This window comes from Kocuria sp. LUK, from assembly GCF_021012935.1.
GTDB classification, from domain to species: Bacteria; Actinomycetota; Actinomycetes; order Actinomycetales; family Micrococcaceae; genus Kocuria; species Kocuria flava.
Map to the genome: position 1 here is coordinate 284,239 of NZ_JAJMZI010000002.1, position 57,671 is coordinate 341,909.

At 69.4% G+C, this 57,671-nt stretch carries 47 protein-coding genes (2 of these 47 only partly in view); 28 read left to right on the plus strand and 19 right to left on the minus strand.

The genetic code is table 11. From position 1 onward, the window contains the following. Both LQU92_RS04120 and LQU92_RS04125 read right to left on the minus strand, forming a co-directional pair. On the minus strand, positions 1-162 hold the 5' end (the start) of the coding sequence (locus tag LQU92_RS04120) for an amidase family protein (protein WP_230777527.1). The gene continues 1,272 nt to the left of window position 1, outside the view; only the first 162 of its 1,434 coding nucleotides appear in the window; it begins with the start codon at positions 160-162; the stop codon falls past the left edge of the window. Positions 163-220: 58 nt separating this feature from the next. Next, positions 221-1,018, minus strand: a complete 798-nt coding sequence (locus LQU92_RS04125; protein WP_230777529.1) for a hypothetical protein — start codon at positions 1,016-1,018, stop codon at positions 221-223. Positions 1,019-1,268: 250 nt separating this feature from the next. Between LQU92_RS04125 and dnaB the strand changes: the two genes are divergently transcribed. From dnaB to LQU92_RS04175, 10 genes are all read left to right on the plus strand, one after another. Further along, on the plus strand, positions 1,269-4,073 hold the full coding sequence (gene dnaB / locus LQU92_RS04130) for a replicative DNA helicase (RefSeq protein WP_230777531.1): 2,805 nt from the start codon (positions 1,269-1,271) through the stop codon (positions 4,071-4,073). A 528-nt stretch (positions 4,074-4,601) separates the two neighbouring features. Then, positions 4,602-6,128: a class I SAM-dependent DNA methyltransferase gene (locus LQU92_RS04135; protein WP_230777535.1), complete on the plus strand. Its 1,527-nt coding sequence runs from the start codon at positions 4,602-4,604 to the stop codon at positions 6,126-6,128. Next, a complete protein-coding gene (locus LQU92_RS04140; RefSeq protein WP_230777537.1) occupies positions 6,125-7,294 on the plus strand; it encodes a restriction endonuclease subunit S in 1,170 nt (389 codons plus the stop codon). The genes LQU92_RS04135 and LQU92_RS04140 overlap by 4 nt, the downstream gene beginning before the upstream one ends. Before the next feature lie 45 nt (positions 7,295-7,339). After that, on the plus strand, positions 7,340-10,771 hold the full coding sequence (locus LQU92_RS04145) for a DEAD/DEAH box helicase family protein (protein ID WP_230777539.1): 3,432 nt from the start codon (positions 7,340-7,342) through the stop codon (positions 10,769-10,771). 875 nt (positions 10,772-11,646) lie between these two features. After that, positions 11,647-12,372 carry a TnsA-like heteromeric transposase endonuclease subunit gene (locus LQU92_RS04150; RefSeq protein WP_230777543.1) on the plus strand — a complete coding sequence of 242 codons (726 nt, stop codon included), beginning with the start codon at positions 11,647-11,649 and terminating at the stop codon, positions 12,370-12,372. 47 nt (positions 12,373-12,419) lie between these two features. Further along, positions 12,420-14,585, plus strand: coding sequence for a hypothetical protein (locus LQU92_RS04155; protein ID WP_230777559.1), 2,166 nt, complete (start codon positions 12,420-12,422; stop codon positions 14,583-14,585). A gap of 209 nt (positions 14,586-14,794) precedes the next feature. Continuing rightward, positions 14,795-15,625, plus strand: a complete 831-nt coding sequence (locus tag LQU92_RS04160) for a TniB family NTP-binding protein (protein WP_230778682.1) — start codon at positions 14,795-14,797, stop codon at positions 15,623-15,625. A 7-nt stretch (positions 15,626-15,632) separates the two neighbouring features. Continuing rightward, positions 15,633-17,300: a TniQ family protein gene (locus LQU92_RS04165; protein ID WP_230777562.1), complete on the plus strand. Its 1,668-nt coding sequence runs from the start codon at positions 15,633-15,635 to the stop codon at positions 17,298-17,300. Between the two features lie 718 nt (positions 17,301-18,018). Continuing rightward, positions 18,019-18,471, plus strand: a complete 453-nt coding sequence (locus LQU92_RS04170) for a hypothetical protein (RefSeq protein WP_230777564.1) — start codon at positions 18,019-18,021, stop codon at positions 18,469-18,471. 26 nt (positions 18,472-18,497) lie between these two features. Then, a complete protein-coding gene (locus LQU92_RS04175) occupies positions 18,498-19,070 on the plus strand; it encodes a hypothetical protein (protein WP_230777566.1) in 573 nt (190 codons plus the stop codon). Positions 19,071-19,669: 599 nt separating this feature from the next. Here LQU92_RS04175 and LQU92_RS04180 read toward each other — a convergent pair. After that, complete coding sequence (locus tag LQU92_RS04180) at positions 19,670-20,440, minus strand: hypothetical protein (RefSeq protein ID WP_230777568.1); 771 nt, start codon at positions 20,438-20,440, stop codon at positions 19,670-19,672. Positions 20,441-20,788: 348 nt separating this feature from the next. Between LQU92_RS04180 and LQU92_RS04185 the strand changes: the two genes are divergently transcribed. After that, a complete protein-coding gene (locus LQU92_RS04185; protein WP_230777570.1) occupies positions 20,789-21,511 on the plus strand; it encodes a hypothetical protein in 723 nt (240 codons plus the stop codon). Between the two features lie 225 nt (positions 21,512-21,736). On the opposite strand, the gene LQU92_RS04190 is transcribed toward LQU92_RS04185, so the two are convergent. Continuing rightward, a complete protein-coding gene (locus tag LQU92_RS04190; RefSeq protein ID WP_230777572.1) occupies positions 21,737-22,231 on the minus strand; it encodes a hypothetical protein in 495 nt (164 codons plus the stop codon). Between the two features lie 510 nt (positions 22,232-22,741). Further along, the gene (locus LQU92_RS04195) at positions 22,742-23,590 is read right to left on the minus strand and encodes a hypothetical protein (protein WP_230777574.1); all 849 of its coding nucleotides are present in this window, start codon (positions 23,588-23,590) and stop codon (positions 22,742-22,744) included. A gap of 637 nt (positions 23,591-24,227) precedes the next feature. Between LQU92_RS04195 and LQU92_RS04200 the strand changes: the two genes are divergently transcribed. Together LQU92_RS04200 and LQU92_RS04205 are read left to right on the plus strand one after the other, a co-directional pair. Beyond that, positions 24,228-24,797 (plus strand): hypothetical protein, encoded by a 570-nt coding sequence (locus LQU92_RS04200; RefSeq protein ID WP_230777576.1) that lies wholly within the window; start codon positions 24,228-24,230, stop codon positions 24,795-24,797. A gap of 686 nt (positions 24,798-25,483) precedes the next feature. Further along, positions 25,484-25,711: a hypothetical protein gene (locus LQU92_RS04205; protein WP_230777579.1), complete on the plus strand. Its 228-nt coding sequence runs from the start codon at positions 25,484-25,486 to the stop codon at positions 25,709-25,711. A gap of 589 nt (positions 25,712-26,300) precedes the next feature. On the opposite strand, the gene LQU92_RS04210 is transcribed toward LQU92_RS04205, so the two are convergent. The 3 genes from LQU92_RS04210 to LQU92_RS04220 form a co-directional block, all read right to left on the minus strand. Beyond that, a complete protein-coding gene (locus LQU92_RS04210) occupies positions 26,301-27,446 on the minus strand; it encodes an RNA polymerase sigma factor (protein ID WP_230777581.1) in 1,146 nt (381 codons plus the stop codon). Between the two features lie 6 nt (positions 27,447-27,452). Next, positions 27,453-27,860, minus strand: coding sequence for a YciI family protein (locus LQU92_RS04215; RefSeq protein WP_058857639.1), 408 nt, complete (start codon positions 27,858-27,860; stop codon positions 27,453-27,455). A 106-nt stretch (positions 27,861-27,966) separates the two neighbouring features. Further along, the gene (locus tag LQU92_RS04220; protein WP_230777584.1) at positions 27,967-29,874 is read right to left on the minus strand and encodes a glycoside hydrolase family 15 protein; all 1,908 of its coding nucleotides are present in this window, start codon (positions 29,872-29,874) and stop codon (positions 27,967-27,969) included. Positions 29,875-30,030: 156 nt separating this feature from the next. On the opposite strand from LQU92_RS04220, the gene LQU92_RS04225 reads away from it, so the two are divergent. Continuing rightward, positions 30,031-31,122 (plus strand): DUF808 domain-containing protein, encoded by a 1,092-nt coding sequence (locus LQU92_RS04225; RefSeq protein WP_230777586.1) that lies wholly within the window; start codon positions 30,031-30,033, stop codon positions 31,120-31,122. Between the two features lie 16 nt (positions 31,123-31,138). Here the strand turns inward: LQU92_RS04225 and LQU92_RS04230 are convergent, their stop codons facing one another. The 3 genes from LQU92_RS04230 to LQU92_RS04240 form a co-directional block, all read right to left on the minus strand. Continuing rightward, positions 31,139-31,609: a TetR family transcriptional regulator gene (locus tag LQU92_RS04230; protein ID WP_230777588.1), complete on the minus strand. Its 471-nt coding sequence runs from the start codon at positions 31,607-31,609 to the stop codon at positions 31,139-31,141. 75 nt (positions 31,610-31,684) lie between these two features. Then, on the minus strand, positions 31,685-33,676 hold the full coding sequence (locus LQU92_RS04235; protein ID WP_230777590.1) for a VWA domain-containing protein: 1,992 nt from the start codon (positions 33,674-33,676) through the stop codon (positions 31,685-31,687). A gap of 40 nt (positions 33,677-33,716) precedes the next feature. Beyond that, positions 33,717-35,126: a sigma 54-interacting transcriptional regulator gene (locus LQU92_RS04240; protein ID WP_112254623.1), complete on the minus strand. Its 1,410-nt coding sequence runs from the start codon at positions 35,124-35,126 to the stop codon at positions 33,717-33,719. 109 nt (positions 35,127-35,235) lie between these two features. On the opposite strand from LQU92_RS04240, the gene LQU92_RS04245 reads away from it, so the two are divergent. The 13 genes from LQU92_RS04245 to LQU92_RS04305 all read left to right on the plus strand — a co-directional run bounded on the left by LQU92_RS04245 (position 35,236) and on the right by LQU92_RS04305 (position 48,461). After that, the gene (locus LQU92_RS04245) at positions 35,236-36,552 is read left to right on the plus strand and encodes a DUF2254 domain-containing protein (protein ID WP_230777592.1); all 1,317 of its coding nucleotides are present in this window, start codon (positions 35,236-35,238) and stop codon (positions 36,550-36,552) included. Positions 36,553-36,663: 111 nt separating this feature from the next. After that, complete coding sequence (locus tag LQU92_RS04250) at positions 36,664-37,308, plus strand: MSMEG_4193 family putative phosphomutase (protein ID WP_058857645.1); 645 nt, start codon at positions 36,664-36,666, stop codon at positions 37,306-37,308. Positions 37,309-37,318: 10 nt separating this feature from the next. Further along, positions 37,319-38,014, plus strand: a complete 696-nt coding sequence (locus tag LQU92_RS04255) for an SCO1664 family protein (protein ID WP_101851222.1) — start codon at positions 37,319-37,321, stop codon at positions 38,012-38,014. Between the two features lie 147 nt (positions 38,015-38,161). Continuing rightward, on the plus strand, positions 38,162-39,445 hold the full coding sequence (locus LQU92_RS04260; RefSeq protein ID WP_230777594.1) for an MFS transporter: 1,284 nt from the start codon (positions 38,162-38,164) through the stop codon (positions 39,443-39,445). 194 nt (positions 39,446-39,639) lie between these two features. Next, positions 39,640-40,047: a four-helix bundle copper-binding protein gene (locus tag LQU92_RS04265; protein ID WP_230777597.1), complete on the plus strand. Its 408-nt coding sequence runs from the start codon at positions 39,640-39,642 to the stop codon at positions 40,045-40,047. A gap of 170 nt (positions 40,048-40,217) precedes the next feature. Continuing rightward, entirely contained in the window at positions 40,218-40,562 is a 345-nt protein-coding gene (locus LQU92_RS04270; RefSeq protein WP_230777600.1) for an NADH-quinone oxidoreductase subunit A, read from the plus strand. Next, positions 40,553-41,830, plus strand: a complete 1,278-nt coding sequence (locus LQU92_RS04275; protein WP_230777603.1) for a hypothetical protein — start codon at positions 40,553-40,555, stop codon at positions 41,828-41,830. The genes LQU92_RS04270 and LQU92_RS04275 overlap by 10 nt, the downstream gene beginning before the upstream one ends. Continuing rightward, on the plus strand, positions 41,823-42,758 hold the full coding sequence (locus LQU92_RS04280; RefSeq protein WP_230777606.1) for a complex I subunit 1 family protein: 936 nt from the start codon (positions 41,823-41,825) through the stop codon (positions 42,756-42,758). The genes LQU92_RS04275 and LQU92_RS04280 overlap by 8 nt, the downstream gene beginning before the upstream one ends. A gap of 3 nt (positions 42,759-42,761) precedes the next feature. Beyond that, positions 42,762-43,325 carry an NADH-quinone oxidoreductase subunit J gene (locus tag LQU92_RS04285; protein ID WP_230777608.1) on the plus strand — a complete coding sequence of 188 codons (564 nt, stop codon included), beginning with the start codon at positions 42,762-42,764 and terminating at the stop codon, positions 43,323-43,325. Then, positions 43,322-43,624, plus strand: coding sequence for an NADH-quinone oxidoreductase subunit K (locus LQU92_RS04290; RefSeq protein ID WP_058874205.1), 303 nt, complete (start codon positions 43,322-43,324; stop codon positions 43,622-43,624). Before LQU92_RS04285 ends, LQU92_RS04290 begins: the two co-directional genes overlap by 4 nt. Continuing rightward, the gene (locus tag LQU92_RS04295) at positions 43,621-45,531 is read left to right on the plus strand and encodes an NADH-quinone oxidoreductase subunit L (RefSeq protein ID WP_230777615.1); all 1,911 of its coding nucleotides are present in this window, start codon (positions 43,621-43,623) and stop codon (positions 45,529-45,531) included. Before LQU92_RS04290 ends, LQU92_RS04295 begins: the two co-directional genes overlap by 4 nt. Before the next feature lie 2 nt (positions 45,532-45,533). After that, positions 45,534-47,024 (plus strand): NuoM family protein, encoded by a 1,491-nt coding sequence (locus tag LQU92_RS04300; RefSeq protein WP_230777617.1) that lies wholly within the window; start codon positions 45,534-45,536, stop codon positions 47,022-47,024. Positions 47,025-47,039: 15 nt separating this feature from the next. After that, positions 47,040-48,461 carry an NADH-quinone oxidoreductase subunit N gene (locus LQU92_RS04305; protein ID WP_230777619.1) on the plus strand — a complete coding sequence of 474 codons (1,422 nt, stop codon included), beginning with the start codon at positions 47,040-47,042 and terminating at the stop codon, positions 48,459-48,461. A 67-nt stretch (positions 48,462-48,528) separates the two neighbouring features. Here LQU92_RS04305 and LQU92_RS04310 read toward each other — a convergent pair whose 3' ends face one another. The 8 genes from LQU92_RS04310 to LQU92_RS04345 all read right to left on the minus strand — a co-directional run bounded on the left by LQU92_RS04310 (position 48,529) and on the right by LQU92_RS04345 (position 57,088). Next, positions 48,529-49,860, minus strand: a complete 1,332-nt coding sequence (locus tag LQU92_RS04310; protein ID WP_230777627.1) for an APC family permease — start codon at positions 49,858-49,860, stop codon at positions 48,529-48,531. A gap of 87 nt (positions 49,861-49,947) precedes the next feature. Beyond that, positions 49,948-51,435 (minus strand): multicopper oxidase family protein, encoded by a 1,488-nt coding sequence (locus LQU92_RS04315; protein ID WP_230777630.1) that lies wholly within the window; start codon positions 51,433-51,435, stop codon positions 49,948-49,950. Then, positions 51,432-51,707 carry an SHOCT domain-containing protein gene (locus tag LQU92_RS04320; protein ID WP_058857648.1) on the minus strand — a complete coding sequence of 92 codons (276 nt, stop codon included), beginning with the start codon at positions 51,705-51,707 and terminating at the stop codon, positions 51,432-51,434. Before LQU92_RS04320 ends, LQU92_RS04315 begins: the two co-directional genes overlap by 4 nt. A gap of 79 nt (positions 51,708-51,786) precedes the next feature. Further along, positions 51,787-52,443 carry a DUF305 domain-containing protein gene (locus LQU92_RS04325; RefSeq protein WP_230777633.1) on the minus strand — a complete coding sequence of 219 codons (657 nt, stop codon included), beginning with the start codon at positions 52,441-52,443 and terminating at the stop codon, positions 51,787-51,789. Between the two features lie 82 nt (positions 52,444-52,525). Next, positions 52,526-54,544, minus strand: coding sequence for a copper-translocating P-type ATPase (locus LQU92_RS04330; protein WP_230778689.1), 2,019 nt, complete (start codon positions 54,542-54,544; stop codon positions 52,526-52,528). 170 nt (positions 54,545-54,714) lie between these two features. Then, complete coding sequence (locus tag LQU92_RS04335; RefSeq protein ID WP_230777636.1) at positions 54,715-55,926, minus strand: HAMP domain-containing sensor histidine kinase; 1,212 nt, start codon at positions 55,924-55,926, stop codon at positions 54,715-54,717. Further along, a complete protein-coding gene (locus LQU92_RS04340; protein WP_101851172.1) occupies positions 55,923-56,624 on the minus strand; it encodes a response regulator transcription factor in 702 nt (233 codons plus the stop codon). The genes LQU92_RS04335 and LQU92_RS04340 overlap by 4 nt, the downstream gene beginning before the upstream one ends. A gap of 158 nt (positions 56,625-56,782) precedes the next feature. Then, positions 56,783-57,088 carry a DUF4193 domain-containing protein gene (locus LQU92_RS04345; protein ID WP_112254616.1) on the minus strand — a complete coding sequence of 102 codons (306 nt, stop codon included), beginning with the start codon at positions 57,086-57,088 and terminating at the stop codon, positions 56,783-56,785. 299 nt (positions 57,089-57,387) lie between these two features. Between LQU92_RS04345 and LQU92_RS04350 the strand changes: the two genes are divergently transcribed. Continuing rightward, a protein-coding gene (locus LQU92_RS04350) for a haloacid dehalogenase type II (protein ID WP_101851170.1) crosses the window boundary here: on the plus strand, positions 57,388-57,671 show its 5' portion. 400 nt of this gene lie beyond the right edge of the window; only the first 284 of its 684 coding nucleotides appear in the window; its start codon is at positions 57,388-57,390; its stop codon lies beyond the right edge, outside the window.

Below are 57,671 nucleotides of genomic sequence, written 5' to 3' on the forward strand. Positions count from 1 at the left end.
CAGGTCCTCGGCGAGCACCGCGCCGAGCGCGCGGGCCGCGGGCAGGGCCTCCAGCAGGGCGTCGAGCAGCTCCAGGTGGCCGATCCGCCGGGCCGCCAGCTCCGCCCGGGCCGTGCGCACGTCCCAGGCCCGCGGGCCGTCCGGTCCTGTGTCGAGGGTCATGGCTCATCCTCCCCGTGCGGGCCGAACGGCGGCAAGGGGCGCCCCGTCCGCCGGCCCCTCACGCGCGGGTGTTGGGGACCAAGTGGTGGGGGCCCACGAAGCCCACGTGCACCCTCCCGGTGGCCCCGCCGGTGTCGTCGTGGAAGTAGATCCGGGGTGCGAGGTCCCCGCCGCCCTCGCTGATCTTCAGGTGGGCCTGCATCACCATCCGGCCGGAGGGCTCGACCCGCGGGTCGACGTCGAAGACCCGTGTCCGCCGGTACTTCGCGCAGTCCATGACCGTCTCGGACTCCCGCATCGCCAGCTTCTTCTCCGAGGCGGGCCAGCACACGGCGGCGGACCCGCCCTGCGCGCACCAGGCCCAGAAGCCCCCGGCGAAGCCCTCCTCGCGGCGTGCCCGGGCGTAGGCCGCCAGCGCGCGCAGGCCGCGGTGGGCGGTGGCGGCCCACGCGGCGGCCTCGGGCGCGGTGTCGACGCCGTGGAGGTCCCGGGCGGCGGAGCGGCTGATCGTCAGCCACGCCCGCAGGTGCCGCTCGGCCGCGCGCACCGCCTCCGAGACGGTCCGCACCTCGTCCGGCGGCCCGCCCGGGGCGGGGTCCTGCACGCCCCAGGCGTGGTGCTCGAGCCCCGCCGCGCGCAGGGCGGCGAGGACCCGGTCCAGGTGCCCGGAGACCCGCGCCAGCTCCGCCCGGGTGCCGGCGTGCTCCTCCCGCTCGAGCGCGAGGGCGAACTCCAGCTCCTCCGCCGACGTGCCGGCCGCCTCCTCGGCCGCCTCTCCGCCGGCGTCCGGGTCGGCCGCCGGACCGGACGGGCCGCCGGCTGCGCCGTCCCGGTGCGCCGAGCGCGTGCTCGCCACGGTGTCCCCCGCCCCTCGTCGTGTGTTTGCTATCGATAATTCCCGGGTGCTCCGGGGGCCACAAGCCCCACAGTGACCGACAGACCGGCCCGCGCCGGCGTGTCGAGGCCGACACCGCAGCGGCCCCCGTCCCGGTCGGGAGTGTCCGCGGTCGGTGCGAGAATGGAGGGGCTGTCCGGGAGGTGGGGCGGCGTCGTCGTCGTGGATCGTGACCGTGCCCCCGCACGGGCGCGGGGGAGAGGTGGAGTTCGTGTCGGAGTACTCGTCCGGGGGCGACCGCGAGTTCGGGCGGACCCCGCCGCAGGACAACGTGGCGGAGCAGTCCGTGCTCGGCGGGATGATGCTGTCCAAGGACGCCATCGCGGACGTCGTCGAGGTGCTGCGCGGGGTGGACTTCTACAAGCCCGCCCACGAGTCGATCTACGAGGCGATCATCTCCCTCTACGGCCGCGGTGAGCCGGCCGACGCCATCACCGTGGCCGACGAGCTGACCAAGCGCGGGGAGATCGAGCGCGTCGGCGGGCCCGCGTACCTGCACACCCTGATCTCCTCGGTGCCCACCGCCGCCAACGCCGCCTTCTACGCCGAGATCGTGCGCGAGCGCGGCGTGCTGCGCCGCCTCGTGGAGGCCGGGACCAAGATCGTGCAGCTGGGCTACAGCTCCGACGGCGAGGTCGACGACATCGTCAACGCCGCCCAGGCCGAGATCTACCAGGTCGCCGAGCGGCGCTCCTCCGAGGACTACTCCGTGCTCAAGGAGGTCATCGAGGCCACCGTCGACGAGATCGAGGCCGCCGGCACCCTCGGCGACGGCATGCGCGGCGTGCCCACGGGGTTCATCGAGCTCGACGAGCTGACCCAGGGCTTCCAGGGCGGGCAGATGATCGTCATCGCCGCGCGCCCGGCCATGGGCAAGGCGCTCGCCCTCGACACCCCCGTGCCCACGCCGACCGGCTGGACCACCATGGGCGAGGTCGCGGTCGGCGACGAGGTCCTCGCCGCCGACGGCACGCCGACCCGGGTCGTGGCCGCCACCGAGGTGATGACCGGGCGCCCCTGCTACCGGGTCAGCTTCGACGACGGCTCCGAGATCGTCGCCGACGAGCAGCACCAGTGGCTCACGGAGAGCGGCGACGCGTCGGCGGTGCGCACCACGGGACAGATCCTCGCGTCCCTGGGCACCGGCGAGCGGCACGCCGTCGTCAACGCCCCCGCGCTCGAGCGCGAGGACGCGCAGTACGAGCCCGGCGGACGACGACGGATCACTGCGGTCGAGCCGGTCGGGTCCGTCCCGGTCCGGTGCATCGAGATCGAGCACCCGACGCACCTGTACCTGGCCGGGAAGAGTTTCATCCCCACGCACAACTCGACGCTGGCGCTCGACGTCGCCCGCTCGGCGGCGATCAAGCACAGCATGACCACGGTGATCTTCTCCCTCGAGATGAGCCGCAACGAGATCGCCATGCGCCTGCTCTCGGCCGAGGCGACGCTGAACATGCAGGACCTGCGCAAGGGCCGCCTGCAGGACGAGCAGTGGGCGAAGATCGCCACGACGATGGGCAAGATGGACTCGGCGCCGCTGTTCATCGACGACTCCCCGAACATGTCGCTCATGGAGATCCGGGCGAAGTGCCGCCGGCTCAAGCAGAAGCACGACCTCAAGCTCGTGGTCCTCGACTACCTGCAGCTGATGAGCTCGGGCAAGAAGGTCGAGTCCCGCCAGCAGGAGGTCTCGGAGTTCTCCCGTGCCCTGAAGCTGCTGGCCAAGGAGCTCGAGGTCCCGGTCATCGCGCTCTCGCAGCTCAACCGTGGTTCCGAGCAGCGCCAGGACAAGAAGCCGATGGTCTCGGACCTGCGCGAGTCCGGCTGCCTCACCGCGGAGACCCGCGTCCTGCGCGCCGACACCGGCGCGGAGGTCACCCTGGGCGAGCTGTTCGCCACCGGCGCCCGGGACGTGCCGGTGTGGTCGCTGGGCGACGACCTGCGCTACGTCGAGCGCACCCTGACCCACGTCTTCCCCACCGGCACGAAGCCCGTGCACCGGCTCCGGCTCGCCTCCGGCAAGACGGTGCGCGCCACGGCCAACCACCCGTTCTTCACGTACCGCGGCTGGACGCCCCTGGGCGAGCTGGCCGCCGGCGACCGCATCGGGGTGCCGCGGCACACCGACGGACCGACGCAGCGCACGCAGTGGGACGACGCCCAGGTCGAGGACGCCGCCCTGGCGCTCGCCGAGGGTGACGCCGGCCTGCCCGCCGAGGTCTTCGCCCTGCCCAAGGCCCAGATCCGCCGCTTCGTCCAGACCTTCTGGGCGGAGCACGGGACGGTCCTCCTCGAGGGCGGCCGGGCCCACGTCGTGGCGCCCTTCGACAGCGCCCTGCAGGCCGACCGGTTCGGCCGGCTCCTGCTGCGCTTCGGGATCTCCACCGCCGTGGTGGCCGACGACGACGGCGGGGCGCAGCTGGAGGTCGTCGACCACGACGACCGGATCCGCTTCCTCAAGGAGATCGGGCGCAGCAGCGGCTTCGGCGAGGTCGCCCGGGCGGCCCTCGAGGCGCTCGACGTCCCGGCCGGCCCGGAGACCGACGCCGCGCTGTGGCAGAGCGTCGGCGACGTCCTGGCGGACCCCGTGCCCGTGGGCACCCTGGTCCGCGACTGCGTCGACGAGGTCCGCGCCGCCGCCCCGGCCCCGAAGCTGCAGCAGGTCACGGCGCTGCTCGACGACGCCGACCTGGACCTCGCCGCGGTCAACGACCTGCTGTGGGACACGGTGGTCGCGATCGAGCCCGACGGCGTGGAGGAGGTCTTCGACGCCACCGTGCCGGGGACCCACAACTTCGTGGCCAATGGCATCACGGTGCACAACTCCATCGAGCAGGACGCCGACATGGTGATCCTGCTGCACCGCGACGACGTCTACGACAAGGAGTCCCCGCGCGCCGGCGAGGCGGACGTGATCGTGGCCAAGCACCGCAACGGGCCCACCAAGACGATCGTGGTGGCCTTCCAGGGCCACTACTCCCGCTTCGCGAACATGGCGCACGAGGGGCTCTGACGCCCGCTCCGCGGGACGGGGGAACAGCCTCGTCCTGCGGGTGTCGAGATGCAGGCAAAACTGAACAACCTTCGGGAAACCTGGTTTCGAACTGATGTGGGGCCTGCGGAGACGATCATGGCCGCTTTCTGACAGCCCAAACCAGTTTTCGGTGACGCGGCTGCTCGGTTGCACGGCGACGTTTCCGCAGGTTAGGCGCGGGTTCACCAAAAACTGTTTTCAGTTCCCAGGCGATGTCTGCACATTTTCGGATGGTCTCGGGTGTAGTGGAGATCTGAGAGGGTTGTTTGGACGCGTTCGGGAGCGGCCCTCATCAGTCGTTGGTTCCATGTCGAATCGAACGAGTAGGAGGCGCTGGGTCTAGCCGGTTCCGAATCCGTGAATGCTCGACGGGTAGTTCATCTCCTTAGGGCCTATGCGGGGGATTCGTTGCCCAGTCCATTCCCGTTGGCCCTGGCATCATTCCCGGTGTAGTCGGCGCTGCCTCGAGCCGACCAGCTGTTCGCGAGAGTCGCCTAGGATTGCCTAGTGATCACCGGAGAACTGAAGAGCAAGATCGACGCCGTCTGGAACCGCTTCCGATCAGGAGGGATCTCCAACCCGCTGGAGGTGATCGAGCAGATCACATACCTGCTGTTCATGCGCCGCCTGGATGACCTCCAAACTGCCAAGGAGCAACGAGCCCGGTTCGTCGGGAACGGCGTGATCGATAACCCCGTTTTCCTCCCGGAACAGCAACACCTGCGGTGGTCACGTTTAAAGACCCTGGACGATGCTCAGGAGATGTACGAGACCGTCAGCAACGAGGTCTTCCCGTTCCTGCGAACCCTCGGCGGGGACGAGTCCACGTACTCCCACCACATGGCGAACGCGCGCTTCACCATCCCCACACCGCAGCTGCTGGACCGGGTGGTGCATCTCGTGGACGAACTCCCGCTCCAGAACCGGGACACCAACGGCGATCTCTATGAATACCTGCTCTCCAAGCTGAACTCGGCTGGGCAGAACGGGCAGTTCCGCACCCCGCGGCACATCATCCAGCTCATGGTTGAGATGACCGCACCGACCCCGGACGACCGGATTTGCGACCCCGCCTGCGGCACTGCCGGTTTCCTCGTGGCGGCCTCCGAGTACGTGCGCACCCACTCCTCCGAAGTCATGACCGACGCCGCGGCACGGGAGAAGTACCACCACCGGATGTTCCACGGCTACGACTTCGACTCTACGATGCTGCGCATCGGTTCCATGAACATGCTTTTGCACGGCGTTGAGGGTCCGGACATCCGCTACCGGGACTCCTTGGCCGAGGGCGCTAACGAGGACAGCGGGCAGTACAGCCTCATTCTCGCCAATCCACCGTTCTCCGGCAGCCTGGACTATGAGACGACGTCGAACAAGTTGCTAAAAACCGTCAAGACCAAGAAGACCGAGCTCCTGTTCCTGGCCCTGTTCCTGGACCTGCTCGACATCGGCGGCCGCGCGGCGGTCATCGTGCCCGACGGCGTCCTGTTTGGATCCTCAACCGCCCACAGAACTCTGCGCCGGATGCTCGTGGAGGAGGAGCAGCTCGAAGCCGTGGTGAAACTACCCTCAGGCGTATTTAAACCCTACGCGGGGGTGTCCACGGCAATTCTTTTCTTCCGCAGAACGGGCGGTGCTGGCGGCACGGACAACGTGTGGTTCTACGACGCCAAGGCCGACGGCATGAGCCTGGACGATAAGCGCCAGGAATTGCTGCCCTCGACCAAACTCGGACCGGTTCCGAGCGAGGCGCTAACGGAAGACGAGCACGCGAAGAATAACCTCCCGGACGTCCTCGCCCGCTGGAACGACCGCGACGGTGCCGAGCGCGACCGTGCTCGCACGGAGCAGAGCTTCTGCGTGTCCAAGCAGGAGATTGTCGATGCCGGTTACGACCTCGCGATCAACCGGTACCAGGAGATCGCCTTGGTCGAGGAGGACCACCGTGATCCACTGGACATCATCGCAGAACTCGAAAAGCTCGACGATGAGATTCGCACGGGCCTGGCCGAGCTGAAGGAGATGCTGCGATGAGTGCCTGGCCGATGGTGGCGTTGGGTGAAGTCTGCAAGGTGGTTTCAGGAGGGACGCCCAAGACTACTGAGTCTAGCTACTGGGATGGAGACATCCCCTGGGCCACACCCAAGGACTTGAGCAGCTTGAAGGGAAACTATATCGACAAGCCAGCCCGATTCATCACCGCTGAGGGCCTCAAGTCATCCTCCGCGGTAATGCTACCGCCGAATTCAGTGCTTCTCAGTTCGCGTGCCCCCATCGGATTGCTGGCAATCAATACGACTGCGATGGCTACGAACCAGGGCTTCAAAAGTCTTATTCCGGACCGAGCACGAATTGAGCCGCACTACTTGGTCGAGGCCCTGAAATTTCGACTCCCAGACCTGCTCAATCAGGGCAACGGTGCGACATTCAAAGAGGTGTCAAAGGCCGCAGTAGAACGATTTCAAATTCCCTTTCCGCCCCTATCTGCTCAACGCCGAATCGCGCAGAAATTGGAAGCGTCTCGGCGCGCACTGCGCGCGGCTGAAGTCCAAGTTGAAGAACTGCGAAATATCATCGAAGAAATTGCATATAGCAATTCAGGCCAAAGTGCAGAAATGCATGCTCTCAATGATATTTTGACTCGACCACTTCGCAACGGCGTGTCGCCTTCCGCAAAAGGAAAGTACGCTGGCACGGTGTTGACTCTGAGTGCGATAACTGGCGGACATTTTCGTGAGTTCGCTCGAAAGAACGGCTTTTTTGACGTGCCTCCACTCAGTAAGGCACGTGTGGAAGACGGCTCCTTACTCATTTGCAGGGGAAACGGAAATCGTCGACTTGTTGGAATAGGTGCGTTGGCTCGTCCTGAGTTTCGAGATCTAATTTTTCCGGACACCATGATTGAAGCCCGTTTTGATGCTAGTCGCGTCAGGCCTGAACTGGTCCCACACTTATGGAATAGTGGTGTCGTCCAGAGACAAATCCAGGGCCGCGCTAAGACAACGAATGGCACGTATAAGGTCAGTCAGGCCGATCTCCGAGACATCCGATTCCCCGTTCCGTCGCTAGAGACGCAAGGCAAACTTGCGGCTATTGTCAGACAGATCGAACGCGTTGAGGCTGACATGCAGGCTCGTCTAAGCCTTTCCGGAACACTCTTCGACGCGCTTCAGTACCGCGCCTTCCGGGGTGAGCTCTGACAGGATGGGTGTTGCCCCTGCAAACTGCTGAGCGCTAGGACGAGCATGGCCAGCAACTTCGACTTCATCCGCCCGGAGTGGCCCGGGGTGCACCAAGAGTGCGTGCGAGCTGAGCAGTACGTGCACCAGGACCCGCGGGCTTCGGCGCTGTACGCACGGCGTGTAGCCGAGCAGCTCGTTGACCACCTCTACCTCGCCGCTGGCCTGCCCGAGCCGTATCAGTCGGACCTGGCCGCACGGATCAATGCCCCGACTTTCCGGCAGCTGGCCGGGGACGTGGTCGTCGCCAAGCTCAACGCCATACGCAAGGCCGGCAATACCGGGGTGCACGAGAGCCGCAAAGCATTCAGCGATCAGACGGCGCTGGCTGTACTCAAGGAATTGCACCACGTTGTGCACTGGGCCGCCTTGCGGTTCAGCACGGGCAAGATGGAGCCTTCTCCTGAACACCGCTTCGACTTGTCTCTGATCCCGGACGTAGTCGCTCGCCCGCTCAGCCAGGCGGAACTCAACGGACTGGTCGAGAAGTTCCGCGAGCAGGACGAGGCTCTGGCCGCGGAGCGGAAGCGCTGGGAGCGGTCGGAGGTCGAGCGAGCCAAACTTGAGGCCGACCTCAACGAGCTGCGGAGGCAGATCGAGGAGACCCGCCAGATTCAGGCCCCTGATGAGCACGACTACCAGGAGTCGGACACGCGGCGGTTGCTCATCGACATGTATCTGCACGAGGCGGGCTGGGCGTTGGACCAGGCACGCGATCGAGAGTACCGCGTCGAGGGACTGCCCTCCGGCGGGGGCGGGTTCGTTGACTACGTGCTGTGGGGCGACGATGGGAAGCCGTTGGCGATCGTGGAGGCCAAGCGCACCGGCCGCTCCCCGGAGGACGGCGCTCGACAGGCCGAGGAGTATGCGGATGCGCTCCTAGCCGAGTCAGGGCAGGATCCCGTGATCTACCTGTCCAACGGATACGAGCACCGAGTGAGGGATCGATCCACCGATGCGGCTTACCGGCGGCTCAACGGGTTCCATACACGGAACGAGTTGGAGCGGCTCGTCCAGCGGCGTCATCGTCGCAAACCCCTGACCTCGCTGCCGATCGACCAAGTGGTTGCCGGGCGCCCGTATCAGGAACGAGCCATCCGGGCGGTAGCCGAACACTTCGAAATCCATCACCAGCGCCGGGCACTGCTGGTGATGGCCACCGGCACGGGCAAGACCCGCACGGTCATCGCGCTGACGGACCTGCTGACTCGAGCCAGCTGGGCGCGCACGGTCCTGTTCCTGGCTGACCGGACGAGCCTGGTCAAACAAGCCGAGCGGGCGTTCAAAGCCCACCTGCCCAACACCACCGTAGTGAACCTCGTAGAAGACAAGTCCACGGACGGTCGAGTGTTCGTCTCCACCTACCCGACCATGTTGAACCTGCTCGACGCCAAGAACTCCGACGGCACGTCAATGTTCGGCGCAGGCTTCTTCGATCTCGTGGTGGTGGATGAAGCGCACCGGTCGATCTTCAACCGCTACCTGGCCGTCGTCGAACACTTCGACGCCCACCTGGTGGGACTCACTGCTACCCCGAAGGACGAGGTGGACCGCAACACCTACCGCGTCTTCCAGCTCGAAGACGGCGTGCCCAACGACGTCTACAGCCTCGAGGACGCGGTCAAGGACACCTGGCTGGTCCCGCCGCGAGCCGTGGACGTGCCCCTGAAAATCGTCCGCACCGGCATCCGCTACGACGAACTATCGGAGGAGGAGCGCGCAGCCTGGGACGAGACCGAGTGGAACGACGACGGTGAGATCCCCGACGAAGTGAGCGCCGGAGAGATCAACCGGAGGCTGTTCAACGCCGACACCGTCGACAAGGTCCTGCAGGTCCTCATGGAGCGGGGCCACCGCGTGGAGGGCGGGGACCGGATCGCCAAAACCATCGTCTTCGCCGCCAACGCGAAGCACGCCGCCTTCATCAAGGAACGCTTCGACATCAACTGGCCGGCCCTGGGGGAGTCCGCCAAGGTCATCACGCACAACACCGAACGTGCCCAGGCCATCATCGACGACTTCTCGGATGCGGCCAAGCGTCCGGACATCGCGATCTCCGTGGACATGCTCGACACCGGCATCGACGTCCCTGAGGTCGCCAACCTGGTGCTGTTTAAGCCTGTGCATTCCAAAGCCAAGTTCTGGCAGATGATCGGCCGCGGCACCCGCCTACGTCCGGACCTCTACGGGCCCGGACAGGACAAGGACAACTTCTACGTCTTCGACGTGTGCGGCAATTTCGAGTGGTTCCGCGAGAACCCCCAAGAGAGCAGCGGCAACACCACTCCGTCATTGACCGAGCGGCTGTTCTGGCACCGCCTGGAACTGCTCACCGCCCTGGACGGAACCCTCGACGACGACGCTGCGATTAGCGCTCCTGGTGAAGACGAGGCCGAACTCCATCTGCACGGATTGCGCCGGGCCACGGCCACGATCCTGCACCGCCGCGTGGCCTCGGTGCCGGTGGACAACGTGCTGGTCCGCCCGCATCGGCGCGCCGTGGAACGGTGGTCCCAGTGGGAGAACTGGCACGCCCTGGACGAGTCCACCGCTCAGGACGCCCACCGTGAACTCGCCCACCTGCCTTCGGCCGAGACCGACACGGAAGAGTCCGCCAAGCGCTTCGACCTGCTGTGCCTACAGCTCCAGCTGGCACTGCTTACCGGTGATGAGGCCGTGGCCTTCAAGGTCCGGGAGACCGTCCAGCAGATCGCGTCCTCATTGCTCTCCCAGACCGGCATCGCCGCGGTGAAACAGCAGGCCGAGTTGCTCGAATCGGTCGCCTCAGACGCCTGGTGGGAGGGCGCCGGCCCGACCATGGCCGAGCGAGTCCGTCGACGACTGCGCGGGCTCATGCGCTACCTGCCCAAGGGACGGACCCACATCGTGTACTCGGACTTTGAGGACGAACTCGGTCACGTGCGCGAGATCGAGACCACCAGTGCCGACGTCGGTACGGACATGGAACGCTTCACCGCCAAAGCCCGTGAGTATCTCCAGGCCCACCTGAACGACGTGGCGCTGCAGAAGGTCTACCGCAACCGCCAACTCACGCCCGTGGACCTGCAGCACCTCAACGCCCTGCTGCAAATGAGCGGTGCCGGCTCAGCGGAGGAGATCGCGGAGGCATCCGAGGGAGAGCTCGGCCTATTCGTACGGCGCCTCGTCGGTCTCGACCGAGCCGCGGCACAAGAGGCACTGGCAGAGTTCCTCGACGGCTCTCGCTACTCCGCCGGCCAGATCCGCTTCGTGCAGATGATCATCGAGCACCTCACCGCCAACGGTGTGGTGCCGGCCAGCGCGCTGTTCGCCTCCCCGTTCACCGATCACGGTGACCCCACCCAGCACTTCGATGACGACACCGTGGTGCGGTTGATCGACCGCCTCCGCCAGGTCGAAGCCACAGCCCGGCCCACGGAATTCTCCCAAGGGGCCTGAGCCCATGCCTGCTTCGTTGGGGTTTTCGGCATTCCAAGGGCTGCGCGCCTGAGGTCTGTGTCTACTGCGGCAATCGATAGCGGTCGAGGGTCCATCGGATTCGTGAGACGGCCTGGCGCATCTGCGCCTGACTCACCCCGGCGGGACGGTCCTGCGCTGCTTCTTCCAATGCCCGCAGGGCTCGAGTCAGGCGAAGGCGCTCATCCTTGACGTGGTCACGGCAGGTTGGGCTGCAGAATCGGGGTTGACGTCCCTGGGACTTGAGCCGGTACATGCAGACATTGGTGCACTGGGGATTCATGCACGGCATCTCGGCTGGCAAAGAGTCCAGGAGGGAGCTGAGCGCATCGCGAGTATACGGCGTGCGACGGTGGCGGGACACGGAACCTCCATGGCCAATCAATTCAAGGGAGCTTGTGCATCAAGGGTTGCAGGGTTGAGGGAGGGGCACAAGTGACGATGTCACCCCGTTCGGTGGAGGATCCCAGCAGGCTACCTCCTGGAAAATGGCCACGAGTACTGGCCTTTGGGACGTTATCACTGGGATAACATCCGCGTGATAACAAGGCAGAGCAGGTGCTATCAGCGTGCGTGCTCAGCGCCAGGACGCCAACGAGGTGGTAATCCCGGCGAGGCAGAAGTCACCGGAAAGTCTCCCCGGAAATGCATTGCCACGGCGGTGAGGGGTCGCTAGCCTCTGGGTAGGACCTCGCCCACAAAGTGCGAGGACGCCATCGTTGCAGCGACGGCGTCCCCAGGGCGGGTCCTCGAGCAAAGCGAAAAATGAGAGGACACCTGCCATGGAGCAGTCTATTTGTGCTGTCGTCCCGCCGCTAGCAGTCACACCGAGGAGTGGAACGCCCAAGGGTTGAACGATGGGCGCAGTGCAGTGGTACTTCTTCCTTCCTGATGGCACGAAAGACAAGAGAGCAAATCCAGAGGACGAGTGGGACTGGACTCAAGGACCCCCAGATCTGCGCAGGCTTCGTCCCGCGCGCGACCCGAAGTCCACGGCGAAGTCCAGGCACGTTCCTGTGAGGGCGTACTCCGTGACCATGGGAAAGCATCTCCATCTGGAGTCCGGGGCGGAGCACGATTTGTTGCGAATCGTGGATCGCGACCCTCGTGTTGAAATCATCGCGGCCCAACCTCTCCGTCTGCAGTTCTCCAAGGGCAACAGCCACATCCCCGACCTGTTGACCGTGTCTGTTGATGAAACAGTGACGGTCTGGGATGTCCGCCCCGCAGGGAGAGTCAACGACAAGTTGCAGCGTGACGCGGAGCTGACGGGAGCGGCCTGCCGCGAGGTGGGGTGGGACTACCAGCTCTGGTTGGGCTCTGACCTACGGGAGCGTCTAAAAACACTCTGGTTGACGTGTGCTCGCGACCGCCCTTCCTGGGCCGACCAGTATGTTCCCGTGCTTGAACAGGCGGCGCAGGCGCCAGGGGCGACCGTGGGTCATCTGCGGGCCTTGGATGATGGGTCCGGTGAGCTGACGTCCACGATGTGGCACCTGATGTGGAGTGGGCACATCATTGTGGCCAAGGACATGCCTCTTCAGGACTGGACCCCGGTGACATGGCGGGGGGTCGAATCGTGAAGGCCCACGCGTCCAAAGATCCAGTGAGACAGTGGCGAGCTCACCTGGTGCCCCACCAGAAATACGTGATGGGTAAGCACGGGTTGTGCATCGTCCTCGAAATCCTCAGCCTGTGCGTAATTCTGAAGGACAGCCGCGGGCAAGTCCATGAAGTGCGTTACATCGACCTGGGCCCAGTGTCAGATACAGAAGCAGCCACGGGGGCTGTGGCGAGCACGCCGGCGTTACGACCCCAATGGGACGGGCTAACACAATCGGCGCGCCAGAAAGCACTGGACAAGCTGGAGCGGGTCAACATGATCCTCACTGGCTACCGGTCCGGGTTGCCAGAACTGACTCGCGACGACGAGCCTTGGCCCCCGTTCGTAGCCGGCCACAACCGGACCCAACTGGCCAGTCTGATGGCGACCGAGTTGACGTACGAGCACCACGCGAGCAGAGAATTCCGGTTGCGCGTCGAACGCGGTGAAATCCAGGGGCGTCCCGTCAGTAGAAGCACGGTTCTGGACTGGATCCGCAAGTGGGAGACCGATGGTTTGTGGGGGCTGGTCGACAAAAAGGCCGCCCGCGGCAAGCAAGGCTTCGATCAACTCGACGACCGGTTCAAGGAGGCGGCCAAAGTAGAGATCGCTCCATTCGATGGAGATATCTCAGCAGTTTCTCACGAGGAACTGATCCGTCGAATCGAACTCCGTCTGCTCAGAGCGGGCCATGATGATGTGGTTGTGTCGGAACGAGCCAAGAGCGCTTACGTCTCCTGGCTGATGAGCGGGCGTGGCAAAACGCCTAGAGCACAACGTCAGCGAGCCATCAGTGAAGCCTCTGGCACAACCCACGCCCCGGTCATGCGCCCCGGTCAGGTCGTGGCCATTGATGTCACTCGAGCTGATGTGCGGGTCTACTGTGACGGCTTCGGCATCGTTCAAAGCGTGGAGATCATCACGGCCATCGACGTGTCCACTCGGGTAGTCCTTGCGTTGCGTGTCATACCGATGAGTGCGGACGCTCTTGACGCTGGCCTCCTTCTCTACGACGTCATGAGACCCTTCTCTCAGCTTGTGGAGGGCAGCACCGTCCATGACTGGCGGTGGGCCGGGCTACCACGACACGTCGAGTTCAATGTCCAAGAACTAGGTACCTCTGACCGCAAGCCCCTTCTTCCACCAGGGCCGGGTTTGCAGGGAGAGTATCCAATTCCCGGCCTGAAACCCGTGGCAGTGCGGTGCGATCACGGCACCATTTTCCTCTCTGAGTACTTCTTCGACCTTCTGGAACGCTTCGGTATCGATCTCTTGCCTTCGCGCGGAAGTAAACCCACCGACAACTCCTTCATCGAACGCTGGCACGAAACGCTCCAAGCCCCGCTCCAGGGTTGTCCTGGGTACAAGGGCCGCAACACCACCGAACGCGGACGGCGCGTCGACACCGCCAGCGGCAAGCCCGAAAAAGGGCTTCTGACGGCCGCGCAGCTCCAGACGCGGCTCCGCCGATGGGTAGCACTCGAATACCACAACACCCCCCACGAAGGCCTAGAACTCGGTAAACCCGAAGGCGTGAACCTCACCCCGCTGGAGGCCTTCGATGTCTATTTGGAAATGACGGGCCGACTGGACGTCCCGCAGCATCCCAACCTGCTGTACCAGTTCCTTCCCATCAAGTGGGGCGTCATCGGCCCTTCCGGGGTCGAGTTTCGGAACATGACCTACGACGCCGAGGCTCTTAAGGAATACCGCCACGCCTATGTTGGACAGTTCCGCGGGCAGGACCGGGCGGCCCCGTTCTTCTACGATCCGCACGATGTTTCCTGCGTGTGGTTTGCCGATCCAGTCACCGGCGCCGTACATCGAATCCCTTGGCGGGGCGAGGCTTTGTTGGAAGCGCCGATGACCGAGGCTGTGCTAAAAAACGTTCAAAAACGCATCAGAGACCGTGAAGGTCCTAAGGCCCTGCGACGTAAGGACGCGAGGAAGCAGATCCGGGACGCACTGGGCGACTTGGCGCAGGAAGACCCTCGGCGCATGGGAGCGGCGTCCCTGCGGGTGGATGCGTCCCAGGTTGCCCACGCTGAGGCGCAACAGGCCGCTGAGGGAGGCGCCGATAACACCCTGATCGAGTGGATGTCCGGTGTCGAGGAGGACACCCCGATGCCGCCCACCGTCTTTAATCCTCGTTTGGATCCCTGGCCAGACCTGTCCCGAGGCGGTGAGGACTGATGGACGCCGCTACTTGGCATCATCGCGCTGTCATAGGAGCCCCTGGACCTCCTGACCCGCTGAGCCTCAAAGAACTACATGCGTTGTCACCGATTGGTCGTCAAAGACATATACAGATCTTGGGCTACTGGCTTTTCCACCGCTACATCGACTCCCAGGCCCTCCGTGACTATGCAACTGAGCTGGATATGGCTTGGACCTACAACGCAATGTCCCTTGCCGGGTCCAAGTCCATCCTCGCCGTGACAGCTCCCAACACGGTCGGAAAGAGCACACTGGTCCGTCGCTGGGCCAGAGCCATCCACCGACAAGAAATAGGATCCGCGGGCACACTTGACGTCCCACCACGGTGGAATCCCGACCCTCAAACTCAAGCAGCCCTTATCCCAGTAGCGTGGATCAATTTGGAGGCCCGAGCGAAAATCGCTGAGCTCAACACGCAGATCCTCCAATTCACCGGGTACCCCCGCACCGGCCAGATCCGCCTCATGACCGATCGCGTCGTCGCCGCCATTGCCCGACATCGTCTTCGCCTGCTCGTAGTCGACGATGTCCACCTGCTCAAAACCAGCCACCGCGACGGCCAAGACGTGCTCGACCATCTCAAACACCTCAACACCGAACTCGGCGAGCAAGGAGGCACCCTACTGCTGATCGGAGCCAACCTAGAAGATACCGACCTTGTCACCGATCCTCAGATCGCAAGGCGCCTGAAGCTGATCAGCATGGAACCGTTTCACTGCGACATCAACGACACCGAGAAAGGCCTAATATGGCAAACCTTTCTTGCAGAGGTTGAGGAAGAACTCCTGCCGTACTTCCCAGCCGGCGAACTAGGCATGCTCTCTCGGGCGACAGCAGCCACCATTCTGAATCGTACTCAGGGCTACATGGGCGACATCGCAGCTCTACTCAACGAAGCCGCCTGGCGCGCCGCCACAGATGGCACATGGAGAATCACCCCAGCACACCTGGCAAGCGTGAAACTCAGCCTCCACGCCATGCAAGGAGAAGGCCTGCGCAGGGAAACTCGCAGATGAATACGTCATGAAAGACGACCAGTCCCAGCTGTTGCCTGCTGTCCCTTGCCCACGGCAAGACGAGGCCCTTGACGGATACCTCGAACGTGTTGCTGCCTTGAATGGCCTTACTCGAGCTGATACCCAACGCCTGCTGGCAGGGCCAGAGTCTCGACACGCCACAGAGTTTTTGGTCGTCAAGCCCTCCGATGTTGTCGTGCGCGCGATTGAGCATCTAACCGGCCTGGAAAAAAACCAGGTACGGGTAATGACTTTACAGCGCTTCGACCACGGACACCCCCTTCGGCTGGAATACCTCGATCCCGGCGACATACACGACCTGAGGGTGATGCAGCGGCAAGGGTGGTTTCCCACGAAAGGCACTCAGGCCTGCCCCTTGTGCCTGACCGACACCGGTACATGGAGCATCTACTGGCGGCTTCCCCACCTGCCCATCTGCCTCCTGCATGGCACGTACTTGGTCGTGCGCTGCCCACACTGTGGACGGCGCCTGCGCGGGAGCAACCACCTTCCCTTCAAGGGCTTCCCTGAGGATCCCGCAGCCTGTGGCAACCCCACCGGCTCCAATGCCTGTTGCGACTACGACTTGTCCCACCTGGCTGCCTTGCCGGCGCCGGCGGAGGAGATTCCCACCGTCCAGGCCATCCATGATGCTCTCCGGGGTCACCCCATGCGGTTGCACGGTCAAAAAATCAGCGCCGCAGAGTACCTCAACGACGTCCGTCAACTGGCGGTGCTCCTATTGCATATCGCTGTCCAACCTGCCGCTACTTCACTGGCCGGGTGGGTGGACGACTTTCACACGACGATGCGCTCCACGGCCACTGGACAACGAGGCCCGCGCTGGGGCCTGACACCACCAGAGGCACCGGAGGTCCGTAGCGGAGTCCTCACGGATGCCCGTCGCATCATGGAAGCGCCGCTTCCCCAGGCAGTGGAAATGCTGCAGCCATGGCTTACCGTGATCCCGCAGAGCTCCGCCGGAGACGGGAGTTGGATCCACAGCCGCACCGTGATCACCCCGCGCCTTCAGCAACTGCTGCATATCGCCCGTGCGCCCGGACGCGCACTGGCCTTCCAGCTACAGGACTACGAACGCCTGCTGCCTGAACACTGCATCCCTCAGCTGATCCCTGCAGACCTCTACATGCTGCACCTCGCGCACCTGATCCAGGCGGGGCCCCGCGCCGGCCGCGCCTTCGCCTCGCTGTGCCTTGTCCGCTCCTTACCCACGGTCAAGTCATGGGGACAAGCTGCTCAATTGATCGGCTACGCACACGCTGACGGCATGCGGATAGTCCGAACTGCCTATGCCCGCACCACCACGCCGACAGAGCAACTCGAGAAAGCCATCTATGCTCTTCGTGCAGACCTGGACCTCAGCATCGATTACCGGGTCAGGGAAACGCACGTTCGCCGCCTCTCACATCGACCTGAGTTGTGGTTTCCGCAATGGAAAAAAGTGCATCACTCCGCGATGCGGGACAACAGCCTGCCGTTCCTCATCACGTGGTTTTGGGAACGGTATGCCTGTGGAGATCTCATCACTTCCCCCGCATGGGACGAGTCTCCGGATGCCCCAACCCGTGTTGCCTATCGCGCCTTCGCCAAACGCACAGACAAGCACTTTGCGCCTCCCACGGGCGCTTTCCCCATTCCGGGGAAGATGCCATGAGTACGTCCCATACCCGCATCAGGAAGTCAGCACGGCGCTATCCGCGCCGAATACCGAAGCAACGGCGTCGAGATCTGGCCAAGGAGTGGCTAGAAGCGCTTGAACTGCCTGTCACCGAGGAACGTGTTGTGGAACTGGCGCCCTGGGTGCTGCACTTCCACCCCGCCAGCCCCAGAGGCCAGATCGCCAATCGACTGGTCAGCGAAGGCAAGATCCCCACTGCACGGACAGTCAACGAGGCATACGCAGATCAGCTCGGACGCAAACCGCTTCGCTCAGAAGAACTGGCAGTAGAAGCACACAAGCTCCAGCTCACCTCTGCCGAGACCAAACAGCTCCTAAAATTCGTGGCCAAGGTACGGCGGCAGCACAAACACGGACCAACGTGGAACGAGGTCGCCCAGCACATGGGCTGGAGTCGAGCTCACACCGTCGACGTCATCAGACACCTCGGACGCGCCCAGCTCCTCACATACACCCGGACAGAAAGATCCCTGCGGATATACAGACGGAAGACGACGACCTCACCCACCCCGATACCCCCGTCAAACGGGTTCCCGGTTCCGGACACATCCTCGCCTGGCTCACAAGTCCGATAACGCGAGATCGCTCACGGAGACCGTCCGCACACATGGGACGGTGACCATGATCGCCGGCGCCAGGCGATTGCAGCTTTCAGGTGATCGTAAGACGGACCTATGCACGAATGGAGTACCTAATGATGACCACACCTTCCAAGCCCAGCAACCCCCTGTCGACTGGCAGAGGACTGCTCGTGCCGCTGGGTCTTGTCGTGCTCCTGACCCTGCTGTACGTGGCCGGCGTGCCCTGGGTGGCCCTCGCCCTGGACGGGTTCTGGGAAGGTGTCGACCGCCTGGCTGAACACCCGCGCATCCTGTCCTTCCTCACCGCACTGTCCTGGGCCGTCACCGCCTTCTTCGCCTACCGCTTCTACCGCATGTACCTCTGGGATAAGCGCGTGACCTCCGCACTGGAGGCGATAGGGACCTCCTCAACGGCTACGCGGCAACTGGGCTGGCGCTCGCTCAACCACCTCGCCACCGCCGAGGGCCTGCCCAAAAATGAGCGGGCATGGTTATCGGCCGTGCTCAAAGATCTCCACGAGCCGGGAAGCCCCCAGCCCCCGACATCACCGGCCGGTGAACTGTGAGAGGGAATAACTGGATGAACGCCCTAATGGAGACCCTCGTCGTTGAGCTGCCGTGGTGGCTGGAGTACCTCACCGCACTGGCGTGGACCGGGACCTCCCTCGCGCTGATGGTTGCCGCCTACTTCTTCTGTCGCACTCATACGTTGAGGCAGCGCTCCAAAATTCGCTCGGGACAGTGGGAGTCACTGGCCAAATCGATCGACCAGACCCTCGATGCCCGGGACTGCCACCAGTTGCAGATCAAGATGCTCAGCCTCGTGCACCTGGCGAAACAGCACAAGTTCTGGTTCGGCGATGCCCAGCTGCTTGCCGGCGTCAACGCTGTTCTTGCCCGTCGCATCGTTGCCGGAAAACTGTGCTCCAAGCATGCATTGAACCCTGAGGTCGTCGCTGGATCTACCGCTTTAGAGGGGGAAGGAGGCGCGCGACAGGATTCCGGAGGTCAGGAACAACTGCAGGGACAGGAGGGCCAAGACTCGCTCGGGGTCATTCGCGTCGAAGCGCTCCAACGGGAGGTGCCGTACAGCTCCCGGGAGGAACGCCAGCTGCTCGAGCTGTCCAACGAGCTCGAGCACATCCTCAGCCGCCAACAACACTGAAGCGAGAGCGTCCCGCACGTACCCCGTGTCGTGCGTCAGCGCAGCGCCACCGAGATCACCGGGCCGGTGTGGTCATGGAGCACTTTGATTTCTTGTCCGGTGGTGCAGTCCCAGACTCGTACTGGGCAGTCGTCGCCGCCTGTGACTGCTCTGCTTCCTTTTGGGGTGACCACGACCGCTTTGACACTGTCGGTGCGGCCCTTTGAACTGAGAGGAGGGGAGCACGTCGAGGCGGGTGTCGACACCTGAGGCGACGCGCATGGGACGCGGGACGGTACTGCCCATGTGAGGGCGATGCGACAACTGCTCCCGACACAAGTCCGTCCTAGAGACGCACGTGTCGCTGACTTGGCTTGGTGACTGCGACCCACCTTTCGGGGGTCGAGAATCCTAGCGACCACCGTGGTCACCCGTCACGCTATTGGCACGGAGACCAAGGCCGTAAGGTAGGCGTGGGTATAGGTCGTGCTGGCATGCGCCTGTGAGTTGCGGCCGAATGAAGCGGTGGAGGAGTGAATGGGCGGGTCCAACGATGCCCAAAAGAAGTTTGACCCATCAGCCCAGTCCAGCTTGGCAGAATCGACGAGCCACTAGCAACGCTAGTTCGGTGATCCAACCGGAGTTCCGGACAAGTCTACAGATGTAGGCGGTGTCGCAGCGAGATGAAGTATGCGTTGACTCAATAAGTTAAGGCCACTGCAGACAATGTCGAAGGAACGCTCGGTCAGTGTCTGAGCTAAGTGCTCAGAGCTATGGTGAAGATCGGCATACCATCGTTCACCATGTGCAAGGCTGCTTGAGGCGTTCCAAAGCAAGAAAGCATCCGACTTCGCGTCGACACTTCCGTAGTAAGCGTCGATGTCGGCAGCCATGTCTTGTATTAGTTTTGTATCCCCAGGCACCTTAGGCTTGCCCTGCCGTATGTCCCCCGCGTCCCTTTCATACCTATGCTGAACCCGTTCAAAGGCGATAGCGATATCGTCAAAAGTCCTTGGTCCGCCGTGCAATATTGAACGACGCATGGCTTCTGCGCCCATTTTTCGATCATCAGCGAGAAGGCAGCACGCATTCCACGCTCGAGAAGCTGAGTCAGAAGATGAGGTCAGCCACCAACCCTTCGCGGCTGACACTAAGGCTGGACGGAGAGCCAGAAGATGAGTTCCGTACTTCGCCTGAGGGGGGTCGTCACTAATCCTTGCGGAAGCTGCTAAGCGAAGCAATCCATCCCCTAATCGGGTTTTAGCCACATTATAAGTCGAGAATGTCACATATTGTGTGTCTACATCGAAACCACTTCCCGCACTTGGTGTATCTGGCAAGACGTCCATCCAAACGCTCATCGCGTTTACTCTGTCCATGACGGCGCTCATGGTGGAGATCATACGTGTAATACAACAACGGGCGGTGAAATGAGCCCGTAGCAACCCACATGGGCCTCTGGAAGCCGATAAGACGGCCATGCAGCTGGGTGGTCCAGGCGGATACGTGCCGTACAGTGCTCGCCGATGGAGGTCGTGGCACACAAGCGACTGGAGTTTAGAGTGATCGGCTATATGGTTGCCGGCAATCGTTGCTGTAGGTATGCTCCTTGCGGGTGTGGCGCTGGGCGCGGCATTGACCCCTAGGGGCCAATGAGGACTGGGTTCGACTCCCAGGCACCAGATCTTACGAGCGGGCTTATGCTTTGGCTCGTCGGATGTGGTGTTTAGGAGTCAATTATGAGTAACAATTTTCCCGTATCGGAAAGCTTCACTAAAAGCGCTGATAATTTAAGAGCGATTGAAAAATTGATTACTCAAATTGAACGTATGCATAAAGGCGCGTTGCGTATAAATGATGAAAGTCAGATTGACGCATTGCGCATGATGCACTTTCTTAATATAGGAATCTGGGCCGAGGCGCGATTGCGTAAGGTGACATTTGATCCAACTGGATTTAATGATGCCGAACGAGCCATCATTTGGGGCATTCGATCGCAGGAGGACAGGTGGAAGAAGTGTGTTGAGCTAGCTTTTCGGCGGCATCACTTAATTCCTATTCACATTCAAATGGGACCCGCCTCCATGCCTCAAGCTGACTTTGATCGATTTCAGCATGTTATTGGCTTGTTAGCGGAAAAGCTCGCCCCCGTAATAACGAGCAGGAACCGCATAGCTCATGGCCAGTGGGTGCATCAATTGAAGAGCAGATCCGAGAACAAGTGGATGCTTTCAAATGCGCTAGAAGTGCCTAATTATTGCGGTTTGAAGGCGCGAAACGAAGTTTTGAACCAAATTGGGGAACTTATTGGCATATTGGTGGTATCAAAACCAACGTTTGACCGAGATTATCAGAAGCTACTGGAAAAGCTCAACTCTTCAGCGAGGTCTCTCGACGGACAGAATCAGAGCCATTTCGTAAAATCCCTTCGCAAGAGTAGTTTGCGACCCTTTTTGCCGTGAGCATCGTGCCGAAAATCATCGCCTAGGCGTTGATCGGCGTGGTCGTCCCGGGCTTCACCAACATCATGGGCAAATATCTCCCCCTGAGCCTCCCGCTACTTCACAGGCCGCTGTCGGATACTGAACAGGTCCTCGAGAAGATGCCTATCGTTCAGCTTTGCTTTGGAGGGCTGTTTAGTTCTCTTGCGTCTCGACACCTCAGCGCTCGAGATTCCAGGGCGCGAGTCAGTCTGCTTCTCCGCCGCCGATTTTTGATTTTCCCCCGAGAATTGCGAACCCTGCAGCCATGCCGGCGACGGTGATACTCGCCACAGTGGTCACCAGCTTGTAGGAGAAAGCCTTGTGCTCGGAGTCCTTGGCCGCTTCCTTGTCGATCGTCTCTGCGAGCATTTTTAGGATCAAAAATCGATCTTCAGAGGTAAGTCCCTCGCGGTCGAGTTCGCGGCGAAGGATTTCGCGTTGCTCGGCGAAGGCCTTATGGACCTTCTTCTGGCTCTTCCAGTTTGTAGCCAGCGCATTTGCAGCCTGATCCTCTACTTGACCGAGCGAGTCGAGCACAAAAGACTTGAAATCTGGGAACTGGTCGATGACCTTGAGTGTGACTTCTTTGCTCATGTTTGGCATCTCGGATACGAATGTAAGGAACTTGTCCTTAGATAGGTTCTTCCACGACTCGATACCAAGCTTACGCTTGAGTTCGAATTCTTCGCTTGCGCTCACGGTCCGTCACATCTCAGTTTGTTGACTTCCGGCCTCGATCAATGCCGCTGTGTCCGAGTCTACTTCGGGGTCTGATTTGACTGGTGCCACCTTTGAGCGCTCTATGGGCGGTGAGACCGCTGGCCTGGGGTCCGCAACTCCATCAACTACCGGCTACGAGCACTGCTTGGCGCCGGTGGTCACGGGCCATGGCGAAGCAGGTCCACCCCCGCTTGGATCCGAAGGGCCGGTTTGTCATTGCTCGGACGTGCACAAGTGCATCTGCCGACAAATTGTTGCACGTTGGGGCAATTCTTGAGCGGCTGGTGAGGCTTGCCTACCCGACTACGCAAGAATTTGGACCCCTGCATAACCCCAGGTCAAGCGATGGTCTCTCTGCCAATGAGCTCGCATGGCGACACTAGGGCCTGCCTGGTGAATCAGCGTATCGGAGGGCAGGCTCAAGAAAGGATACTGAAGGTCTATTGTCGGGCAGGTTGACGGGATGTGTACTGCTTGCTCAGTCCAGATCTACAGGTAATTAGCTTCCAGAACCACGTCGCCACGAACGCCCTCGTCGTCCAGGGCCCAGCACATCATGTCGGGTGAGCCTTCGGTTCTCTCGACGTAGCTGGTCTCATAGCACTCGTAGTCAGCAGTCACGTGGCTGCGGGCGCCGGCAGGCTCCCCGGTGTCCATCACCACTTGCATGATGGACTTAGCCTCATCGCAGGTGATGCCCTGCAGATTCTCATAGGTGTACTTGGCGCCCATGCACGTGGCCTCGCTCGTCTCCTCCGGCGCCTCGGTTGGCGTCTCGCTGCCCCCGACCGTGTCCTCCTCGCCTGGGGCGGGCGGGGGCGAGGCTGTCAGAGATTGGATGATGGGCAGGATCTCGTTGCGGAACCTAGGGCTGGCGGCGAACTGCTCTGCTTCTGCCTCGAGGTCAACCTGATCGTTAGGCCCCAGCTCCTGCCCACCACTGAAGGACAGCAGGTAGTAGTTCCCCCACCGCAGGTCGAAAAGAGTGGTGTCCGCCCCGGTTCCCGCAGCTATGCCGTAAAGCAGATTTCCGTTGACGCCCACACTTTGGCCAGGAGTGGCGGCCACGACGGCTTGCGACGGGGCTCCCAGCCCGTCCAGCACCCCGGGAATGGGCCCTTGCGGCAGGATCGTGGTCAGCGGGGGAGGGCCCGCCGGCGCAATCCAGGACCGCACGTTCAGGGCCAGCACGGACTGACCGTCAGAATCGGTGAGGGTCCATGTCTTGTGCGTAGTGTCCCTGTATTGCTCATCCATCGTAGCCGTGACGGTCCACCCGGTCGGGTAGCGGAAGCTCAAGGTGCCATCCGGAGAGGTGAAGGTTTGATCCAGTGCCACGGCCGATTCCTCTTGAGCCGACGGCGAAGGGGTGCTGCTTGAGGTCACGGCAGGCGAAGCAGACGGCTTCGTGGTAGTGGCCAAAGTAGAGGGGCTTGCAGGAGCACTAGCTTTCACCGTGCCCGTGAGCGCGGGTTCCGGGGTGTCCGCGCCCACCCCCGAGCACCCGCTGGTCATCAGCGCACACGCCAGGGCGGCAGGGAACAACAGGCGGCGGGGGGCGTTCATCATGGCAACAGTTTCGCATGTGCAACACCTTTGAAGTGTCGCCCTCCTGCTCATAATGGCAAGCCGCCTTTCCCGCCTCGCTGCGTCGTGCATATCGGTCAGCCGAGCTAATGTGCGAAAGCTAGGCAAGTACCGCGCCGCAGGATACGGATCCTCCGGTTGATGCCAACGGCTAACCCGGGACCGATACCAACCTCGGAGGTTGGCGACCTCGGGGCGACGCGCGTTTCGCTCCCGCACGCGATCGCCCCCAGCGGCCACTGCGGAACCGCCCTTCATGCCCCTTATGAAGGGCGACGAACAGCCCTGGTGGCAACAAGACGCCATGCGCACCCGGCATGAACACGGAGCAGGTTAGGGTCATGGTCGACTGCAAACCGCGCCCCGTGCGCCACTGCCTGAAAGAGACATGACTCAGCAAACCAAGGTCCGGTTCCGCGACTACCTCGGAAAACCTCGCAACCAGTGGACCCAAGAACAACAGGAGCACGCTAACCGTTCCCTGATCATCCTCGTCATTGTGCTCGTCCTCTACATCATCGGATCAACCATGGCCAACGGTGGCAGTGCAGATGCTGGAACGGGCCAAGCGGACCATGCAGACGCAGCGACCCAGGACGAACTCAACACATGGGTGACTGATATGCACCAGGAGGCGCTCGACTTCACTGGTGCCCGCTCATGGGATGAGCGGTGCGGCACCCAGATGCAGGCCATCCAGGCGGACTTGAAGGACTTCGGGTCCACCTCCACCACCACATGGGCGTGCCAGAACCCACAGTTCACCGTCAGCACCATTGGCGAACTGGATGTGACGCTCGATACGGACGATTTGGAGACGGCTGAGGACGCATCCGGAGACTTGATGGCCTCTATTGGCTACGCCCGGGATGACATCCAAGTGGTACGTGTCTATGGCTCCCACGGCGGGTTGCTCTCCGAGACGGAACGGTCAGAAGTCCCTGCGTTGAACCTTTGATCATTAGCACCACTTCGCTAGATCCACCGTGGTTGTTGTGGCCAAAACGCTGCGCTGCCCTATGCACGCCCGACTCGGAGCGCCCGGCGTCATCTTGGCAGCACGCCCTGGATAGGAGAGCGCGAACAGCTGTGCCGTGGTTGGGCGCGGACCGCCTTCAAATAGTTCCAACTTTTGGCCCGTGGCGCCGTCACTACCGGCGCCACGGGCCATTACGGTTTTGCCCAGGAGTGAGTCATCGGGAGATACGGGGTGTGTGATGGGCAATCCATCCGCGGAGAAAATCACTTGCCCGACATGCGGCACAGCAACTCGGTACAACAGGCGCACCGGTCGCCTCTACTCTCACCAAAATGGAGTACACCTCGAAGCGTGTCCCGCCAGCGGTGACGAGGTACGGTCCCCTGAAAAGGGCCCCAAACTCCCACCGCCCAACGCGAGACGGGTCACGGTGCCCAAGGCCAAGAAGAAGCCGAAGGGGAAGTTGTACTACGACTCCACCGACTCGACCTCGGTCAGGACCGTATCGGCAGGTCTCCCCGGCCATGGCAAGCGTCGTTAAAGAGCCTGACATCACCCCTGATCAGCACTGGGCCGTTCACCGTCAGCATCTTCGGTGAGCCGGACGCAAGACAGGAGGATCACCAGGCGCCCGGAACGGATGATGCCCACCACAACCGTTGGTGATGCGTCCGTGTAAGGTCGAAGACCTGCTTGCTGTCTGGCTTGCTGGATTCTTCGACTCCTCGGCGGCCGACCCGCAGGTGGAGCCCGCCGTGGGCGTGCTCAGCGAACAGCTGAGGGTGAGAGGTGTGGTCGCCGCCTGGCACCCGCACCCCGTGAATACCGCGGAGGAGGATATCGACGCCCACGGACAGTACCTGGACGAGGACGTCCTCGGCGGGCAGGGATGACGGGGTTCTCGATCACCGATCCGGCCGCCGGCCCACCGGACTTCTACCTCCGGCAGCTGCGCGCCGAGTACGCCTACAACCAGTGGGCTTTCACCGACGAGGGCGAGTACCTGGACTTCGAGAACCCCGCCGCCTACGCGGCCGACCGGATCCCCGCCCGCTTCACCTCGGAGCGGGGTGGCCGCCTACTGCCGGGCCATGGGCATCGATCCGTTCACGGCCGGCTTCTACGGTCCCCAAGCCGTCCTTTCCGTCGACCGGTCGAGCCACTCGACCGCCGACCGATCGAGCCACTCGACCGCCGACCGGTCGAGCCACTCGACCGCGTGCCCGCCGCTGACTGCACTGATCCGGCGTCTCGATCCGTGAGGGCGACGGCGACCCTGTCCCTTGGGCATCGTGCTCGTGCTACTCGTCCCGGTTGCGCCTGAGTCCCCACGACAACCACCTCGAAGCCCGTAGCTGACGGCCCTCCGACCCCTGCGGGCAAAACTGAACGGTGACTTCTGCCAGACCTCGCTGTCCAGCTTTGACCCGGCGATCCCTTCAGTTCTCCCCGCGTCTCGACAGCGGGTGCGGCCCGTTCGGGTCAGGCACTCGGCCGCGCGTTGAGGCGGGCCGCCTGCCGGAGCAGGTGCTCGCGCTCGGCGAGGCTGGGCGCGGCCCGGGCGGCCTCGGCGTAGAGGCGGGCGGCGGTGGCGGTCCCGCCGGCCCGCTCGTGCAGGTGCGCGGCGACCGCGGCCCAGCGGGGCAGGGCGGGGTCGATCTGGGCGAGGGCGGCCAGCCCGGCCTGCGCGCCGGCGGCCTCCCCGAGCGCGACAGCCCGGTTGAGGCGGGCCACCGGGCTGCCGGTGAGGCGCACCAGCTCGTCGTACCACCCCACGATCTGGGCCCAGTCGGTCTCCTCGGAGCTGCGGGCGTCGGCGTGCAGCGCCGCGACGGCGGCCTGCGCCTGGTACTCGCCCAGCCGGTCGCGGGCCAGCGCCGCCTGGAGCACGGTGATGCCCTCCGCGATCATCCGGGTGTCCCACAGTCCCCGGTCCTGCTCCGCCAGCGGCACGAGGCGGCCCTCGGGCGTGGTCCGCGCCGGGCGCCGCGCGTGGTGGAGCAGCATCAGCGCCAGCAGCCCGCGGACCTCCTCGTCGTCGGTGCGGGCCGCGAGCTGCCGGGTGAGCCGGATCGCCTCGGCCGCGAGGTCGACGTCACCGGAGTAGCCCTCGTTGAAGACGAGGTAGAGCACGCGCAGGACCGTGTCGAGGCTGCCCGGGCGGTCGAACCGCACGCCCGCCAGGGTCCGCTTGGCCCGGCTGATCCGCTGGGCCATGGTCGTCTCGGGCACGAGGTAGGCCTGCGCGATCTGGCGGGTGGTCAGCCCGCCCACCGCCCGCAGCGTCAGCGCCACGGCCGAGGCCGGGCTCAGCGCCGGGTGCGCGCACAGGAAGTACAGCTGCAGGGTGTCGTCCGCCGCCGGGGCCGGTCCGGGCGCGGGCTGCTCCTCCACGAGCAGCTCCCGCCGCTGCCGGGAGGCCTCGGCGCGCACGGCGTCGAGGTGGCGGCGCCACGCCACGGTGACCAGCCACGCCCGCGGGTCCCGCGGCGGGTGGCCCGGCCACGTGCGGACGGCCTCCACGAGCGCCTCCTGCACGGCGTCCTCGGCCGCCGCGAAGGGTGCTCCACGGCGGACGAGGACGCCGATGGCGGTGGGGACGACGCTGCGCAGCAGGACCTCGTCCACCGGGGCTCACTCCGTGACGGTCGGGGGAGCGGTGAGGAACGGGCGCACCTCGAGCCACTCGTGGATCGGCTCCCCGCCCGCGCCGGGCGCGGCCGAGAGCTCCCCGGCCAGCTCGAGGGCCCGGTCCCAGGAGTCGACGTCGATCGCCATCCACCCGGCGATCAGGTCCTTGGTCTCGGCGAACGGGCCGTCGGTGACCGGGGGACGACCCTCGCCGTCGGAGCGCACGAACGTGCCCTCCGGGGCCAGCGCCTGGGCGTCGACGAACTCCCCGGTCTCCCGCAGGCGGGCGGCGAAGTCCTCCATGTACCGGACGTGGGCCGAGACCTCCTCCGGCGTCCACCGGTCCATCGGCACGTCGTTGACCGGCGCGGGCGCGCCCCGGTAGTGCTTGAGCAGCAGGTACTTGGTCATGGTGTCCTCCTCGGCGGGGTGCGGCCCATTGTGGCCGCGTGCACCCCTGGGACGGAACCGGACGGGGCTTCTCGACATCCCCGAAGACATTCCCCGCAGGGAATGTTCACGGTGCGGGCCGCGCCTCGGCGCGGGCCACGGCGTCGACGGCCCGGACGAACCCCAGGTGGCTGAAGGCCTGCGGGAAGTTCCCGGCGAGCCGGCCGGTGACCGGGTCGTACTCCTCGGCCAGGAGCCCGAGGTCGGTGGCGCACGCCGCGAGCCGGTCCAGCAGCACCCGGGCGTCGTCGACCCGCCCGCTGCGGGCGTACTGCTCCACGAGCCAGAACGAGCAGATCAGGAAGGGGTACTCGTCCCCGGGCAGCCCGTCCACGCCCGTCGCGGTGCGGTAGCGGTGCAGCAGGCCGTGGTCGCCGCGCAGCTCGCGCTCGATCCGGGCCACGGTGCCCAGCATCCGGGGGTCGTCGGGGGCCACGAGCCCGGTGTGCGGCAGCTGCAGCAGGGCGGCGTCCACCTCCCGGTTGTCGTAGGTCTGGGTGAAGGAGTTCAGCTCCGCGTCGAAGCCGCGGGTCATGATCTCCTCCCGGAGCCGGTCGCGCAGGTCCCGCCACCGGTCCACGGGCCCGTCGAGGCCGTGCTCGGTCACGGCGCGCACGCCCCGGTCGAAGGCCGCCCACATCATGGCGCGGCCGTGGACGAAGTACCGGGCCGGTCCGCGGACCTCCCAGATGCCGTGGCCGCGGCGGTCGTAGTGGCGCTCGGCGAAGCGCAGCAGGTTCTTCTGCAGCTCCCACGAGTACTCGTCCTCGGCGGTCCCGGCGTCGCGCAGGGCGGCGAGGGCGATCATCACCTCGCCCACCACGTCGGCCTGGTACTGGCCGGCGGCGCCGTTGCCGATCCGCACCGGCCGGGAGTTCTCGTAGCCGCCCAGGTGGTCGAGCACGTGCTCGGGCAGCTGCCGCTCGCCGGCCACCCCGTACATGATCCGCAGCTCGTCGGCGTCGCCGGCGACCGCGCGCAGCAGCCAGTTGCGCCAGTGCAGGGCGCCGTCCGTGACGTCGTGGGCGATGAGGGTCTCGATCGTCAGGGCGGCGTCGCGCAGCCACGTGTAGCGGTAGTCCCAGTTGCGCGAGCCCCCGAACTCCTCGGGCAGGGACGTGGTCGGGGCGGCCACGATCCCACCGGTCTCGGCGTGGGTGAGCGCCCGCAGGACCATGAGCGAGCGCAGCGCCGCCCGGTCGTGCCGGTCGTGCACGCGGATCCGGGCGGACCACTCGGTCCAGTACGCCACGGTCCGGTCGAGGGCGGCCTGCGCGTCCTGCGGGACGGGAGGCTCCCGGTGGGAGGGGTGGCAGGTGAGGGACCAGTCCAGGACCTCGCCCGCGGCCAGCGCGAAGGTGCCCGTCAGGCGGCCGGAGACCGCGCCGCGGTAGTCGTCGGAGTGGCCCTCGGGGGAGGCCTCGTGGCGCTGCGCCGCGCCCTCCCGGTCCTCCGCGCGGCCGGTCCCGGCGGGGTGCAGCAGCGGACCGGCCAGCAGCAGGGCGTCCGGGCCGGCGACCGAGAGCAGCGCGCAGGTCCCGGACCCGTCCAGGTCGACCCTGCGGGTCCAGGGCCTCGCCCGGCCGTAGTCGAAGCGGATCCGCAGGTCGTGCTCGACCTCCGCGTGCCCGCTCACGCACTCGACGCGGCGCACGAGGTCCACCCGGTCCCCGCCCGGGGGGAGGAAGTCGGTGACGACCACGGTGCCGGTGGGGGTGCGCCAGGTGGTCTCGAGCACGAAGGTGCGCGGCAGGTACCGGCGGGAGACCACCTCGCCGTCGACGGCCGAGAGCTTCCAGCGCCCGTCCTCGGGGGTGCCCAGCAGGGCGGCGAAGACCGAGGGTGAGTCGAAGCGCGGGAAGCACAGCCAGTCGACGCTGCCCTCGCGCGAGACCAGCGGGCCGGTGTGCAGGTCCGACAGCAGCGCGTAGTCCTCCAGCGGCGCGGTGGTGCGGGCGGACCCGTCGTCGTCCATGCGCCCATTCAACCAGCCTGCCCCCGGACGCGGTCGGCACGCGCGGAGGAGGCCGTGCCGGAGACCTGACGACCCGCCCCGGGGCGTCTACTCTGTGAGCATGCTGATCGACTCCGCGGCCTCCACCGCCGCCACGCCCGTCCCGGAGGCCCTCCGATGAGCGGCGGCCTGATGGCCCTGCTCGACGACGTCGCCGCGCTCGCGCGCGTCACCGCCGCGTCCGTCGACGACATCGGCGCGGCCGCAGGGCGGGCGAGCATGAAGGCGGCCGGCGTCGTCGTCGACGACACCGCCGTGACGCCCCAGTACGTCCAGGGCATCACCCCGGCGCGGGAGCTGCCCATCATCTGGCGGATCACCAAGGGCTCCCTGCGCAACAAGCTCGTCTTCATCCTCCCGGTCATCCTGCTGCTCAGCGAGCTGGCCCCGTGGCTGCTGACCCCGATCCTCATGCTCGGGGGCAGCTACCTGTGCTTCGAGGGCGCGGAGAAGATCTGGTCCAAGCTCTCCGGGCACGGGCCGAAGACGAAGACACCCGTCGTGGAGAAGGGCAAGGACGCCGAGAACCGGATGGTCGGGGGCGCGGTCCGCACCGACCTGATCCTCTCGGCCGAGATCATGGTCATCTCCCTCAACGAGGTGGCCGGCGAGACGCTGCTGTCCCGGGCGGCGATCCTGGTCGTGGTGGCCATCGGCATCACGGCCCTGGTCTACGGGGTCGTGGCGCTGATCATCCGCATGGACGACTTCGGGCTGCACCTGGCCGAGCGCTCCTCCACGACGGCCCAGCGGATCGGGCGCGGGCTGGTCGACGGGATGCCGAAGCTGCTGGCCGTGATCTCGGTCGTGGGCACGGCGGCCATGCTGTGGGTCGGCGGCCACATCGTGCTCGTGGGCCTCGACGAGCTGGGCTGGCACGGCCCCTACGGCCTGGTCCACCACGTGGAGGTGCTCGTCCACGACGCCGTGCCCGGCGGGCTCGGCGCGGCGCTGGCCTGGCTGACCAACACCTTCTTCTCGGCCGTGCTCGGCCTGGTGTGGGGCGCGGTCCTCGTGCTGGTCTGGGAGCTGCTGCCCTTCGGCAAGGGCGAGCACGAGGCCGGGCACGCCGAGCGCGAGGCGCACGCCGGCCACGACACGGCCCGCGGCGCGCACGGCCCGGAGCACCACGGCCGGCACTCCGCGAAGCAGCCGGGCCCCTCCGACGGCGCCCCGCCCGCCGAGGGCGGCTCGTCCGCGGCACGCTGAGCCCCGCCGCCGCGGCTCAGTCGGGTTGTTCGCCGGGCACCACCTCGGCGAGCAGCCCTTCCAGCCTCTCGTCGGTGAGGTGGGTCAGTCCGGTGAGGATCCCGATGATCCGCCGGCGCTGCGCCTCGTCGAACCGGGTGGCGTCCAGGATGTCGCTCACCCACAGCCCGTCCATGGCCAGGCGGACGATCACGCCGATCACCCCGGCGGGGTGCCCCGGGTCCAGGTCCTCCCGGTCCATCCGTCGGTTGAGCTGGATCAGGGCCTCGGCCAGGTGGGGGCGCGCCACCGCGGCGTGCAGCAGCGTCACCTGGTCCCGGTCGCTGTTCTCGCGGGCGTCGGAGAACGCCTGGACGTAGGCCCGGTCGTCGGCGCCCTCCGGCACGGGGTCGGTGCGGGACCAGTGGTCGAGCTCCGCGACGAGCTCCTCGATCACCGCCTCGACGTGCCGCTCGATGTGCTCGCTCGGGGCCTCCGGCCTGAACATGGCTCCTCCCGTCCTCGCGCGGCGGTCCGCCCGCCGCAGGTGGCTCCACCATAGGCCAGGGCTCCGGCGGAGGGCTCAGCGCTCGAAGCCGCGACGGCGGGTGCGCGAGCCCAGGTACTCCCGCAGCACCGCCGGGCCCAGGTCCTCGACCTCGGGGGTGACCACGCGCCCGCCGACCCGCTGCGCCATCCGCTGCAGGAACCGCGCCAGGCCGGGGTCCTCGCCCAGCCGGAAGAACGTGGTCTGCACCCCGGCCCGGCCCAGGCGGTCGAGCTCCTCGACGGTGGCCCGCACCGTCTCCGGCTCCGGCGGCCAGGAGAACCAGCTCTCGCCCCCGGGCAGCAGGTGGGCGGTGGGCTCGCCGTCGGTGACCACGAGCAGCACGGGCTGGAAGGACGGGTGGGCGCGGAAGAACCGCCCGGCCAGCAGCAGCGCGTGGTGCAGGTTCGTGCCCTGCTCCCGCAGCGGCGGCAGCCCGGTGAGCTCGCCGACGTCCAGCTGCCGGGCGTAGCGGCCGAAGCCGATCAGCTCGAGCCGGTCGCCGCGGAAGCGGGTGGAGACCAGGTGGTGCAGGGCGAGGGCGGTGCGCTTCATCGGCACCCACCGCCCCTCGGCGGCCATCGAGAACGAGGTGTCCACGAGCAGGGCGACGGCGGCCTGCGTGCGGGCCTCCGTCTCGGCGATCTCGATGTCGCCCGTGCCCAGGCGCAGCCCCTCCCGCGGGTCGGCGCCCTCGGCGGCGGTGCGGGTGATCGCGTTGGTCACGGTGCGGGTCGTGTCCCACGGCTCGACGTCCCCGAAGCGCCACTCCCGGGTCGCGCCGGAGGGCTCCCCGGCCGCGCCGGCCAGGCGGGCGTCCCGGCGCCCGGCGCGGGAGGACAGCCGCTGGGCGGCGTCGCGCAGCAGCGAGCGCCCGAGCCGCCGCACGGCCCGGGGCGAGAGCCGCAGCTGCCCGTCGGGGTCGCGGCGCAGGTAGCCGCTGTCCCGCATGGCCCGCTCGAGCTCGGCGAGGGTGCGGGCGGAGACGGCGGCGTCCCCGCCCAGCTGCCGGGCGAGGGCGTCGAGGTCGAGGTCGTCGAGGGTCGCGCCCCGGTGGAACTGGGAGAGCTGCTCGGCCAGGGCGTCGAGGTCGGCGAGGTCCTGGAACACCCCGGTGCCGTCGCCGAGACCGAGCCCGTCCCGGCCCTCGAGGCGCTCGGAGCCGGTCCAGTCCTCGCCGGGGCGCAGCGCCTGGAGGTTCGCGTCGAGCCGGCCCAGCTGCGCCATGAGCTCGGGGGAGCCGAAGGCCTGCGCCGAGAGCTGCATGAGCTCCTCGCGCTGCTCGGGGCTCATCGAGTTGAGCATCCGCTGGGCCGCGGCGGAGCGGCGGGCCATCGCGTCGATCAGCTCCTCGACCGACTGCGGGTCCTCGGGGAAGAAGTCCCCGTGGCGGTCCATGAAGTCCCGGAAGTCCTCCTCGGTGTCCTCGCCCCGCCGGTGCTTGTCGAGCAGCTCGTTGAGGTCGCCCAGCATCGACGCCACGGCCTCGCGGTCGGCGTCGGTGGCGTTCTCGAGGGCCTGCTTCATCCCGGCGAAGCGCTGGTCGAGCAGCTCCCGGCCGAGCAGGTCCTTGATCTGCTCGTAGGCCTCGCGGGCGTCCTGGGACTGCCAGTCGTAGGACGCGAGCTCGCTGACCGCGGCGGCGGTCGAGGCGGGCAGCCCGTCGAGCTGCAGCTCCCGGAAGGAGCGGTCCATCGGGTCCATCCGGGCGTCGCGCAGGAACTGCTCCCGCTCGAGCCGCAGGGCCTTCTCCAGCAGCTGCTTCGCCTCGTCGAGCGTGCCGCCCAGCCGGTGGTGCTTCAGCAGCTCCTGCCGGCGCCGGTGCACGCGCCGGGCCAGGTCGTCGAGGCCCTCCTGCCCGCGCCCGCCGCGGCGCAGGTGCTCGCGCAGCGCCTCCTCGGGGGAGTACCCGGCCATGACGTCCTCGGCCACGGCCTCGAGCGCCTCGGCCAGGTCCACGGGCGGGGCCAGCGGGTCGGGCCCGCCGGCGTACCGGCCGTAGCGGGCGGAGCGGTGGTGTGCGGGCATGACGCCCCCTGTCGTGTCGTCGCTGCCCCCGGCGGGGCGGTCAGCCGTAGACGGTGCCGCCCTCGTCGGAGTCCTTGGAGATGCGCTGGGCGAGGAACAGGCCCTCGAGGGCCAGCTCGATCGCGCTGGCGCGCTGGCCGGGGGTGCTCGCGCCGAGGCGCTCGGCGATCCGGTCGTAGACGCTGTCCCCGCCGTCGTCCCCCGGGACGGGGGGCAGGGCGGCGAGGAAGTCGCGGGCGGAGACGTCCTCGCCGGTGGCCACGGTGGTGGAGCCGTCGAACGCCTCCACGAGCGGGCCCAGGTCCAGGCCGCGGAAGCGGGCCCGGACGGTCTCCGCGGTGGCCCGGCGGAGCAGGTGGTCGAGGATCGCACGCTCGCGGCCCTCCTCGCCGGACTCGAACTCGATCTTGCCGGCGAGCACGTCCGTGGCGGTGTCGACGTCGACCGTGCGCGCGACCGCCTCGTCCTCCCCGCGCACCGCGGACCGGCGCAGGGCGGCGGCCGCGACCGTCTCGGCGCCCGCGATGGCGAAGCGCGCGGAGACCCCGGAGCGCTGGTCGACGGCGGGGGAGTCGCGCAGCAGGTGCGTGTAGCGGGCCAGTGTCTCGAGGATCGGGTCGGGGACCTGCGCGACGAGCTCGGCCTCCTGGCGGATCACGGCGATCTCGTCCTCGAGCTCGAGCGGGTAGTGGGTGCGGATCTCGGCGCCGAAGCGGTCCTTGAGCGGGGTGATGATCCGGCCGCGGTTCGTGTAGTCCTCCGGGTTGGCGGAGGCGACCACGAGCACGTCCAGCGGCAGGCGCAGCACGTAGCCGCGGATCTGGATGTCGCGCTCCTCCATGACGTTGAGCAGCGCGACCTGGATCCGCTCGGCGAGGTCGGGCAGCTCGTTGATCGCCACGATCCCGCGGTGGGCGCGGGGCACCAGCCCGTAGTGGATGGTCTCGGGGTCGCCGAGGCGGCGGCCCTCGGCGACCCGCACGGGGTCGACGTCGCCGATCAGGTCGGCCACGGAGGTGTCCGGGGTGGCGAGCTTCTCGACGTAGCGCTCCGAGCGGTGCCGCCACACGACCGGCAGCGCGTCCCCCTCCGCCTCGACGCGGCGCCGGGAGGCCTCGGTGAGCGGCTCCTCGGGGTGCTCGTTGAGCTCCGAGCCCTCGATCGCGGGCGACCACTCGTCGAGCAGGCCCGAGAGGGTGCGCAGCAGGCGGGTCTTGCCCTGCCCGCGCTCGCCGAGCAGCACGACGTCGTGGCCCGCGAGCAGCGCCCGCTCCAGCTGGGGCAGGACCGTGTGCCGCAGCCCGTGCAGGCCCGGCCACGGGTCCCGGCCCTCGGCGAGGGCGCGCAGGAGGTTCTCGCGCAGCTCCGCGCGCAGGGGCCGGTGGCGGTGCCCGGCCGCGCGGAGCTCACCGAGGGTGCGGATGTCGGGGGAAGGGGTCCGGTCGCTCACACCGTCACGGTAGCCCTCCGGCCGGGCGGGCGTAAGAGGGGCCGGTCCCGGACGTCGCCGGAGGTCGTGGCGTCCGGTCCGCCGGGGCCGCTGCTCGTAGGCTGGGCCCATGAGCACGCTCCCCGGTGCCTGGCGCCGGCTGCTGAACCGGTTCTGGTTCGTCCCGGCCGTGTGCCTGGCGGCCGCGGTCCTCCTGGCCCAGGGCGCCGTGGCCGTGGACCGGGCGCTGCCCGACGACCTCTCCTCGCCCTGGGTCGCCTGGGTGTACGCGGTGGGCATCGACGGCTCCCGCGCGATGCTCTCCGCGATCGGCGGGTCGATGCTCGGGGTGGCCGCGACCGCGTTCTCCATCACGATCTCGGTGATCGCCACGGCCAGCTCCACCTACGGTCCGCGCCTGGTCCGCAACTTCATGGCCGACCGCGGCAACCAGACCGTGCTGGGCGTGCTGGTCGCCACGTTCGTCTACGCGCTGCTGGTGCTGCGCACGATCCGCTCGGCCTCCGACGACCTCGCCGAGCCGTTCGTGCCGCACCTGGCCGTGAACCTCGCGGTGGTCCTGGCCGTGGCCGACGTCGCCCTGGTGGTGTGGTTCATCCACCACATCGCCGACTCCGTCCAGGTGGACACCCTCGTGCACGGTGCCCGCCGGCGGCTGCTGGACGTCGTCGAGCGGTGGCACCCGGAGCGGCTGCCGGAGGACCGGGCGCGCACCGGCGGGCACCGCGGCGGCGGGGGCGAGGTGAGCGCGGGCGCGGTCGGCTACGTGCTCGACGTCGACCTGGTGCGGATCTGCTCCGTCCTCGAGGAGGCCGGGGCCCGGGCCGAGCTCCTCCCGCGGGTGGGCGACCACCGGCTGCACGACGAGCCGCTGTTCCGCGTGTGGCCCGAGGAGCGCGCGGAGGACCTCGCGGGGCCCCTGCGGCGGGCCGTGCGCATCGGCGACGCCCGCTCGGCCGACCAGGACGTGCGCTTCGCCGAGCAGCAAGTGGTCGAGCTCGCGGTGCGGGCCCTGTCCCCGGGCACCAACGACCCCTACACGGCGATCAACGCCGTCGAGGAGGTCGCCGCCGGGATCGTCACCGCCGTCTCCCGCCCCCTGCCGGGGAACACGGTCGTGGCCGACGGCGTGCCGCGGCTGCGCCACGCCACGGTCGAGCTCGAGGAGATCGTGGACATGCCCTTCGACCAGATCCGCCCGCACGTCGGCGGGTACGCCGAGGTCGTCCTCGCCCTGATCGACCTGGCCGCCCGGATCGAGGCCGCCACGGTCCACGAGCACCTCCGGGCCCGGGTGCGCGAGCACGTCGGCACGCTGCTCGAGCAGTTCGCCGCCGGCGGCCCCTCCGACCGGGACCTCGCCCGCGTGCGGGCCCGCGCCGGCCTGCGGCGGCTCGGGGACGCGGCGGTGCCGCCCCCCGAGTGACCGGTCCGTCCCGGCCGCAGGGGCCGGGACCGGCGCGCCGTCGTCGTCCGTGCGCCCCGAACGACGACGGGGCCTGTTCCGGCACGGACGGCCGTCGGTACGCTGGTGCCGATGGCACCGCGCGCACGGCACCGCAGCACGCTCGTCCTGCTGGTCAGGCACGGCGAGACACCCACCACGGGCAGGGTACTGCCGGGGCGGGCCCCCGGCCTGCACCTGTCCGAGCGCGGCCGGGAGCAGGCCGAGCACGTCGCCCGCCGCCTCGACGGGGTCGCCGTCGACGCCCTCTACACCTCGCCGCTCGAGCGCACGCGGGAGACCGCGGCCCCCGTGGAGGCCCGCACCGGGCGGGAGGCGGTGGTCGAGCCGGGCCTGCTCGAGTGCGACTTCGGCGAGTGGACCGGCGAGGAGCTCTCCCGGCTCTCCCGGCTGAAGGCCTGGCAGACCGTCCAGCGGGCCCCCTCGGCCTTCCGGTTCCCGGGCGGGGAGAGCTTCCCCGAGATGCAGTCGCGCACCGTGGCCGCCGTCGACCGCCTCCGCGCCGCCCACGAGGGCGGGACCGTGGTCTGCTTCTCCCACGCCGACCCGATCAAGGCGGTGCTCGCCCACGCCCTGGGCACGCACCTGGACCTCTTCCAGCGCATCGTCGTCAGCCCGTGCTCGGTCTCGGCCGTCGCGTGGGCGCCCGGGCAGGGCCCGTCGGTGCTCACCGTCAACTCCACCGACGAGCCGCTGGCCGGCCTGAGGACCCCGTGAGCGGGCCGCCGTGGACGAGCTCGCGCTGCTGAGGGCCGGCCGGATCGAGCTGCTGGGGATGATCCGCGGCAGCAGCAACTCCGCGCTGCTCGTGGAGCTCGCCCACGGCCCGGACACCGCCTGGGGCGTCTACAAGCCGGTCGAGGGGGAGCGGCCCCTGCGGGACTTCCCCCGCGGGCTGCACCGGCGCGAGGCCGCCGCCCACGTGCTCAGCGAGCTCCTCGGCTGGGGCCTCGTCCCGCCGACCGTGCTGCGCGAGCAGGGCCCGTTCGGCACCGGCTCCGTGCAGCTGTTCGTCGAGCACGACCCCCGGGAGCACTACTTCACCCTGCAGGCCACCGCCCCCGAGACCCACGACGCGCTGCGGCGGCTCGCGGTCTTCGACGTCGTGGCCAACAACGCCGACCGCAAGGGCGGGCACGTGCTGCGCGCGGCCGACGGCCGGGTGCAGGGCATCGACCACGGCCTGTGCTTCGGCACCGGCCACCGGCTGCGGACGGTCGTGTGGGACTTCGCCGGGGAGCCGGTGCCCGCGCCCCTGCTCGAGGACCTCGCCCCGCTCGCGCAGACCGTGCCCCCCGAGCTCGCCGCGCTCCTCGACGAGCCCGAGACCGAGGCCCTGCGGCGGCGGGTGCGGCACCTGCTCGAGGAGCCCGTGCTGCCGCTGGACCCCACCGGCTGCCGGGTGCCCTGGCCGCTGCTCTGACGGGACCGCCCCGGGCCGGCCCGGGGCGGTCCCGTCAGGCCGCCGGGGAGCTCTCCACCGGCAGCCCGTCCAGGCGCCACCCTTCCGTGGTTCAGTGGAACATGCAGAGCAAGCTCCCCACCCGGTGGGGAGCGGAGGAGCAGCCCCGTGCCCGACCCGCAGCCGAGAACCCCGCAGCTGGGACTGCGTGCCAACGCCGCCCAGTTCACCCTCCTCGTGGCCGTCAACGCCCTGGTCGGCGGCATGGTCGGCCAGCAGCAGACCGTGCTGCCGCTGCTGGCCGGGGAGGAGTTCGGCCTCACCGGCTACACCTTCGTCTTCACCTACGTCGCCGCGTTCGGGGTCACCAAGGCGATCGCCAACTGGTTCGCCGGCACCCTCTCCGACCGGTGGGGGCGCAAGCCGGTGCTGCTGGTGGGCTGGCTCTTCGCCGTGCCGGTGCCGCTGGTGCTCATCTGGGCCCCGGACTGGTGGTGGGTGGTGGCCGCGAACGTGCTGCTGGGGATCAACCAGGGCCTGACCTGGTCCACGACCGTGGTGATGAAGATCGACCTGGTCGGCCCGGACCGGCGCGGGCTGGCCATGGGGCTCAACGAGGCCGCCGGCTACGGGGCGGTGGCCGTGACCTCCCTGCTGGCCGGATACCTGGCCGAGCAGTACGGGCTGCGCCCGGTCCCGTTCCTGCTGGGGCTGGCCTACACCGCCCTGGCGCTGCTGCTGTCGGGGGTGTTCGTGCGGGAGACCCGCGACCACGCCCACCAGGAGGCCGCCGGGCACGTCCCGCGGGCCGACGGCCTGCACGACCACCTCCACGCCGGGCTCACCGACCGCGAGGTCGCCCTCCAGGCCGGCCTCAAGGAGCCCGCGCTGTCCTCCGCGAGCCAGGCGGGGCTGGTGAACAACCTCAACTTCGGGCTCTCCTGGGGCCTGTTCCCCCTGCTGTTCGCGACCGCCGACCTGGGCGTGGGCGAGATCGGCCTGCTGTTCGCCCTCTACCCCGGGGTATGGGGTGCGGGCCAGCTGGTCACCGGGGCGCTGTCCGACCGGATCGGGCGCAAGCACCTGGTCACCGCCGGGATGGCGACCCAGGCGGCCGCGCTCGCCGTCATCGCGCTCGGCGACGGCTTCGCCGGCTGGGCGGCGGGCACGGTCCTGCTGGGGGCCGGCACGGCGATGGTCTACCCGACCCTGCTGGCCGTCGTCGGGGACGTCGCCCACCCCGCGTGGCGCGGCCGAGCCGTGGGCGTCTACCGGGTCTGGCGCGACCTGGGCTACGCCGTCGGGGCGGTGCTCGGCGGGATCGTGGCGGACCTGCTCGGGCTGCACGCGGCCGTCTGGGCCGCCGCGGCCGTCAGTGCGGCCTCCGCGCTGGTCGTGGCGGTGCGGATGTACGAGCCCCACCCGCCGGCGGCCGCGGCGTCGCGCGGCTGAGGACCGCGCGGGCCGGGGCCCGTCACGGCGGGGCGTGCGCCGCAGCGCAGAGGCCGGGCATCTTCACGGAACCTTCATCGCCGGTGCCTTCCGTGCGCTCCGAACGACAGGCTACTGTCGATGCCACGGCGGGCCGGCTCCGGCCGGTCCACCGGATCGCACGACGGACGACCGATCGGACGAAGGAGCGAACCATGACCCACGTGAGCTCGATGCTGAAGACCTACCCCAAGGACCTGGAGACCATCGACGAGCAGAAGCTGGCCGCGTGCATCGCCGCCTGTTTCGAGTGCGCCCAGACCTGCACGGCCTGCGCCGACGCGTGCCTGGCCGAGGACTCGGTCGCGGAGCTGACCGCCTGCATCCGCAAGAACCTGGACTGCGCCGACGTCTGCGCGAGCACCGGCAGCGTGCTCTCCCGCCAGACGGGCAACAACGCCGAGGTCACCCGGGCGGTGCTCGAGGCCTGCCGGACCGCCTGCCGGTCCTGCGGCGACGAGTGCGAGCAGCACGCGCAGATGCACGAGCACTGCAAGGTCTGCGCCGAGGCATGCCGTCGCTGCGAGCAGGCCTGCGCGGACCTGCTCGCCTCGCTGGGCTGAGCCCGGCCGCCACCGCACGGACCGGGACGCCCGAGAGGTGCGCTCGCGGACGGAGCGCCCCGCGGGCGTCCCGGTGAGGAGTGCTGCCGTCCGGTCAGCGGGACAGCCGTCGGCCCGGGAACTGCGTCAACGACGAACGCCGCACCGACAGCGGGAAGGAGCAGATCGCCGTGCACTCCGGCATCGTGGCCATGGCCCTGGTGGCCATGGGCGTCATCGTGCTCCTGCGGGTGCTCCACCGGGTGTCCGGCATCGCGGTCGAGCCCGTGCGGGTCCTGCCCGCGCAGTCCGGGTGGGCGCCGCAGGAGCACGCGCTGTCCCGGTTCCACGTGCGCTGGTACCTCGCCTCGATCGTGTTCCTGGCCTTCGACGTCGAGATGCTGTTCATGTACCCGTGGGCGGTGGTCGTGATCGAGAAGGGGATCTCCGCGGTGGTGGAGATGTTCCTGTTCCTCGGAGCCCTGCTCGTCGCCGTGGCCTGGGCCTGGCGGGAAGGAGCCTTCCGATGGGTCTGAACGAGCTCCTCGCCCGCTTCGCGGTCCGGGCCACGACGGTCCTCGTCGTCGAGGTCCCGGGACACTGGGACGCTCGCATGGAGCTGGAGCAGCAGCTGCTCCGCCGCGGGTGGCGGCCGGCCCGGACACCGGCCGACGCGGACGTGCTCGCCGTGTGCGGCACGCCGGGACCCGAGCTCGCGGAGCTCGTGGACCGTCTCTGGGAGCAGCTGCCCGGCCCCCGCGTGCGTGCGGACATCACCTCATCGTCGGCGGTGGCGTCCGCCCTCGACGACGCCGCAGCCCTCCTGCTCGACACCGATCATCACCGCGCGGACGCCCGGGAGCGGCCGCAGCGTCCGGAGATCTCCGAGGACCCGGACCACGGGGGCATGGACCACGGCGGGCACGACGGGATGGACCACGGGGGGATGGACCACAAGGGGTCCGGCCATGGGGAGATGGAGCACGAGGAGCCGGACCACGGGGGGATGGACCACGAGGGGTCCGGCCATGGGGAGATGGAGCACGAGGACCCGGACCACGGGGACATGGACCACGAGGACATGGACCACGGCGGGCACGGCGGGATGGACATGGCCCCGGAGGGAATCCCTCTGGCCGAGGGCGGGGAGGACCGTGACGGCCTGGAGATGGACGTGCTCCATCTCCCGCTCGGCCCCGTGCTGCCGTTCTGGCCGGCCGGGCTCGTGCTGCGCTGCTCCCTGCAGGGGGATGTCGTGGTCAACGCCGACGCCTCGGTGGTGGACGGCGGGAGCGACGACGAGGACGACGGCGCCGGAGCAGGCGGACCGAGTCCCGGCCCCGCGCCGGCGGCGGTGGTCCGGTGCGACCGGGTCGTGGCGCTGCTGGCCCTGGCCGGGGCCGAGGACGCGGCAGCCGGCGCCCGCCGCGCCCGGGACGCCCTCCTGCACGGCGATCAGGGCGCCGCCCGGGACGCCGCCGAGCGGCTGCACAGGACGATCCGGAGATCACGACTGCTCCGCTGGTCGCTGCGGGGCGTGCTGCCGCTCGCCCCGTCCGACCTGGAGCAGCATGGTTTGCCGCGGCGCTGCCTCGGGGACGCCCACGACCGGCTGCTGGCCCGGGTGGAACGGATCCGGGCCGAGGCCGGCGGCGCGGAGCCGGTCCCGGTGGAGGACGCCGCGGTGCCGTGGGCGGTGCTGCCGGAGCTGGTGACCGGGCTGGAGCTGGCCTCCGTGCGGCTGGCCGTGGCGAGCCTGGACCTCGAGCCGCACCCTGCCGTCCAGGAGGTGGGGCGTGCCTGAGAGCGTGGTGACGACCGTCCCCGGCGGATGGGCCGTGCTGGCGGGGATCCTCCTGTGCGGGCTGGCCGTCTTCGCCGGTGCCCTGGACGCGGCGCTCACGGCCCGGGCGCAGGGTACCGGCGGTGGGTGGGGTGCTCCGCTGAGCCGCACGGCGCGGCTGCTGCGGCAGCGACGCCGGACCACCGTGGCCGCGGACACCCTGCTGTGGCGGGTCGGTGGCGCGGGCATGCTGGTCGGGGCGTTCCTGATGGTCGCGGTGCTCCCGCTGGGCCGGTGGACGCTGGCGGACCTGGACGTCGGCGTCGTGTGGTTCAACACCGTGGACGTCATGGTCTGGGCGCTGGTCTGGCTGGCCGGCTGGGGCGCGAACTCCGCCCACGGCCTGGTGGGCGGCTACCGCTTCCTGGCCCACGGGCTGGCCTACGAGCTGCCGCTGATGTTCGCGCTGGTGGCCCCCGCGATCGCCGCCGGGAGCCTGGCCGTGGGGGACGTCGCGGCCGCGCAGGACGGACTGTGGTTCGTGGTCTGGATGCCGGTGGCGTTCCTCGTCTTCCTCGTCGGCGTGACGGGCTTCTCCGTGTGGGGGCCCTTCGCCCCGGCGCTGGCCGCCGACATCGGCGGCGGTGTGCTGGCCGAGCTCTCGGGGGTCGACCGTCTGGTGCTGCAGGCCGGGCGCTACCTGTTCCTGACTGCCGGCGCGGCCTTCTCGGTGCCGCTCTTCCTGGGCGGCGGCGCCGGACCGGTCCTGCCCGGCTGGGCGTGGGTCCTGGTGAAGACCGTGGCGGTGCTGGCGGTGCTCGTGTGGCTGCGGCGGAAGCTCCCGCTGCTGCGCCCGGACCGGTTCATGGAGATCGGGTGGGTGGTCCTGCTCCCGGCCGCCGTGCTCCAGGACCTGGTCGTCTCCCTCGTCGTCGTCTGGAAGGGCTGAGCGGTGCTGGTCGGAATCGTGTTCTGGGTGCTCGCCGTGGTGGCCGTGGCCGCGGGGGCGGCCGTGTTCGTGGTGGACTCCATGGCCCGGGCCACCTACGCCCTGGCGCTGTCCTTCATCGCCGTGGGCGTGCAGATCCTGCTGCTGGGCCAGAGCTACCTGGGGATCATCACGATCCTCATGATGGTGATGGAGATGGCCGTGATGGCGGTCTACATGGTGATGTTCATGGGCATGAACCCGGCACTGATGCCCATGGACATGACCCACGGGAAGAAGACCGCGATCGGCGCCTCGGCCGGGGTCTTCGTGCTGCTGGCCGCCGGCGCCCTGCTGATCCCGTGGCCGCAGCGGCGCGGTGCCCCGCCCGAGGACCTCACGCACGCGCTGGGCCTGGAGATCATGGGCGAGAAGATGCTGGTGATGGCCGTGGTGGGCCCGGTGATGGTGGCGACCATCGTGGCCGGGGTGGTCCTGGCCGCCCACCGCACCCGCTACGACCGGTTCGGTGACGACCTGCGCCGCCGTCCCGCCGACGACCCCCAGCCGGGAGGTGTGGGCCGATGACCCTGGAGGCCGTGCTGGTCGTGGCCGCCGCGCTGTTCGCGGTGGGGCTCTACGGCGCCCTGTCCCAGCAGGTGGTGGTGATGGTGATGATGGGCCTGGAGCTGATGATCAACGGGGTGCTCCTGGCCGCGGCGGGGTTCTGGTGGTTCCTCGCCCCGGACCCCTCCGGGCAGGTGCTGCTGCTGGTGGTCCTGGCGGCCATGACCGTGGAGATGGCCATGGGCTTCGCCGTGGCCACGCTGCTCCACCGCAGGCGGCAGACCGACATGACCGACATGGCCGAGGAGCTCGCCCGATGACCGCGGCCCAGGCCGTGCTGCCGGCCGTGCTGCTGCTCCCGGCCGCCGTGGGCGCGGTGCTCGCCCTCACCCGGGCGGAGCGGGCCGCCGCTCCGGTCGCGGTGCTCACCGCCGCGGTGACCACGGTGCTCGCGGCGGTCGCCGCCCTGGCCCGGCCCGCCCTGTCCGTCCCGTTCGTGGCCGGCGCCGAGTTCGCGCTCGAGGTCGACGCCCTCGCGGCGCTCGCCCTGCCGATGGTCGCAGGGGTGACGCTGCTGGTCCTGGTCTTCGCGGCCGGCACCATCCGGGCGGCACGGCCGCGCTTCCACGGGCTGATGCTGATCTTCGCCGCCGCCGCCCTGGCCACGGTCACGGCCGCGAGCCTGCCGGCGCTGCTGTTCGCCTGGGAGCTGATGGGCGCGACCTCCTACGCCCTGATCGGCTTCTGGTGGCGGGACGCCGATCGCGTCTCGGCCGGCCTCACCGCGTTCATCACCACCCGCACCGCGGACCTGGGGCTCTACGTCGCCGCCGGCGCCGCCCTGGCCGGCGGCGCCGGAATGGCCCTGTCCGCCCTGCCGGCCGCCGAGAGCCCGTGGCGGCACGTGATCGCGGCCGGGATCCTGGTCGCGGCGCTGGGCAAGGCGGCGCAGCTGCCGTTCTCGTTCTGGCTCTCCGGGGCGATGAAGGGCCCCAGCCCGGTGAGCGCGCTGCTGCACTCGGCGGCCATGGTGGCCATGGGCGGCTACCTGCTGCTGCGCGTGGAGCCGCTGCTGGCCTCCACCGGGTGGGCCGGCCCCGCCGCCGCGTGGATCGGGGTGCTGACCGCCGTGCTGATGGGGGTCGTGGCGCTGGCCCAGCGGGAGCTCAAGCAGCTGCTGGCGGCGTCCACGGTGGCGCAGCTGGGCTTCGTGGTGCTGGCCGCCGGGGTGGGCGCGGTCAGCGGCGGCGCGGCGCACCTGGTGGCCCACGCCTCCACCAAGGCCCTGCTGTTCCTGGCCGCCGGGGCGTGGCTGACCGCACTGGGCACCGAGGAGCTCACGGCGCTGCGCGGGGCCGGCCGACGGTGGCGGGTGGTGGGCGGAACCGCCACCGTGGGGGCGCTGGCCCTGGCCGGGATCGCCCCGCTGTCCCTGTGGGCCACCAAGGACGCGGTGCTGGCCGGGGCCCTCGAGGTCTCGGGCCTGCTCTACGCCGGAGGACTCCTGGCCTCGGCCCTGTCGGCCGCCTACGCGGGGAAGGTCCTGTGGACGATCTGGCGCCGCGGTGCCCGCGCCGAGGTGCAGGACGGCGGCACCGGGCGCGTGGGCGCGCTGGAGCAGGCCCCGCTTCTCGTGCTCGCCGCCGGGGCGGCCGTGCTCGGGGTGCTCGCCCTGCCCCCGGTCAGCTCGGCCCTCGCCGGGGCCCTGGGCGGGCACGGCGAGGTCTCGCCGGCCGAGCTGCTGATCTCGGCCGCGCTCGCCCTGGTCGTCCTGCTGCTGATGCTGCGCCTGCGCGCCCCCGAGCCGGGCTGGGCCGTGCGGTGGCTGGGCCTGGAGGCCGCCGCGCACGCCGTCGTCGTCCGCCCCGCGCTGGGCCTGGCGCACGCGCTGGCCCGGTTCGACGACCGCGTCCTGGACCGTGCCGTGACCGCCGCCGCCGGCGCGGTCCCCGGGCTGGCCCGGGCCGCGGCCCGGTTCGACGACCGGGTCCTCGACGCCGGCGTCGAGGCCACCGCACACACCGCCGCCGCGACCGGCCGGGGCGCGGCCCGCCTCGACGACGGCGTTGTGGACGGCGCCGTGGAGGGCTTCGCCGGCCGGGTCCGCCGGGCCGGGCAGCTGGCCCGGGCCCCGCAGACCGGGGCCGTCCACCAGTACTTCCTCCAGGCCGTCGCGGTGCTCGCCGCCGGCGTCGTGGCCTGGTCCGTCCACGCCGTGTTGGGATGAGCATGCTCAGTTCGATCGTCTTCCTGCCCCTGCTGGCCGCCGCCGTCCTGGCCGTGGTCCCCGCGATCGGGCCCGCGGCCGCCCGGTGGACGTGGGTGGTGGTCAGCGTCGTGGAGCTGCTGCTCGTCGGTGTGCTGTGGGCCGGCTACGAGGACCCGGGACCCAACGGGCTGGCGTTCGAGGAGCAGGTGCCGTGGATCCCGGGTGTCAACAGCAGCTACCACGTGGGCGTGGACGGGCTCTCCCTGCCGCTGCTGGCCATGACGGCCGTGGTGTTCCTGGCCTGCGCCGTCCACGCCCTGCGGGACGCGGACCGCCCGCGCGTGCAGGCGGCGCTGTTCCTGTTCCTGCAGGGCGTGAGCCTCGGGGTGTTCGTGGCGGCCGACCTCATCCTGTTCTTCGTCTTCTTCGACCTGTCCATCGTGGGCATGTACTTCGTGATCGCCGGATGGGGCCACGGCAGCGCGGCCCGGTCGGCGCTGAAGTTCTTCCTCTACACCTTCCTGGGCTCCCTCGCCCTCCTGCTGGGCTTCATCGGGCTCTACGTGGCCGCGGCCCCGCACACGTTCGACATCCCCGAGCTCGTCGCGGCGGCTCCCCTGGCGGGCGATCCGCTCACCGGCGGGCTGGTGCTCGCGGCGGTCCTGGTGGGCCTGGCCGTGAAGACCCCCACCGTGCCGTTCCACACCTGGCTGCCCCCGGCGCACACCGACGCCCCGGCCACCGGCTCGGCCGTGCTGGCGGGCGTGCTGCTGAAGATGGGCACCTACGGCTTCGTGCGCATCGCCATGCCGATCCTGCCCGAGGCGTGGCGGGCGTGGGCGTGGGCGATCGTGGCCGTCGGCGTCGTCTCGGTGCTCTGGGGGGCGTTCGTGGCCCTGGCCCAGACGGACCTCAAGCGGATGATCGCCTACACCTCCGTCAACCACATGGGCTACATCGTCCTGGCCCTGGGCGCTGCCGGGCTCCTCGCCGAGGACGCCGCCCAGGCCCGTTCCGTGGCGGTCACCGGCGCGGTGGTGCAGATGGTCAGCCACGGGCTGATCACGGCCGCCCTGTTCCTGCTCACCGGGGTGATGCAGGACCGGGCCGGCACCTACGACATGGGCTCCTACGGCGGGCTGGCCGGTCCCGCCCCGCGCTACGCGGCGCTGTTCGCGGTGGGGGCCTTCGCGTCCCTGGGCCTGCCCGGGTTCTCCGGGTTCATCGCCGAGTTCCAGATCTTCGCCGGCAGCGTGGCGGTCGCCCCGGTCACCGCGGTGGCCCTGCTGGGCATCCTGGTCACCGCCGCGCTGTTCCTGCGGGCGCTGCAGCGGGTCTTCACCGGCCCCGCGGCCGGGCACACCCCCGGGTTCGAGGACCTCCGGGCGCCGGAGCTGTGGTCCGCCGGCCCCCTGCTGGCGCTGTCCCTGCTCATCGGAGTGCTGCCCCGGGCGCTGCTCGAGGTGATCGAGCCGGCCTCGGCCGCCCTCGTGGGCCTGGTGGGACGGTAGCCGGTGGAGGCCTCGATGCAGATGCGCCCCGAGCTGCTGCTGCCCGAGATCGTCGTGTTCCTCGGCGCGCTGGTGGTGCTGCTGGGCGGATCGTTCCTGCCCCGCGACCGGCAGTGGATCGCCCGCGCGGCCGCGGCCCTGGCCCTGCTGGGCGCCGCGCTCCTGGGCGCCCTCGCGATGACGGGACCCGTGCAGAGCGCCTTCAGCGGCACCTTCGCCGTGGACACCGCCACCGGGGCCGCCCGGGTGATCGCCGCCCTGACCACCCTGCTGGTCCTGGGCGTGGCCTCCGGGGAGATCGCCGGGTCCCCGCGGGAGTCCGACACGTGTGCGCTGCTGCTCCTCGCCACCACCGGGGTGATGGTCCTGGCCGGGGCCGCCGACCTGCTCGTGCTGATCGTGGGGTTCCTGCTGGCCAGCATCCCCCTGTACGGGATCGTCGGCCTCGCGGGCGGCCGCGCCGGGGCGGAGGCCGCGATGAAGACCTACCTCATGGGGGCGCTGTCCGGGATCCTGCTCATGCTCGGGGTCACCGTGCTCTACGCCCTGGCCGGCGGCACCGACTACGCCCTGCTCCGGGAGACGCTGCCCACCGCCCCGTCCGCGGCCGTGGGCGCGGGCGTGCTGGGCGTGCTCGCCGGGCTGCTCTTCAAGGCCGGCGGGGTGCCCTTCCACTTCTGGGTGCCGGACGCCGCCCAGGGCAGCGGGGCTACCGCCGCCACGTTCCTCACCACCGTGCCCAAGGTGGGGGCGCTGGTGGCCGTGCACCGGCTCGTGGACGCGGTCTCCGCCGGGGACGGCTCCTGGCTGCTCGTCGCGGCGCTGCTCGCCACGGCCTCGATGGTCCTGGGCAACCTCGCGGCCTACTGGCAGACCGATCCCCGCCGCCTGCTGGGCTGGTCCACGGTGGCCCAGGTCGGGTTCCTGCTCGTGCCCGTGGCCGCGGCCGGGCGCAGCGACCTCGCCCTGCCCTCGCTGCTGTTCTACCTCGCCGCCTACGCCGTCACCAACGTCGCCGCGTTCGCCGTGACCGCCGCACTGCCCGAGCACCGGGAGCTGGCCGCCTACCGGGGCCTGGCCCGCTCCCGCCCGGGCCTCGGACTGGCGCTGCTCGTGGCGCTGCTGGGACTGGTGGGAACCCCGCCGCTGGCCGTGTTCGTCGGCAAGCTCACCACCGCCACCGCGGCCTGGGACGGCGGGCACGGCTGGCTGGCCCTGGTGGTGGTGCTCAACAGTGTGCTCAGCCTCTTCTACTACCTGCGCTGGTTCGCCCCCGTCTTCGCCCGCCCGGACCGGGACGCCGAAGGGTTCCCCCGCCGCGGCGGGGCGGCCGCCTGGCCGGCCGTCACCGCCGGGGTTGCCGCGAGCGCGAGCCTGGTGCTGGGCGTCCTGGCCGGTCTGCTGTGGGCGGCCCTCGACGGCCCCCTGCTCCGATAGGTGCGCCGGACCCCGGGACGGCGCCCGGCGGCCCGTCCCGGCGCCCGGCGGGCCGGGCGGCGCTCCGTCAGTGCTGCTCGTGCTCGTCCTGCCGCGCGTCCTCGTCGGAGCGGTGCCGCACGGTGAACCACTGCGCCACGACGATGACCAGGGCCACCACGGCGGTGACCACCAGGGTGAACGGGTCCGACTGCGCCTTGAGCAGGACGAAGGGCACGAGGACCGCGACGTCGAGGGCGATCGCGGTCCAGGGGATCCAGGGCCGGGCCCCGACGTCGTCCCGGAGGTGGCGGAGGATGCCGAGGTGGATGGTGATGTCCATGGCCAGGTACAGGATGGCGCCCAGGGCCGCGATCTGGCCCAGGTCGAAGAAGGCGGCCATCAGGATCGCCAGCCCGGCGGTGATGTAGAGCGACTGGTGGCCCTCCTGCCCCGGCAGCCCGGGGGCCTGGCCCATGTCGCGGAGCATGTCGTAGAGCTTCGAGACCGAGAACAGACTCGCGATCAGCCCCGACAGCGTCGCGACCACGGCGATGAGCACGGTCAGCCGCACGCCCCAGGCGCCGAACATCGGCTCGGCCGCCTCGGCCAGGGCGTAGTCCCGGGCCTCGACGATCTGCGGCACGGTCAGGCTGCCGGTCACCGCGACGGTGATCAGCAGGTAGAGCACCGTGCACAGGGCGATGGAGATCATGATGGAGCGGCCGATGTTGCGCTCCGCGTTCCGCAGGTCGGCGCCCTGGTTGGTGATCGTGGTGAAGCCCTTGTACGCCAGGATGCACAGGGTGGTCCCGGCCAGGAAGCCGGCCCAGCCCGCCTCCGGCGGGGTGCGGTCGGCGGCGGTGACCAGCCGGCCCAGGGATGACACCCCCGCGGCGAGGATGCCGGCGACCGCCAGCACGGCGATCCCCACGATCTTGATCGCCGCGGTCACCGTGGCGGAGCGCTCCACCCACCGGTTGCCCACCAGGTTCACCAGGGCGGCGGCCGCGATGGCGACCACCGCCAGCACCGCCACCCACACGGCGGAGCCCTGCAGGCCGAAGGGGCGCAGCAGGTAGGTGCCGAAGGTGCGGCCCAGCAGGGACTCGGCCAGGATCATCGACACGTACATGAACAGGGAGAACGAACCGGCCACCACCCCGGGGCCGTAGGCGGCCTTGAGCAGCATCGCGATCCCGCCGGCGGACGGGTTGGTGGCCGAGTAGCGGATGTAGGAGTAGGAGCTGAACGCCACGACCACGGCTCCGGCGAGGAACGCCCAGGGCACCCAGCCTCCGGCCAGCTCGGCGACCTGCCCCACGAGGGCGAAGATGCCCGCGCCGATCATCACCCCCGTCCCCAGGGCGACGGAACCGGTCAGGGAGAGCTTCTGCTGCGTCTGCGTGCTGTCGTCCATGAGGAGGTGCACGTCCTTCCTGCCGGGGCGGCGAGCGCCCCGGCGGTGGGTGGTCCGGACAGCGTCGGTGGGCCGGGCCCACGGTGGTCAGCGGGCCTCGACGGTGCCCATCATGCCGAGGTCCTCGTGGTCGAGGATGTGGCAGTGGTAGACGGTGCGGCCGCCGAAGTCGTCGAAGGCCACCCGGACCGTCACCTCCCCGAAGGCCGGGACGTCGACCACGTCCAGCCACTTCGGGGCGGAGACGTCGCGGCCCTCCTCGGCCACGACCTGCATGGGCCACACGTGCAGGTGCACCGGGTGGTCCATGGGGCTGGAGTTCGTCAGGGTCCACTCCTCCACGGTGCCCACCCGGACCCGCTGGTCGGTGCGCTCGGCGTCGAACGGCCGCCCGTCGATCGTGAAGGACATCATCTGCCCGGGGCCTCGCCTGCTGCCCATCATCCCGCCCATCCCGCCCATGCCCATGGCGAAGTCGAGGGTGCGCCGGGCCGCGACCGGCTCCTCGCGCAGGTCCCGCAGCGCCGGGCCCGCGGGCACGGGGTCGGCATCCCCGACCCGGTCCCCGGCGACCTCCAGGGTGAGCAGCTCGATCGGCTCGTCGGTGCCGGGGCCGTCACCCGGCATCGCCCCGCCCATCATGCCGTCCATGCTCCCGCGGTCCACGGGGGCCGCAGTCAGCGCGGACGTGCCCTCACGGGTGTCCACGAGCAGCTCCACCCGGTTGCCGGGGGCCAGGGTCACGTCGGTGAGCTCGACGGGCTCGGGCAGGCGGCCGACGTCGCGGCCGAGCAGCCGCAGCCTCTGGCCGTCGAGGGTCAGGCGCAGGTACCGGGAGGGGCAGGCGTTGACGACCCGCCACAGCTCCCGCTCCCCGGGGGCGGCGCCGGCCCGGGGCCGGACCTGGCCGTTGACCAGCACGGTCTCGCCCTCCCGGCCCATCATCCGCTGCGGCGGGGAGACCTCGGCCAGGTTCCCGGAGTCGTCGAGGGTGAGGTCCGAGACCACCAGCACCCGTTCCCGGGCCACGGGCACGGGGTCGGGGTCCTCGACGACGATGGCCCCGTAGAGGCCGGCGGCGAGCTGGTCGGCCACGTGCCCGTGCCGGTGCGGGTGGTACCAGTAGGTGCCGGGCGGGTGGTCGTCCGGGAGGACGAACTCGTAGTCGAAGGACCCCCCGGGCTCGATGCTGACGAAGGGGTTGTCCCCGTTGTCCTCCGGGGAGACGTGCAGCCCGTGCACGTGCAGGTTCGTGGGGGCCTCCAGGCCGTTGGTCATCGCCACCCGGATCGTGTCCCCGGGGCGGACCCGCAGGGTGGGGCCGGGCAGCGAGCCGTTGAAGGCCTGCACGTGCGCCTGACGCGCCCCGACCCGCACGCGGGCGGGGGCGGCCTCCAGAGCCAGGTCCAGGACGCCGTCCCGGCCGGTCAGCACCTCGGGCTGGACCAGGTCCCGGCCGCCGCCGAGGGCCTCGCCGCCGCCGGAGGTCCACCACAGGCCGGCCCCGCCGGCGGCGGCGGCGCCGGCCCCGGCCGCACCGAGGGCCAGCAGCTGCCGCCGGGTCAGCGGGCTCACCGCTCGCCCTCCTCCAGGGTGCGCAGCCGCTCCCGGTACTCCTCAGTGCTGATCTCCCCGCGGGCGTAGCGCTCCTCGAGGATCTCCCGCGACCGGCGCGGTCCCGCGCCGGTCGGCGGCGGGGCGGTCCCGCCCTGCCGGGTCCCGCCGCCCGGTCCGCCGGTGAAGGCCTTGACCAGCACGAACACCAGCACGACCAGTCCCACGATCAGCAGGAGCCAGAACAGCAGGCCCCAGCCCATGCCGCCTCCCATGCCGTTGCCCCACATCATCACGGTCCTCCTTCGTCGATCGTCTCGTCGTCCTCCGGGGGCCGCCGCACGGGCGCGGCGGCCCCCGGGTGCCGGGGGCTCAGGACCCCGTCGGCAGCTGCCGGAGCATCTGCTCCATCTCGTCGATCTCGGCCTCCTGGGCCGCGACGACGTCCTCCGCGAGCGCGACGGCCTGCGGGTTCTGCCCGTCGGCGACCTGGTCGCGGGCCATCTCGACCGCGCCCTCGTGGTGGGCGGTCATCTGCTCGAGGTACAGCCGGGCCGCCTCGGGGCCCTCCTCGGCCTCCCGCAGCCAGTTCATGCCCTGCTCGTCGACCATGCCGGAGCCGTGGCCGCCGTGACCGGCCTGGTCGGGGTCCGCGGTGGCGGGGGCCTCCCACGCGGCGAGCATCGCGTTCATCCGCTCGATCTCCGGTGCCTGCGTGTCCCTGACCCGCTCGGCGAGGTCGCGGACCTCCTCCGGGACCCGGTCCTTGGCCAGCAGGATCTCGCTCATCTGCACGGCCTGCTCGTGGTGGGGGATCATCATCTGCGCGAACATCACGTCCGCCTCGTTGTGCTCGGCGGCGATCGGCTCGCCGGAGGCGGACGCGCTACCGGTGGCCGAGGAGGTGGCGGAGGGCGTTTCGGTCGCCGGGGCGGTGCTCTCCTCGGTCCCTCCGGCCGCGCAGCCCGCCAGGGCCAGGGCGGAGGCCAGGGCGAGGGTGGTCAGGGTGGTCGAACGCTTGAGGGTCATGTCCTTCTTCTCTGCTCGGGGATCTCTTCGGGTCGGATCGGGGGCTTTCCGCGGCGTCACGGCGGCGCCCCGCCGGTGTGCCTCACGACGCCGCGGCCGGGCGCTCGGCGGGCCGGGGCTCCCCGGCCCCGGTGGTGGCCAGCCGCGCGGGATCGAGGTCGAGGCGGCGCAGCAGCTGGGCGTTGAGGGCCACCACGATGGTCGAGGCCGACATCAGCACCGCGCCGACCGCGGGGGAGAGCACGATCCCGGCCGGGGCCAGGACGCCGGCGGCGAGGGGGACGGCGACCACGTTGTAGCCCGCCGCCCAGACCAGGTTCTGGAGCATCTTGCGGTAGCCGGCCCGGGAGAGGTCGATCATCGACAGCACGGTCCGGGGGTCGTTGCCGGCCAGCACGACCCCGGCGGACTCCATGGCCACGTCGGTGCCGGCGCCGATGGCGATGCCGACCTCGGCGCGGGCCAGCGCCGGGGCGTCGTTGACGCCGTCGCCGACCATCGCGACCGTGCGTCCACGCGCCTGCAGCTCGGCGACCTTCAAGTCCTTGTCCTGGGGCAGGACCTCCGCGAAGACCTCGTCGATGCCGAGGTCGGCGCCCACGGCCTCGGCGACCTGCCGGGCGTCGCCGGTGATCATGGCGACGCGCACGCCGCGCTCCTGCAGCGCCCGCACGGCGGCGCGGGACTCGGGGCGGACCGCGTCCTCGAGGGCCAGGGCGCCGATGACGTGTCCGTCGCGCAGGACGTGGAGGACACCGGCGCCGCGCTCGGCCCAGGACCGGGTGGACGCGGCGATCGCGGCGGGGCTTCCCAGGCCGAGCTCCCGGAGCAGGTTCGGCCCGCCCACGGCGACCTCGGCGCCGTCGACCTGCGCGCGCACCCCCCGGCCGGTGGCGGCCCGGAAGCCGGTGCCGCGCAGCCGCCTCTCCGAGGCGCCGGGGTGCGCGGCGGCGGCGGCGACGACGGCGCGGGCCACGGGGTGCTCGCTGTCGGCCTCGGCGGCCGCTGCCAGGGCCAGCAGCTCGCCCTCGGAGACCCCCGGCACGGGCGCGGCGCCGGTGACGGCGTGGGCGCCGGCGGTGAGGGTGCCGGTCTTGTCGAAGAGGACGACGTCGATGGTGCGCATCCGCTCCAGCGCCATCCGGTCCTTGATCAGGACCCCGGCCTTCGCGGCACGTTCGGTGGAGAGCGCGATGACCAGCGGGATCGCCAGGCCCAGGGCGTGCGGGCAGGCGATGACCAGCACGGTCACGGTGCGGATCACCGCGTCGTCCGGGGAGCCCAGGAGCGTCCAGGCGACGGCGGTGAGGAGGCCGGCGGACAGGGCGAACCAGAACAGCAGCGCGGCCGCCCGGTCGGCCAGGGCCTGGGCGCGGGAGGAGGACTCCTGGGCGGCGGCGACCATCCGCTGGATCCCGGCCAGGGTGGTGTCGGCCCCCACCGCCTCGACCCGCACGCGTACGGTGTTGTCGGTGGCCACGGTCCCGGCCACCACCGTCTCGCCCACGCCCCGGGGGACGGCCTTGGACTCCCCGGTGATCATCGACTCGTCGAACTCCGCGGTGCCGGCGGTGATCACCCCGTCGGCCGGCACCCGGGCCCCGGATCGGACCAGCACGACGTCACCGACGGCCAGCTCGGCCACGGCCACGATGACGGTGTCCCCGTCGAGGACCTTCTCGGCCTCGTCGGGCAGCAGGGCCGCCAGGGCGTCCAGGGCGCTCGAGGCCGCGCCCAGGGCGCGCATCTCCATCCAGTGGCCCAGCAGCATGATCACCACCAGCAGGACCAGCTCCCACCAGAAGTCCAGCTCGAAGCCGCCGATCCCCAGCGTGGTGGTCCAGGAGGCGAGAAAGGCCACGGTGATGGCCATGGCGATCAGCAGCATCATCCCCGGCTGCTTGGCGCGCAGCTCGGTCAGCCCGCCGCGCAGGAACGGCGCTCCGCCCCAGAGGTAGACGACGGTGCCCAGCACCGGGGGAATCCAGGCAGAGCCCGGGAACCGGGGGACGTGGTAGCCCAGCAGGTGCGCGAACATCGGCGAGAAGAGCAGCACTGGGAGCGTCAGGACCAGGCAGAGCCAGAACCTGTTCCTGAACATCGCCGTGGAGTGCCCGGCGTGCTGCCCGTGGGCGTGGACCTGGTGGTCCTCGTCCACCGCCGAGTGGGCGTGGGCGTGCGGCATGGCCTGTCCGTGGGCCCCGGTGTCCTCGTGCCCGGTGGCCGTACCGGGGTCGTGGTGGGTGGTCATGGTGTGCTCCTCGGGCCGGATCACGGCGTGCGATCGGCGTCCTGTGTACCCCTCCCGGGTATATACCCCCCAGGGGTATCTGGCAAGGGGGTGCCGGTGCCGTCCGCCGCCGGGTCGGGAGGGCCCGTGCACCCGCGCGGCAGCACCGCGGTGAAGACCGCGCCCCGCCCCGGGCCGGGGGAGGCGGCCGTGAGGGTGCCGCCGTGGGCCTCGACCAGGGCGCGGGCGATGGTGAGCCCGATCCCCGAGCCGCCGTGGTCGCGGTCGCGGGCGGAGTCCCCGCGCCAGAAGCGCTCGAAGACGTGGGGCAGCCGGTCGGCGGCGATGCCCTCGCCGGTGTCGGCCACGGTCAGGACGGCGCGCTCCGGGCCGTCGGGGGCGGCCCGCACGGTCACGGTGCCGCCGGGCGGGGTGTGCCGCAGGGCGTTGGTCAGCAGGTTGCCCAGCACCTGGCCCGTGCGCTGCCGGTCCACCCGGGCCACGGTCCGCGGCCCGGCCTCCACCACGAGCTCCACGCCCTTGGCGGCGAAGGCCTCGCGGTGGGCGTCGGCGCCCGCGCGGGCGAGGTCGTCCAGGGACTGCTCGGTGCGGTCGAGCTCGATCCGTCCCTCCTCGGCGCGCGAGACGTCGTGGATGTCCTCGACCAGGCGGGTGAGCCGTTCCAGCTGGTCGGTCAGGACCGCGCCCGTCTCCTCGTCCCAGGGCACGACCCCGTCCTGGAGGCCCTCCACGTAGACCGTGAGCACCGAGACAGGGGTGCGCATCTCGTGGGCGAGGTCCGAGAGCATCCGCCGCCGGGTCTCCTCGGTGTGCTCGAGGCGCTCCGCCATCGTGTTGAAGGCCCCGGTGAGGGCGTCCACCTCGGCGCCGGCGCCCATGGCCGGGACCCGGGCGTCGTAGCGTCCGCGGGAGACGCCCCGGGCCGCCTCGGTCAGCCGCTCCAGGGGGCCGCGCAGCCGGCGGGAGGACCATGCGCTCACCGCGAGCGCGCAGACCAGGGCGGTGCCGAGGGCGACCCCGAGGGTGAGCAGGCCGGTGTCCCGGTAGGCCTGCTCGACGTGGAGCAGCTCCGGGGAGCTCTCGGCGTGGCCGGCCATGACGAGGTGCTCGTGGAAGATCGGGGGGCCCGCGACCGCGGCGGCCGTGGCGGCGGCGGCGAGGCTCGCCGCGACGACCAGCAGCTGGGCGCCGAGGAAGCGCAGGGCCAGGCCCCGCTCGCGCCGGGGGCTCACCGGACCGCCATCCGGTAGCCGATGCCCCGGACCGTCTCGACCACGGCGGCCGGGGCGCCGCCGAGCTTGCGGCGCAGGTGGGCGATGTGGACGTCCACGAGCCGCTCGTCGCCGACCCAGGACGGGCCCCACACGGCGTCGATGAGGTGCCGGCGGCTCAGCGCCCGGTGCGGCTCGGCGGTCAGGGCGGCCAGGAGGTCGAACTCGGTGGGGGTCAGGGCGACGGGGTCCCCGTCCACGCGGGCCTCGCGGGCGCCGAGGTCGACGACGACGCCGCCGACCGTCCGCACGGCTGCCGCGGCGGGCAGCGCGGTGCGGGGACGGCGCAGCACCGCCGCGACGCGGGCGACGAGCTCACGGACGCTGAAGGGCTTCACGACGTAGTCGTCGGCGCCGGCGTCGAGGCCGGCCAGGACGTCGTCCTCGTCGCCGCGGGCGGTGAGCATCAGCACGTAGCAGGAGGAGAAGCGCCGGACGCGGCGGCAGACCTCGATGCCGTCGAGCCCCGGCAGCCCGAGGTCGAGGACCACGACGTCGGGGGCCCGCAGGCGCGCGGCCTCGACCGCCTCGGGCCCGGTGTGCACGACGGCGACGTCGTGGCCGGCGCGGGCGAGGTAGGCGGCGACCATGCGGGCGAGGGGCTTCTCGTCGTCGACGACCAGCACCCGGCCGGTCGCCGGTTCGGGGCCGGGACTCATGCCCCCAGTGTCCTCCCGTGCGGCCGCGGCGGAGGCGCCCGGAGCCGGTGCACCGGCCGATCTTCGCCGAATCTTCACGCGGGCCCGTGCCCGCCGCGGCGGTGAGGGGGATCTGCCCGCTGCGGGCCGGTCGCCGGAGGCCGCGGGTCAGGCGGGGTTCAGCCCTCGCACTCGATGCAGTACGCGGCCCCGTCCTTCTCGCGCGCGAGCTGGCTGCGGTGGCGGACCAGGAAGCAGGACATGCAGGTGAACTCGTCCTCCTGCTCCGGCACGACCTGGATCCGCAGCTCCTCGTGGGAGAGGTCGGCGCCGGGCAGGTCGATGCCCTCGGCGGTGTCGCTGTCCTCCATGTCGAGGGTCGGGGTCTGGGCGGTCTCGCTGCGCTGGGCGCGGATCGCCTCGAGGGACTCGTTGGCGGGCTCTTCCTCGACGCTGACCTTCGGGGCGTCGTAGTCGGTGGCCATGGGTGGGTCCTCCTTCGGACGGGGTGCTGGTCCGGACGGGGTGCCGTCCCGGACGGGTGCGGGACGGTGTCCTCCCGGTTGGTCCCCCGCACAACCGGGGGAGGGCGGAACGTGTTCCCGCGGAGCCGGCCCGGGCCGCAACGATCCCCTTCGGACTGTTGGGTCCTGGGCCGCCGGGCCGTAGGCTCGGCACGTCGGCCCCCGACCGTACCGGGCGCGGCCCCCGCGGACAAGCGGGTCCGCGCGGGCGCGGGGGCGGGACACGACCAGGACCGGCAGCGGGAAGTGCGAGGTGGACCGTGACGACCAGACCCGACGTGATCGTCTTCGACGTCAACGAGACCCTCTCGGACCTGACGCCCCTGGGGGAGGCGTTCGCCGCGGCCGGGGCCCCGGCCCACCTGGCGCGCACCTGGTTCGCGGGCATCCTGCGCGACGGCTTCGCGATCACGGCCGCCGGCGGCAACGCGGCCTTCGCCGAGATCGCCCAGGACAGCCTGGGCCGGCTGCTGGCCGAGGCCGGGGGCCCGATCGCCGACGGCGCGACCGGCTCGATCATCGCCGCGTTCAAGGGCCTCGACGT

What these genes read in the sequence shown, in the direction of transcription:
- LQU92_RS04140 (WP_230777537.1), top strand. Translation starts at nt 6,125, where the DNA reads ATGAGTGCCTGGCCGATGGTGGCGTTGGGTGAAGTCTGCAAGGTGGTT.
- LQU92_RS04145 (WP_230777539.1), top strand. Translation starts at nt 7,340, where the DNA reads ATGGCCAGCAACTTCGACTTCATCCGCCCGGAGTGGCCCGGGGTGCAC.
- LQU92_RS04150 (WP_230777543.1), top strand. Translation starts at nt 11,647, where the DNA reads ATGGGCGCAGTGCAGTGGTACTTCTTCCTTCCTGATGGCACGAAAGAC.
- LQU92_RS04160 (WP_230778682.1), top strand. Translation starts at nt 14,795, where the DNA reads ATGTCCCTTGCCGGGTCCAAGTCCATCCTCGCCGTGACAGCTCCCAAC.
- LQU92_RS04165 (WP_230777562.1), top strand. Translation starts at nt 15,633, where the DNA reads ATGAAAGACGACCAGTCCCAGCTGTTGCCTGCTGTCCCTTGCCCACGG.
- LQU92_RS04170 (WP_230777564.1), top strand. Translation starts at nt 18,019, where the DNA reads ATGATGACCACACCTTCCAAGCCCAGCAACCCCCTGTCGACTGGCAGA.
- LQU92_RS04175 (WP_230777566.1), top strand. Translation starts at nt 18,498, where the DNA reads ATGGAGACCCTCGTCGTTGAGCTGCCGTGGTGGCTGGAGTACCTCACC.
- LQU92_RS04180 (WP_230777568.1), bottom strand. Translation starts at nt 20,440, where the DNA reads ATGAGCGCCGTCATGGACAGAGTAAACGCGATGAGCGTTTGGATGGAC.
- LQU92_RS04185 (WP_230777570.1), top strand. Translation starts at nt 20,789, where the DNA reads ATGAGTAACAATTTTCCCGTATCGGAAAGCTTCACTAAAAGCGCTGAT.
- LQU92_RS04200 (WP_230777576.1), top strand. Translation starts at nt 24,228, where the DNA reads ATGACTCAGCAAACCAAGGTCCGGTTCCGCGACTACCTCGGAAAACCT.
- LQU92_RS04205 (WP_230777579.1), top strand. Translation starts at nt 25,484, where the DNA reads ATGCGTCCGTGTAAGGTCGAAGACCTGCTTGCTGTCTGGCTTGCTGGA.
- LQU92_RS04215 (WP_058857639.1), bottom strand. Translation starts at nt 27,860, where the DNA reads ATGACCAAGTACCTGCTGCTCAAGCACTACCGGGGCGCGCCCGCGCCG.
- LQU92_RS04220 (WP_230777584.1), bottom strand. Translation starts at nt 29,874, where the DNA reads ATGGACGACGACGGGTCCGCCCGCACCACCGCGCCGCTGGAGGACTAC.
- LQU92_RS04225 (WP_230777586.1), top strand. Translation starts at nt 30,031, where the DNA reads ATGAGCGGCGGCCTGATGGCCCTGCTCGACGACGTCGCCGCGCTCGCG.
- LQU92_RS04230 (WP_230777588.1), bottom strand. Translation starts at nt 31,609, where the DNA reads ATGTTCAGGCCGGAGGCCCCGAGCGAGCACATCGAGCGGCACGTCGAG.
- LQU92_RS04235 (WP_230777590.1), bottom strand. Translation starts at nt 33,676, where the DNA reads ATGCCCGCACACCACCGCTCCGCCCGCTACGGCCGGTACGCCGGCGGG.
- LQU92_RS04245 (WP_230777592.1), top strand. Translation starts at nt 35,236, where the DNA reads ATGAGCACGCTCCCCGGTGCCTGGCGCCGGCTGCTGAACCGGTTCTGG.
- LQU92_RS04250 (WP_058857645.1), top strand. Translation starts at nt 36,664, where the DNA reads ATGGCACCGCGCGCACGGCACCGCAGCACGCTCGTCCTGCTGGTCAGG.
- LQU92_RS04265 (WP_230777597.1), top strand. Translation starts at nt 39,640, where the DNA reads ATGACCCACGTGAGCTCGATGCTGAAGACCTACCCCAAGGACCTGGAG.
- LQU92_RS04275 (WP_230777603.1), top strand. Translation starts at nt 40,553, where the DNA reads ATGGGTCTGAACGAGCTCCTCGCCCGCTTCGCGGTCCGGGCCACGACG.
- LQU92_RS04290 (WP_058874205.1), top strand. Translation starts at nt 43,322, where the DNA reads ATGACCCTGGAGGCCGTGCTGGTCGTGGCCGCCGCGCTGTTCGCGGTG.
- LQU92_RS04295 (WP_230777615.1), top strand. Translation starts at nt 43,621, where the DNA reads ATGACCGCGGCCCAGGCCGTGCTGCCGGCCGTGCTGCTGCTCCCGGCC.
- LQU92_RS04300 (WP_230777617.1), top strand. Translation starts at nt 45,534, where the DNA reads ATGCTCAGTTCGATCGTCTTCCTGCCCCTGCTGGCCGCCGCCGTCCTG.
- LQU92_RS04305 (WP_230777619.1), top strand. Translation starts at nt 47,040, where the DNA reads ATGCAGATGCGCCCCGAGCTGCTGCTGCCCGAGATCGTCGTGTTCCTC.
- LQU92_RS04310 (WP_230777627.1), bottom strand. Translation starts at nt 49,860, where the DNA reads ATGGACGACAGCACGCAGACGCAGCAGAAGCTCTCCCTGACCGGTTCC.
- LQU92_RS04320 (WP_058857648.1), bottom strand. Translation starts at nt 51,707, where the DNA reads ATGATGTGGGGCAACGGCATGGGAGGCGGCATGGGCTGGGGCCTGCTG.
- LQU92_RS04325 (WP_230777633.1), bottom strand. Translation starts at nt 52,443, where the DNA reads ATGACCCTCAAGCGTTCGACCACCCTGACCACCCTCGCCCTGGCCTCC.
- LQU92_RS04330 (WP_230778689.1), bottom strand. Translation starts at nt 54,544, where the DNA reads ATGTTCAGGAACAGGTTCTGGCTCTGCCTGGTCCTGACGCTCCCAGTG.
- LQU92_RS04340 (WP_101851172.1), bottom strand. Translation starts at nt 56,624, where the DNA reads ATGAGTCCCGGCCCCGAACCGGCGACCGGCCGGGTGCTGGTCGTCGAC.
- LQU92_RS04345 (WP_112254616.1), bottom strand. Translation starts at nt 57,088, where the DNA reads ATGGCCACCGACTACGACGCCCCGAAGGTCAGCGTCGAGGAAGAGCCC.